Here is a 57,671-nt window from a genome sequence, read left to right as displayed (position 1 = left end):
GGAAATGCGGCGGCCGGCGGGACGGAAGCGATGATGACCTTGATGCCGTGGACGCGGGCCAGTTCGGCCATGGACTGGACATGCCCGAGCACCGTTTCCATCGTCGCGGCGCCGGTATTGCCGGCAATGTCGTTGGTCATCGCCATGATATGCACCGCCTGCGGCTTTAGCGCGATTACGTCGTCGCGAAACCGGACCAGCATCTGCGCGGTCGTCTGGCCGCTGATTCCCCGATCGACAAGTCCATTGGTGAACATGGACGGATCTTCGTTGATCCAGTTGTCAGTGATGGAATCGCCCATGAAGACGACCCGGACGGGTTTCCCGGCAATCGACCGATTCTCAGCGGCGTAGCGGCAATGCTGGCCAAAATCGCGGGTCAGCATATGCAGGTTCCACATTGACCATCCGGCCTTGTCCGAGGGTTTGGGGTGAACAGGGCAGGGATCAACAACGATCCCGACGGGATCGCTGGCATGAGGATCACCGGGCACCTTCGTTTCAGCATCGGACGGCGCGCTCATCATTATGCAACAGCTGAGCAAGACCAATGCTAGGGCATGTCGAAGATCGGGCAGACGGGTCATCGTTGGAGCGTCCCCTGGCTAGTCATGAATGTGGCGAACAGCGCCGGCCAGGCCGCTGCCTGCTTCTCCTTGGGCAGGCGTACGCCAAAACCATGCCCGCCATCCTGGAAGATGTGAAGCGCTACCGGACGCTTGGCGGCCTCCATGGCTTGAAACAGGGCAATGCTGTTTGCCGGGGGCACCAGTCCATCGTCGCAGGCATGAACCAGAAACAGCGGCGGTGTGCTCGCGCCGACCCGTCGCTCGACGGATCGTCTCCTTCTGGCCATTTCCGATGCGTCTGGACCAAGCAGATTGTCCCGCGATCCGCCATGGGTGAAGGCAGCGTCCAGGCTGACGACGGGATAGATAAGGCCCGCGATATCGGGCCGGGCAGGTTGGCGATCGGCAGCATCCACGGGGGCATAGACGGGTTCGGAGTGACGGGTGGCGAGGGAGCCTGCCAAGTGGCCGCCAGCGGAGAAACCCAAAATTCCGATCCGATCTTTGTCTACGCCGAACGCGACAGCGCGCGCCCGTATCACGCGCATTGCCCTTTGCGCGTCCTGCAAGGGAACATCCTCGCGTCCGGACCAGCCTTCACCCGGCAAACGATAGAGCAGGATGAAGGCGGTGATGCCAATCGCGTTCAGCCAGTCGGCTTGGCTTGCGCCTTCATTGTCATAGGACAAAAAGCCATATCCGCCGCCTGGCATGACCAGCATGGCAGCGCCATTGGGCCTGGCGGGGCGGCGCACGATCATAACCGGCCGTGCGATGCCGGTTATGAAACGGTCGGGATGCGTAGGGTCCTTGGACTGATCCTCCGCCTTGCGAATTATACGCGTGCCAGTGTCTCCGGGGGGAGGCCCCGGCCACAGTTCGAGCATTTCGTCCTGCGGCTTGATCTCAGCACGCGCGGCCGCTGATAGCGTAGCCAGACCTGCCGCCCCCATGATGGCGGACCGGCGGTTGAGTTGCTTCATATGTCTTTCTCCTGTCGGGGCGATGGGGTCGCCACGATCGGTGACAGGGCAGCACCGATGACCTGCGCCGCTTCGCGTACCAGCGCGCTGCATTCCTCTAGCGTTGCGTCATTGGCCGGGCCGTCGGCATAGGGGATGGTGAGGGCGGCGCGGGCGACATTGCCAACCAGAATGGGCGCGGAGAGGTCAATGATGCCGGTGAGCAATGGACTTGGTGCATTGGCGCCCCCTGCGGCGACGGTGGCGTCGAGCTGCTCGATCAGGGCTTGCGTATCAAAAGTCCCATCGGCCGCTTCTACCGCCTTCAGCATCGCTGCGCGGGACTGGGGCGACTGAAAGGCCAGCAGAATACGTCCTGAGTTGGACCGGTTGAGCGGCCGGCGATAGCCAACCCGCACGGCAAACCCCGATAGGCCAGGCGCCTCGATCGCGATGATGACGACCATCTCAGCGCCGGATGCAACCGCAAGGTGACAGCTTTGCCCCGATGTCCGCGCCAGCTCCTGCATGACGGGCAGCGCCGTTGAGGCCAGATCCCGAATAGGAGGCTGGCTCATGCCCAAGGCGAACAGACGATTAGTAAGGCGATAGCCATCTTCGGCGCGCGCAATATAGCCATGCTCTTCCAGCACCTGGAGCATTCGAAAAATCTCGCTGACGGATCGTCCCAGCGCTGTTGAAATGTCGGACATGATCAGCGGCTTAGGGGCAGCGGCGAGAAGCTCGATGATCTCCAGCCCTTTTTTCAACGCCGGGGCCTGATAGCGCGCTTTTCCTGTCATATTTCTCCCCTCCAGCTCGACAGGCTGCCGGCCGCCGCAGCAACGCGCTATGCCAAACGCAGATATAAAATCAATTTTTATATTTCATAATTCATATTGTCGCGGTATGAGAGTGTCAAGTTGTTAGCGCTCTCATGCGCTGCGGTGACGAAAGCAATGATTGGTTTCGCCCTTATATGCGGCGCGACTCAATGAAGGCCTGATGGATCAGGCACGGGAGAGGAAGGGGTTCCATGTCCTACATGAAATATGCGCCGCGTCGCGCGGCATTATTGGCTGGCATTTCGATTGCCACCCTGACGATCGCCGGTCAGGCGTCGGCGCAAGATGCGGCGTCCATGCCGCAGGAAGCCACTGCCGAAGAAGGCAACGCGATCGTCGTCACCGGGGTGCGCGCCAGTTTGTCGAGCGCCCAGTCCATCAAACGCAATTCCGACGTGATCGTCGATTCCATCGTGGCCGAAGACATCGGCAAGCTGCCCGATCGCAACGTCGCAGAGGCACTGCAGCGTATTCCCGGCATCCAGGTCCAGCGGCAATATGGCGAGGGCAGTTCGGTTGCGATCCGCGGCTTGACGCAGGTGCGTACTGAACTCAATGGCCGCGACATCTTCACCGCCAGCGGTGCCAACCAGCTCAGCCTGGAGGATATTCCCTCCGAACTGCTGGCTGGAATAGACGTCTATAAAAATCCCTCGGCCGATCAGATCGAAGATCAGTTGTCCGGCACGATCAATTTTCGCACCCGCAAGCCGTTCGACTTCGATGGGTTCAAGGCCGCGGCAACGCTGACCCAGAGTCATTTCGATCTTGTCGACAAGTTCAAGCCCTCCGCCTCGCTGCTGTTGAGCGACCGCTGGGACACGGGCATTGGTGAAATCGGCGTCCTTGCCAGCATGTCCTATCAGAAGACTGCATTCCGCCAGGATACAATTTCCACCGAACCATTTTATACGCTTGATCCAAGCAATGAATCGGACGCCGCCGTGCTGGCGACGCTTGGGCGTACGGGTCAGGCGACAACCCTGCCTCATGGCACGGGTATCGGCCAGGTATTCGGCGATCGGCGGAGACTTGGTATGGACTTCGCGGTGCAATGGCGACCCAGCGATACGCTGGAATTGACGGCCGAGGTTTTCCGTTCGGATTACAAGTTCCGTTTGGACGACTACAGCTTCTTCGCCTACACATCGACCAGCGCCATCATTCCGCAACCGGGCGCACCCTTCAGCTACGCCGATAATGGCGATTTCCAGAGTGGCACCTTCATAGACCTGCCGATCGGCGACAATACCAGCGCGCAAACCCGTCGGTCGAAAACCACCGATTATTCGCTGAATCTGAAATGGGAGCCGACTGCCAATCTGACGGTCCGGGCGGATGGCCAATATGTGGACGCGACGACGCGCAATCTCCGCTCCATATTTGGTTTGAATGGCACCGCCGATACGCTCTACCAGGATATTTCCGGTTCGGTGCCAGTCGTGAATATCACCGCATCCAACGGGCTGGCGAACGTCGCTACCTATAATAGCGCCTTTTATCTCGACAATCTCAATGAGTCCAAGGCGTCGGACAAGGTGGGCAGGCTCGATGCGGAATATCGCTTCGACGGGGGCATTTTGTCTTCGATCAAGGCGGGCGTGCGTTATGGCGACCGACGCAACAAGACGATCGACACCGGCTATCGCTACACCGGCCTGTCGAGCATCCCCACGCAACTCGAAACAGTCAATCTGGATGACTTTTTTCGCGGCGACGCTGACTTGTTTGGGGACATCATCGCCTTCCAGCGCGGAATCATCCAAAATTATCAGCAGACGCTAGATGTGCTCGGGATAGACGGCCCGCCGGCCTATGTGCAGAGTGGCACCAACCAACAGCGGCAGAAAAGCTATGCCGGCTATGCGACCGCCTTCTTCAAGACCGATCCGGTCGACGGCAATGTCGGCGTTCGCGTGGTGCGCACCAATCTGGACGTGTCGGGCTATTATCAGCAGACGCCGATCATCATAGGTGACGACGGCACGGAAACCACTGGTCCTACGGTCTTCAACCCGATTGCGGTGTCGCAAAGCTATACCTCGGTTTTGCCAAGCCTCAATCTTCGCGTTCATCTGGCCGACGATCTTCAACTGCGCTTCGCGGCGGCCAAGAATATCGCGCGGCCCAGCTTCACCCAGCTTAACCCCAGCCTGACACTGACCGAGCCGGGAAGCGCTCAGCAGGATCAGGTGCACACAGCTTCGGGCGGCAATCCCAATCTCAAGCCGATGAAATCCGACAATCTCGATGTGTCGCTGGAATGGTATTTCTCACGCACCGGCTCCCTGACGGCAGCGGCTTTCTACAAGCGCATCAAAAATTACATCCAGACCGCGGTGTCGACGCGCACAGTCACCTTCGACAACGGCAACAGCTATGATTATGAAGTAACGTCCTACAACAATGTCGCGACAGGCAAGGTGAAGGGCGTTGAATTGGCCTATCAGCAATTTTTCGACTTCCTGCCTGGGCCTTTAAGCGGCTTGGGCATGCAGGCCAATTTCACCTATGTCGATTCGAAAGCGCCGTCTCCGGCGACGGCCGGTCCCGTCACCAATGTCCCGCTCGAACTGCTGTCGAAATATAATTATAACCTCGTCGGGATATACGAACTGGGCGGAGTATCCGCGCGCGTAGCCTATAATTGGCGCAGCAAATATGTCGTGACTACGGCGGGGAACGGGACTGGCAATCTGCCGATCTTCAACAAACCCTTCGGTCAGCTTGATGCGTCTATAACCTATAATGTCACGCCGGAGTTCGCTCTCACGGTGGATGGCGTCAACTTGGCCAATGCGCGCCGGTCGACCTATTTCGGCATCGATACCCGTCCTCGCGATGTGGTGGTCAACGACCGCCGTATCAGCTTGACTGCCAGGATCACCTATTGACTCGGTTCAGCCATCGATCTGCTTGGGGAATGGGCGCGTGCAATAGCATCGCCGCGCTCATTCCGCCGCCGTCCGTCGCGAGCCAACTTCGCACGGCGTGGCTTGAGGAGCTTTGGGTGCCGTGATCTTAGGCTTCAGTCTTAGGCTCCTGCGGTGATCGGAGCGCCTGCTCTGCCCCGGCTTGGCATGGGCACAGCGCCCATCGGCAATTTGTATCGGCGCGTTTCCGATGCAGAAGCCCGCGCGACCCTCGACGCGGCGTGGGACGCGGGGTTCCGCTATTATGACTGCGCGCCCCATTATGGTTTTGGACTAGCGGAGCGTCGGCTGGGCGCCATGCTGGCGGATCGGGACCCGGCGGCGGGTGCGCTGATATCCACCAAGGTCGGGCGGATCCTGGTGCCGACGCAAGCGCGGGGGGAGCGGCATGGGTTTGTCGATGCCGACCCGTTTCAGCCCGTTTTCGACTATGGCGCCGATGCCATCCATGCGTCTTTCGCGGATAGCTGCCGGCGGCTGCGGCGCGACCATATCGACCTGTTACTGGCCCATGATCTGGGGCAGCTGACGCATGGCGACGCCCATGCCATGCATCTACGCCGTTTCCTTGATAGCGGCTACCGCGCCATGCGCGACCTGCGCGACAGCGGCGCGGTACGGGCCATCGGCATCGGCGTCAACGAAGTCGCCATCTGCGATACGGTGCTCGACCATGTCGAACTGGACGTAATCTTGCTGGCCGGGCGCTATAGTTTGCTGGACCGCAGCGCGGTTCGCCTGCTGGATCGTTGCGCCGAGAAGGGCGTTCGGCTGATCGTCGGTGGGCCCTATAACAGCGGCATCCTGGCGCAGGACCTGACCATGTCGGCAAGGTTCGATTATGCCAAGGCGGATGAAGCGGTGCTGCGACGCGCTCGCAAGCTTGCTGATGTCTGCGCGCGATTTGGCGTATCGTTGCCGGCTGCTGCCCTGCAATTTCCGCTTCGCCATCCACAAGTCGCCTGCGTCATACCGGGGCTGGTGGGGATCAGCCAGGTCGCCGACACGATAGACCGTTTTGGCGCGTCTATCCCGGATGCGCTGTGGCATGCGCTGGATGCGATGATGGATACGGTCCCTGCGGTTTCGCTCCAGGCCGATGCGCGATTGCTGCTGCTGCATCCCGACGACAATGTGCTCATTTGCGTTCGCGCGATCCAGGCCGGCGATATAGTGGCGGCGTCAGGCGGGAGCATTCCGGCGCGCGAGGGCATTGCAATTGGTCACAAGATCGCCCGACATGCATTGGCCGCTGGCGACAAGGTCATCAAATATGGCGCGCCGATCGGCTCGATGACCATCGAGGCCGCGGCGGGGGATTGGGTCCACATGCACAATATGAAAAGCGATTATATAAGCACCCACAGCCGCGCAGGTCGGGACATGCAGCCATGATCCACGGCTGGCTGCGGCAGGACGGGCGCAAGGGCATTCGGAATATCGTCGCGGTCGCCTATCTGGTTGAATGCGCCCACCATGTCGCGCGGCGGATCGTCGACAGGATTGATGATCCCGACGTCCACCTGATCGGCTTTCCGGGCTGTTATCCCAACGCCTATGCCGCCAAGGTGATGGAAGCGATCGCCACCCATCCCAATGTCGGCGGGATGGTGATCGTGTCGCTGGGATGCGAAAGCTTCAATCGGGAAAGGTTGGTGGCCGCCGCCCTTGCCAGCGGCCGGCCCGCCGAATTGCTAGTGATACAGGAAACCGGTGGCACGGCGGCAACAATCACCGCGGGGATTCAGGCCGTGGAACGCGCACGCGCGCAAATCGCAGATGACGTCCGCGTGCCCATGATGGTCGATGAGCTGGTTGTCGGCACTATTTGCGGCGGGTCTGACGGCACGAGCGGCATCACCGCCAATCCGGCAGTCGGCCGTGCCTTCGATCGGCTGGTGGCACAAGGCGCTGCCTGTATCTTTGAGGAAACGGGCGAGTTGGTTGGATGCGAAACGATCATGGCCAGCCGGGCGGTGACACCTGCGCTCGCGACGGCGATTAAAGCCTGTGTGCGAAAGGCGGAGCGTTACTACAGCATCATGGGCTTTGGCAGCTTTGCGCCGGGCAATGCGGAAGGCGGCCTGACGACACAGGAAGAAAAATCGATGGGCGCCTATTCCAAATCGGGATCTTCGCCGATCGATGGGATTTTGACGCCGGGCGACGTTCCGCCTGCTGGTGGGCTCTATCTGCTCGATGTCGTGCCCGACGGAGAGCCGCGCTTTGGCTTTCCCAACATCTCCGACAATGCCGAAATCGTCGAGTTGATCGCCTGTGGCTGCCATCTCACCTTATTCACCACCGGTCGTGGCTCAGTGGTCGGTTCCGCAATCTCCCCAGTCATCAAAATATGCGCCAACCCCGACACAGCCCGGCGTCTTGCCGCGGACATGGACATCGACGCCGGCCGGATATTGGAAGGCGACGCCAGCCTCGATCAGGTCGGGGCGGAAATCTACGACCGTGTGATGGCGGTCGCCGGCGGGGCGCGCAGCGTATCGGAATCGCTTGGTCACCGGGAGTTTATTCTGACCTATAAGGCGTTCGATCCGATCGGCCCGGACTGCCTTCCAGGCCGCGCCTCTTCGGGCATATCGGCGTGACGGGGCGGCTGTCGGGAAAGGTCGCACTGGTAACGGCAGCGGCGCGCGGCATCGGCCGGGCGACCGCCGAACGCTTCGTGCGCGAAGGCGCGACCGTCATCGCGACCGACCGGGATCTGGCGGCGCTTGCAGGACTGGACGGCTGCGATAGGCGGCTGCTCGACGTAACCGATCGCCCGGCGGTCGAAGCATTGGCGAAGGATTTGGGCGCCATCGATGTCCTCGCCAATATCGCTGGCGTCGTGCATTCGGGCACCATCCTGGATTGTTCCGATCAGGACTGGGACGCTGCCCTTCTACTTAACATGACGGGTATGTTTCATACCATCCGGGCCTTTCTACCCGGCATGCTGGACAAAGGCGCTGGGGCCATCGTCAACATGGCATCGATCGCCAGTTCGGTGAAGGGCATCCCCGATCGCTTTGCCTATGGCGCGACCAAGGCCGGCGTCATCGGCCTGACCAAGTCCGTTGCCGCCGACTTTGTGGGGCAGGGGATACGCTGCAATTGCATCTGTCCCGGTACAGTGGACACGCCATCCCTGCAGCAACGATTGCGCGACACGGGCGACTATGACACGGCCCATGCTGCATTTGTGTCGCGTCAGTCAATGGGTCGGCTCGGAAGCGCGGAAGAAATCGCCGCGCTCGCTCTTTATCTGGCCAGCGATGAGGCAGCTTTTACTACCGGCGCGGTCCATGTGATAGACGGCGGCTGGGTGACGTAGCTCTGGAACGGGCTGTTGCTTGTCCATGTTGAAGGCGCAATGTCGCCGCTTAATGCGCGAACAGATCACCCTGTTTCGACCGGGCAGGCGTGTTGGGATGAGGCGGTATCGCCCGCCCGCTGATCAATGCCCTTGCGCATCCGGCCAATGTATAGACGGCCTGACGCTGCGCACCCCGATTGAGATGATCCACGCGATAGCCCTGATAGTGGCGTTTGAGCAGCCCAGCCTTTACCAGTTCGGATGCAGCGCGGCTCAGATTTGTTTTTCCTGATGCGCGGACGCGCCTGCGCACTTCGTCAGACAATATCTGCGCATCCTTTGGTGCTTCGCCCGTCAGATCGCCGTTTTTCTCCATCTCCTCACGCACGCGCTCGACCAATGCGAGGCGACGCGGGTCGCGCTGTCCCATGGGCGTCAACGCATCGCAGAGCCAGTCCCGCAGCGGGACCAGCGCTTCGTTCACCTTGACCAACGGGCCAGCGCTGCCATCGGGTCGGGCCACATCCGCGATGAGCGTCAGCAGCATGAAGGCGTAACGCGGACGGGAACAGCAATGCGACAGCTGGTCAAGCAGTCTCGAAATATCGCTGCCGCCGGTGAGCGGGGAGGGGCGGGGAGGATGAAACATAAGGTGAATCAAGCACAGAGAGGGCCGAATGTGAATCCGCTTTTTGCCAGATCCTCTATTTTGTCGACTGTGACACTTTGCCCTCGGTAAAGTGTCACAGGATCAACTTTGCCCGAGGCGAAATATCATAATGCAGGCGAGCAAAGCCATGAGCCAAACCCTCGGGCAAAGGCTTTGCGGGACATTGGACGAAGGCGGATTTTCGGCTCGCAACGATCAGAGCCCAAGCCCGTCGGCTCGATTGGGCGAACGGGCGATCCTGTTCTACCGCTTGTCTACCGCCACGGGAGCGATCTTCTGCCTATCCTGTGCCGCGCGGGTTCGATAACACGGAACCGCTCACCATGCTGCGCTTGCCCAACAGCGAACTTGGAATTCGCGCGCACAATCTTACGGGCCGAGCAGGGGTCCTTTACCGGATGCGTCATCCAAGCCCTCCCGCTTGGTTTTCAGAATGGTTTGTTCAGTCTCGACAGGGCGCCTTCAAGCAGTTGGGCCTGTTCTTGGGGAGCTCGATGGGTCAACCGTGACTCACCTATTGCCAAGCTGGATTCGATAACATCGCGACATCGGTCGAAGCGGCGTGCCTCATAAGCGGCGAGTCCTGCGCGCAGGCTGTCATGTTCACACAATTCCTCGGCCAGAACGATCGCACTTTCCACGGCCATGCCAGCGCCCGAAGCAAGGTGCGGGGTGGTCGCATGGACTGCGTCACCCAGAAGGACAAGCCGCCGGACGACCACGGCCGGGGTTGGAGCGCGGCAATCAAGGGGCGATAATTGATCCAGTCATTGATCGTCATTATGTCCCTGATCCATCCTGCGCTTCCCCCGAAATCGGCGAGCAGATTTTTCAGCGTTTCAAACAGTTCCAAGTCGGTCATGAAGTGCTCCCGCTCCTCATGCGCGGTGAGCATCCACATATAGGCGTCGTCTGCGCAGCACGGGTTGTCGCGCCCAAGGAAAAATTCGCCGTCTTCAAGGGCAGGCGGCTTGCGAATGGAAATGCGCCAGCAGCCTTGGCTTGTGGGCTGGGGCAGTCGCATGTGCGGGAAAGCGAGCTGCCGAATTGTCGAAAACACGCCGTCTGCGCCGATTACAAGATCGTGACGCACGCACTGGCCATTGTTCAACGTTACGTCAACGCCATCATTGCGCTCCTGGATCGCCGAAACTGTGACGCCGAGTTGGACAGGCAAGGCAAGCTCCGCGACCCGGCGCTGCATGATCCGGTGAAGGGTCGGCCGCATGATGCCGCCATTGGCTGGCAGCCCTTCCAACCGTGACGGCGGTGCCTCTCGCATCGGGGCAATCGCGATCGCCGAGGCCGCCCCAAGGGCGCCTTATGTCGATTGATATGCGCGCAGCATCAAGCCTTGGAACCCAGCGACAGCGAAGGTGTGAAATTGGGCATAATTGGCATCGACATTGGTCAGGTTTGGGTCACCGCCATATACGCCATGCGTCACAGTTTCGAAGTGGGCCGTGTCGTTCGCAACTGCGACCAGAAGCGAGATGACATAATAAAAGGCCCGCGAAACGATCTCTTTCGAAACGTCGGGATAGGCTTTTGCCAAGGCGTCGTGGAATTTGTCCACTGTCGGGCCGAACAATCTTGGCAGAAGGTGCAGCCAGCGATCATTGAAGACAATTTCTCGGATCATCCCCATATAGTTTCGCCATTCCGGTTGTTCCAGGCGCTTGAACATCGGACGGCAGAACGCGTCAAGGATTTCTGCCGGCGAAGGGTCATCCAGCTTTGCCAATAAATGCAGACGCTCTCGTTCGATATCTACGGCGCGCCGTGCCGCCGTCTCCTCGAAAAGCGCTTCCTTGGACTTGAAATGGTATGAGACGGCCCCGAGCGACATCTCCGCCGCAAGCGCGACGTCACGAATCGACACGCCATCAAAATTGCGCTGACCGAATAGGGACTCCGCGACGTCCAGCACCGCCTGGCGCGTTTTCTGGCCTTTGGACAAGTTCGTTTTCGCGTTCATCGCGTTCCCTTAGCAGCAACTGAAGAACAGGCAATCAGCCACCAATTTTCAAAAAACCGGACCCTGCGGCAATGGCGTTTCAAAGGTCGTTCCGACCTCGACAACGACCCTTGACAAAAAAAGAACACTCGTCCAGTTATCAAAAAAGAACGACTGTTTTGTAATCGGACCGGCCACTGCTGATCGGGTTCGGCAATGTCACGAAGCGCATTAAAATGCGCGAACAACGCCTTGGGGGAGGACAAATGAAAGCGCAGATGATTGGAGTTTCGACCCTTGCCGTGCTGACGGCAATGCCGCTGGCGGCAATCGCACAGGACAGTGCACCCGCTGATGACGGCCTCGCAGAAATTGTCGTTACAGCGCAGCGCAAGGCGGAAACCGCGCAGAAGGCAGCTCTGGCAATCGCCGTCATCCAGCCTGAGGCGATGGCAAATGTGCTGCGCCCTGCGGACCTCACCACGCTGGCGCCGGCCCTGCAGATTTCAACGGCGTCCGGCGCCAGCCCCATCATTTTTCTTCGCGGTGTCGGCACACAGACATCCAATCCCTACACCGATTCCGCTATCGCGGTGAACTATGACGGTGTTTATATTGGGCGGCCTACATCAACCTCCGGTTTTTTTTACGATCTTGAGCGAGTGGAAGTGCTTAAGGGTCCGCAGGGCACCTTGTACGGCCGCAACGCCACCGGCGGCGCGATCAATATCCTGCCTGAAAAGCCCCATCTTGGCGAGTTTGGGATCAAGGGCGCGGTCAGCTACGGCAATTACGATGCCTATAATGCTCAGCTTGCGGTCAATATTCCGGTTTCCGATAAGGTCGCGCTGCGCATTTCAGGTTCCGCGTTCGGCCATGATGGATATGCGACAGACGGAACTTATGACGACAAAGGGCGCGCCATACGTGCTCAATTGCTCATCGCACCTACCGACGACGTCAAAATTCGCTTGTCGGCCGACTATTTCGACCAAGGCGGAAGCGGGCCCAACAGCGTCATAGTCGCCCGCAATGTGCCCGGGACAGGTTTGGTCCCGACCGGATTTGACGCAGATGTCGGGCTCTTTGACCCGCGCAGTGTCGCCATACAGAAACAGTCCTTCTTCCCGCCAGCGGGCACCGTGATAGGGCCGTTCCCACAGCGCCCTTTCAACGACAACCAATATTGGGGGTTTTCAGGGGAACTCGTTAAACGCTTTGGCGACACCGAACTCACCATGCTGGCTTCTCTGCGCAAGGCTGACCTCAACTTGCTGTCCGTGTCGCCTGGTTTCGCGATCACAACCGATGAACGGGATCAGCAGCTCAGCTTCGAAACCCGCCTCGCTGGCCGCATCGGCGCGATCGACTGGTTGCTAGGGGCGTTTTATTTCGGCGAACAGGTGGATGCGACATTCGGCGTCAATCAGAAGGTCTTTGGCGGCTTTCAATCCCTGTCGCAGGACACCCAATCCTATGCTGGATTCAGCAAGGTGACGGTCAATCTTTCCGATATCTTTCGCCTTACGGGTGCGGCGCGATACACGAAGGACGAAAAAACTTTCAGAGGTGCGCTGAATTCTGTCCAAGGTATTTGTCTTTCACCGAGCGGCTGCCCGAACTTTGACTATTTTCCGTCCGGCTATTTTCCCGACGTCGATACGGCGATGAGGGCGATCGGCTTCATTCGGCCTCCCGGTTCGCCAGTCTATATCGATCCGACCAACACCAAACCGGTCATCTGGTCGCCCGGAAGTGTCGTGATCAACGATCGCACTGCGCCCAGCAAGCTGACCTACCGCATTGCGGCCGAGTTTGAGCCGCGGGATCAATCGCTGCTCTATGCGAGCTTTGAAACCGGATACCGCGCCGGCGGATTTTCCTTCTCGTCTGTCAATCCGGTCTATCAGCCCGAATCGATCGATGCCTGGACAATCGGCAGCAAGAACCGCTTTTTAAATAACCACCTACAGGTGAACCTTGAGCTGTTTCTGTGGAAATATAAGGATCAACAGGTAGCGCATGCTTCAATCGGTGCCACCGGCGGTCAGGAGTTTATCACCGAAAACATCGGCAGCTCGATAAACAAAGGCTTCGAGGTCGAGGTAACGGCGAGACCTTTACACAACACAACGCTCAATGTTAATATCCAGTATCTCGACGCAAAATATAAGAATTTCGTTTATTCGGAATTCGATACGAGTTCTCTGGCTCGTCTGCCCGCTGGCTCAATTCCGCCCAATGTCCAGTGTCCCTATGTGGTTGCTCCAGGTACGGGCACCTACACGGTCGATTGTTCGGGGAAAACTGCGCTGCGTTCGCCCAAAGTGGACCATCAACCTTGGTGCGCAGCAAACCGTTCCTCTCTCCGATAAACTCGATCTGAAGTTTGAGGCCAACGGCCATTTCCAGACGCGAAGCCTGGTCATGTTCGAGCGCTTGCCTTTCTCCCAACAGCCGTCGCACTGGCTCGTCGATGGAGCCATTACGATTGCTGCGTCCAATCATAAGTGGAGCCTGACCGGCTATGTGAACAACGTTTTCGACAGGCGTGTTTTCAATCTCAGTCAATATAACGGGATCAGCGGCCAAACCACGGCGTCCTTCAACCCGCCGCGCACATATGGCGTACGGCTGGACTTCGACTTCTGACCAGTCAAGCGCGGGGCGAGGGGGCGCGGCCCCGCCCGCCCCAAGCAGCAAAAAATCGAAATGCCAGCCAGTGCTCGGTTTTGCCACGAGCTGGTGGCTCCAAGCGGGACTGATACATGCTCATCGACTTTCCGAAAGGAATCGCAACATCGACTGATGCGAAGGCGCTTTCCGCTTTTGCTCGGGACGAGGACGTCACCGGTGTGCATATTCCGCGAGCCATCGCCCGTCCCGCCGATGAGGATCAAGTCGTGGAAATGGTCCTTTGGGCCAACAGCAAACAGGTTCCGCTGGTCCCGGTATCGTCTACCGGCGCGCGCCGTCGAGGCGACACCGTCCCTGCCGTTGCCGGGGCGGTCATCATGGACCTTTCTTCGATGAATGCCTTGATCCATGCTGACGGTCGGGACAAGATCGCGATCATCGAACCAGGCGTGACGTTCGGCGCAGTCGATGATCTGCTACGGCCTTATGGATTGCGCGCTCTGCGGCCGCTGCTTCCCCGAGCAGGCAAGTCGGTGCTCGCCTCTCATCTGGAACGCGAGCCTCTCCTCAATCCGGGCGTGCACTGGGACGTCGCCGACCCCTTTGGCGGCACCTGCGCCATTTTGGGGACGGGCGATCGCGTGCTGACAGGCTCCGCTGCTGTAGAAGGGTCACTTTCGAAGCAGTTGCAGCGCGGTCATCGTCATATGGTGGCCCCCGGTCCCGCCGCCATCGACCTGCTGCGCGTCCTGCAGGGAGCGCAGGGTACGCTGGGCATCATGACTTGGGGGGCGGTCTATTGCGAACCTGTCCCTCAAGCGGAACAGAGCTGGTTCATTTCATCCGACAGGCTGAGGCCGCTGGTCGATCTGGCGCGGGAACTGACCCATCGGCGAGTGGGAACAGCGCTTTTCATCGCCAATGGACAGCAGATACGATTGATGGCCGGTCGGGGGATGACCCTGCCGCATCCCGCAAATTGGACACTCTTTGTCACCGTTGCCGGCGACCAACATCGGCCGAGCGAGAAGGTCGCTTGGCAAAACAGCGATCTCGCTCGATGCGCATCAAATCTCGGTGCGTTGATGAGTGACGCGCTTGGCGCTATTGGCGCAGACGCATTTGCCGAGCAGCTGCGGCGTTCGAACGAAGCGAACTACAAGAGCCGGGCCGGTAGCACTTACACTGAGCTGTTTTTTCTCCAATCCTCCAGCCGGACCGCTGCCACCGTCGAACGCGCACTGGATCACCTGACGGCGCTAGATGCGGGGCCTGATCCTGCGATCTATATCCAACCGGTTATTCAAGGTGTGTCGACCCACGTCGATTTCACCTGGACCGATGTGGACGTCAAGGCCGCGGAGAAGGCTCGCCAGCTTGTCATCGAAACCAGCCGCAATTCGGGGGCGTTCTTCAGCAGGCCCTATGGGGCGTGGAAGGATATGGCTTTTGAGCAAGGCCGATCGGTGAAGGGCATGCTGGCTACGACCAAGGCGCTGCTCGACCCCAACGGCATACTCAACCCTGGTCAAATTCCTTATGCGAGTGCTATAGCATGACCAATTATCCAAAGCTTGAAGCCCGCCGGGACTTCATTGAGCGTTGCACCCGCTGTTCGCAATGCAAATTCGTCCCCACGCCAAAAAGTCAAACCCACGCGTCCATCTGTCCGAGCATGGATTTTGGCGAGTTCCACGCCTTCAGCGGAGGCGGGCAATTGATCATGGGGGCAGCGTTGCTGGCCGGACAAACGCCCGTGACACAGGGTTTCATCGACGCCATGTCAGCCTGTTCCATGTGCGGTGGGTGCGACGTCTCCTGCAAAGTCAATTTCGGCGAAAGTATCGAACCGCTCGACAGTCTTTACGCGCTTCGTGAACAGGTGGTGGCCGCTGGCCATTCACCCTCGGCTCACAAGACGCTGATCCAGAATATCCGGACCTTCGGGAACAGCATCGGCGCGCATCGGCGCGAGCGGAGCGCATGGACCGAGGGCCTCGCGCAAATGCCGTCATCGGCGCCGGGAGCAGATGTAGTGCTGCATATTGGCAGCACCCTGAGTTACGCGACTGCCAAACACGAAAGCCTGCGCGCTATCGTCCGTGCGATACAAGCTGCAGGCGTCACCTGCGCTTATCTCGGCGAGGACGAAGAGTCGTGCGGCTCGCTCGCTTTTGACCTTGGGTATCCTGACGACGCTCGCCGGCTCGCCTTGCAATTTGTCGAACAGGTTGAGCGGCTTGAGGTGCCGACGGTGGTGACATTCTCGTCGGCGGCCATTGCCGCGTACCGGGCCGTCTATCCCCGCCTCGGCGTGTCCTTTTCCCAGGCCCGCGTGCTTCACTTCACAGAATATCTGCTGGACCTGCTGAATTGTGGACGCATCCACCTGGCTAAGTCGGCCGCGCTAGTCGGTTCGGTCATCGCCTATCATGATTCCTGCAAGCTGGGCCGATTGAGTGAAGCATGGGTTCCGCATGATACCCGGGTGGACACATCACCCGGAGGTTTCAAGGTGTCGCGGGCGCCCGATCTCGTCCGGTTCGGTAATAACGGCGTTTACGATGCTCCTCGCAGATTGCTTCGGGCGATGGGCGCTCAACTGGCCGAACTTGAACGCAATAGAGCGGCCAGCTATTGCTGCGGCGCCAGCGGTGGCGTGCGCGAAGCGGCGCCTGAGGCTTCGGTGCAGGCCGCCCGCAATCGTCTCGCGGAGGTTTCTCCAAGCGATGCCGAATTGATGGTCAGCGCATGCAGCAATTGCACTGACCATCTAGCACGACATGGTGAAGGCATCGCGCAGACGCTCGATCTGCTCGACCTTGTCGCGGCCAGCATCCGTCCAGGAGCAAACTGACATGGCCCAAGGGGCGAAATTGAGCGATGCAGCGCGTCGCGAGTTCGAAGAAATCGTCGGCTCTCGTCACATCAGCGACGACCCGGCGATATTGAGCGGTTACGCATGGTCCTGCGGCGTCGGCAAGGTGCCGGGCGACTCCAAATTCGCCAAATTCTGGCCCGTTGTCGTCGTCATGCCATCGACCACCGAAGAAGTTGCCGCCATCGTCAAATGCTGCATACGGCACGATCTGCATTTCAAGGCGCACTCCACCGGCTACGGATCCATGGCCAATGTCTCGAGTGACCGGTCCATTTCGATAGACCTGCGCCGGATGAACCAGCTTGAAATCGTGCCGGAAGACCGCATGGCCATAATCGGCCCATATGCGACCGCCGGAATGTTGCAGGCCGAAGCGCTGAAGCACGGCATGACCTGTCATATCGTCGGGGCTGGCCCGGCGCATTCTCCCCTGGCGTCCGCGACGTCGCTGATCGGCGTAGGCATTACGTCGCAGGGGACGAGCGCGAATATGCGCAATTTGCTGTCCTGGGAATGGGTTTCGCCCAAAGGCGATATTGTTCGAGGCGGCACCTCGGGCAGTGATTGCGGATGGTTCGCAGGTGAAGGCCCCGGTCCGGGCGTGCGAGGCATGATCCGCGGCTTCTTTGGAGCAGGAGGGGGGCTCGGAGTCTTCACCCGGATCGGGTACAAACTCTATCCGGTTCCGCTTAAAGGGGTATTGCGGGACACGGGATCGCTGCCACAGATCGGATCAGAGATCCCTGAGCATTTTGGCTTTCATCAAGTGGTGTGGCCGGACGTTGAATGCCAGCGCGAGGGCACATTCCAGCTGCTTCAGGACGATCTGGTCTTCGCCATGTTGCGCATGCCGGCTGATCACATCGGTTGGACGGTGACTGCGACAAATGCCGAATATATAGAAAAGTCGGAAGCTGGGACGCTTCCCGAAGTCGCTTGGACGGAAAATGATAGCAGCTGGACGCTGTTGACGGTTGCGCGCTCTGCTGAGGAGCATGCGTGGCGCACGGCCTGCCTGCGCGATATCGTCGCGGCTTCGGGGGGGCGCTTCCTGAAACTCGATCGACAGGATGAGCAGGTGCTGTTTCGCAATCTGTTCACCTCTCACTATGTGCCACGCGTTTTGCGGCCTGCGAGCGGTATCACCACGTCTTTTGGCGTGCTGGATTCCTTTCATTTCCTGCCCCGAGCTATCGAAGCAGGCGAAACCATCCTCAAGGGGCAGAACCAGCCTGGCGGTCATCTCACCCAGGGCGGCAAGGAAGAGCAATGGATCTGGCCACAGGAAGGGCGATATATGTGGGCGGAGAATATCCTCCAGTTTGACCCTGCGAAAGAAGCGTCGCGCCGGGCCGCGCTCCATTCTCTGCTCGACCATTTCCGCGAAAGCTGGGCGAACCCGGTAGGCCACACGGCTCTCTCAGTCGGCCCGATCGCCGATGTCACCGGAGCGCGATTTGGCAAAGCGGCCAGCTACATGCGCAAGGTCAAAAACGCGTTCGACCCGGAAGACAGGTCGAAAAGCAACGAATATGTGATCGCCGCCATGCCGGCGGCCGTCGAAAAAATACTGCCTCTTGCCCGGCCCATCTTCGCTTCCAGACCCATGCTTTGGCTGGTGTCGCGGATGCTCGCGAAAAGCGGAATCTGAGCAATTCCGGCAAATCGAACCATTGGAGAGCGAACCCATGACCATATCGTTTGATGACGCCTATACCATGACCATCAACGGCGAGCCTGCGACGTCAAACGCGATGTTCGAAGCGTTCAATCCGGCCAGCGAAGACGTTATCGCCATGGTTCCCGCCGCTAGCCGTGCACAGCTTGACGAGGCCGTGGCGGCAGCGAAGTCCGCCTTTCCGGCGTGGAGCAACCGTCCGATCGCCGAGCGCCAGGCATTGGTCGCGCGCATCGGGGAAGTGATCGAAGAGCATGCGGAAGAGTTCATGCGGCTTCTTACCCGCGAACAGGGCAAGGCTCGCGCTGGCGCGGAGTGGGAGATTTTCGGCTCTGTCATCTGGTGCAAGGAAATCGCAACGCAGGTGCTGCCGGTGCATGTGGTAGAGAAAACCGCTGGCCGGACCGTCGAAACGCGCCGCGTGCCGCTGGGCGTAGTAGGTGGCATAACGCCGTGGAACTTCCCGGTCCTGCTCGCGATCTGGAAAATCGCGCCGGCTCTGGTGGCGGGAAATACCATGGTGCTAAAGCCTTCGCCCTATACCCCGTTAACCACCCTCAAGCTTGGCGAAGTCCTGCGCGACATTCTGCCCGCAGGCGTTCTCAACATCGTATCGGGGGGCAATGAGGTGGGCGCATGGATTACATCGCATCCGGACATCAGCAAGATCAGCTTCACCGGCTCGACCGCGACCGGTCGCAAGATCATGGAAAGCTGTTCAGGCAATCTAAAGCGCCTTACGCTTGAACTGGGCGGCAACGATCCCGCGATCGTCCTTCCCGATGTCGATATTGAGGAAACGGCAAAGCAGCTATTCTGGGCGGCATTCCAGAACTCTGCGCAATTCTGCGTCGCGGCCAAGCGAGTCTATATCCACGCGGACATCTATGATGATCTCGCTGCCGCGCTTGTACGATATGCCAGCACGATCAAGGTCGGAGACGGGTCGCATGAGGGCACGGACCTTGGCCCGATCCAGAACCGGATGCAGTTCGAGAAACTGAAGGATCTGTTCGCCGACATTCACGCCAACAACCAGAAGTTTCTTCTTGGCGGCGATATTCCCGAAGGGCCGGGATATTTTGTGCCCATCACGATCGTGGACAATCCTCCCGAAAACAGCCGTGTTGTTTCGGAAGAGCCATTCGGCCCGGTTCTCCCTCTGCTCAAGTTCACCGACATTGATGACGTGGTGAGCCGCGCGAACAACACTGAATATGGGTTGGCGGCATCGGTCTGGGGCAAGGATATCGCTACGGCCCGCAGCGTCGCCGAACGGATCGAAGCCGGCACCGTCTGGATCAACGAGATCCATAGCTTTTCGCCGCACGTCGCATTTGGAGGCCACAAGCAGTCGGGCGTGGGCATTGAAAATTCGCTGGAAGGGCTTGCCGAATACACCAACGCGCAAACCATCGTGACCCGGAACGACATGCAGGCGATCGCCTGAAAGGCAGGAGAATGACGATGTTGCCGCATCATCTGGGCGAAGTCGCCGCCGAAGCGGCCAATCGTTTCGGCGACCGCGAAGCCTTGGTGTTCGAGGACAGAAGCTTCTCATTTCGCGACATCGGCGCGCTTGTCGAGGGCGCCGCGTCCGGCCTAGCGCGCATTGGCGTGCGGCAGGGCGACATTGTCACTCTATATGCGTGCAATTGCTGGGAATGGATCGTCAGCTACTACGCCATCGCGAGGGTGGGGGCGGTCATCAATCCCGTAAACACCATGCTGACTTCGAGCGAATTGCAATATGTGATGCGGGATTGCGGAGCGCGGGTCATCATCACCTCGCCGGACAAACTGGGGCAAGTGGCGCCCCTCATTGGCAAGGTCGAGGCGGTCATAGCTTTTCATGGGGACTTGCCGGACGGGGTGCTCGATTTTGGCGCCATGCTCGACCATGCTGACAGCTCGCTGCCGATGCCAACCGTGTCCGCCGACAGCCTTTCGACGATCTGCTACACATCGGGGACAACAGGACACCCCAAGGGGGCCATGCAATCCCATCGTGCCGTTCTGCTGAATGGAGCGATGACGGCGCAGATGCAGATGCGGAGCGCCACCGATGTGATGCTCAGCGCGCTGCCTTGCCCTCATGTCTACGCAAACGTCGTGATGCAGGCCATGATGCTTCAGGGCGCCAAGCTGGTCCTGCATCGCAGATTCGACGCCCGCGCCGTTCTGCATGACGTTCAATGTCACCGCGCTACCGTGCTGGACGGTGTGCCCACCATGTACATGTATATGCTCGATGAACCGTCCATCGACGAATGTGATCTTTCGAGCCTGACCAGGCTCTATGTCGGTGGCCAGACGATGCCCGCCGCCACGATGGCGCAGGTCGAAAAGCGCTTCGACGCGCCCATCATCGAACTGTGGGGCATGACCGAGATAGCCGGGCTCGGGACAACGCATCCGCTGTGGGGCCAGAACCTCCATGGTTCGGTCGGTTGCGCGCTGCCTTATTGCCAATTGCGCGTTGCAGACCCTGCTGCGCCCGAGGTCGCTTTAAGCGAAGGGGAAGTGGGCGAACTCCAGATCAAGGGGCCTATGACCATGATGGGCTATTATGGCGATGACGCCAGAACGGCTGAGACGCTGTTGGCCGGAGGGTGGCTCAGGACAGGGGATTTGGCCAGGATTGACGCCTTCGGCAGAGCCTTTGTCGTAGACCGTCTGAAGGACATGATCCTGACGGGCGGGTTCAATATCTACCCCGCCGAGATTGAACGCGTGCTGGCTGAACATCCGGCAATTTCGATGGCCGCTGTCGGCAGGCAAGCAGACCCAGTCAAGGGTGAGATTGCAAAGGCATATATCGTGCTGAGGCAGGGATATCAGATTGAAGCCCACGAAATCGAGACATTCTGCAGGGAGCGCCTCGCCGCTTATAAATGCCCACGTTTAATTCAGTTTGTTGATGAATTGCCTAGAACCAGCAATGGGAAGGTCATGCGACGGGAATTGCATAAGCTTGATAAAGTCCAGTAGTCGCCAGTGAGGAGCCGCTTGGCCCCAAGGTATATCCGGGAGATCATGTAATTCTTCCAATTGGGCACGACATGGAAATTGGTCGAAGCCAGAAGCCGAGGACCTGCTGCTACCGGTTTATTAGCTGGCGAAAGGCCGTGGTCTGAAAGCTTATTGGTTACCAAGCATCAATGCTAGGGGAAATGCTTAACATAAGAAATATTATCGTACTTATCTGCTGTATCAGCAACGTTCAAATCTCACAGTGGCGCAAGTCAGAGATGTCTCACCTGCGCTACCGTGCCTTCCGACTGGTTGAGGCGTTATGCATGGCAGTGTTGTGGATGAGTAGCGAAGAGATTTCGCGGGTTAAGACGCTGGTTTAGGTGGATTATGAGCGTTACACGACGCAACGCGCATCGTCTGCTAACCCCCTTCATGGATGATGGTTCCTCCGAGCTTGCTTTGCGCCGCCATGGTCGCCCCAGTAATCGGCGCATGGACGACGCGATCCGCACCCCGGATTGCTGCGCTTGTCCTGGAGCATTATCACGACTTCCGTCCGACGTTGACTGCCGAGTATCTCGCCGTGCGGCGCGATATCCGCGTTTCGCGCGAGACACTGCGCAAGCTGATGATCGAGCCTGGCATCTGGGCTGATCGCGTGGCCTGGCGCCCACGTCCCTATCAACCGCGCTATCGCCCGGACTGCCGAGGCGAGCTGATCCAGATCGACGCATCGAAGCACTGGTGGTTCGAGGATTGCGCGCCGTAATGCACCCTGCTCGTATATATCGACGACGCGACCAGCGAGCAGATGCACCTCAAGATGGTCGAGAGCGAGAGCAACTGAGGCGATGCGCGAACATATCGAGCGACACGACAAGCCGGTCGCCTGCTATTCCGAGAGCGGGCATTTCGCTTATGACCGGGCACAAGAATCCATCGCCGTTTCTGCGTGGCCTTGGTGAGTGACGAAATTTGTTGCGGTGGTCACCAAGCAGTTGCGCCGGCATCCACCGGGAAATCCCCCCCTGTGACATAGCGCGCCTCGTCACTGGCGAGCCAGGTCGCGCACCAAGCTATGTCATCGGGCGCACCGAGCATCTGGAGCATGTTCTTTTCCAGCACCTTGGCCTCCATCGACGGATCGGAGCGCAGATGCCGTTCGGTCGCGGCGGTCAGGATGAAGCCCGGCGCGATCGTGTTGGCCCGGATGCCGTGCGGCGCGCCTTCCATCGCCAGTTGCCGCGTCATCGCCAACACGCCGCCCTTCCCCGCGCAATGGGCGAGCGCTGGCGATCCGGCCAGCGCATGGCGGGCGTTGGCGGACGCGAAGTTGATGATGCTCGCTGCGCCGCTCGCCTTCATCCACGGCCAGGCAGCGCGGGTCGCCAAGAACACGATGTCCAGCTCGCCCGTCAGCGTCTTGCGCCAGTCGGCGTAGGACAGGGTTTCGATCCAGTCGAATAGGGCAAAAGCGGCAGCGTTGACCAATATGTCGATCCTGCCATGCTCGGCGCCGATGCGGTCGAAGAGGGCTTGGGTCGCGCCCTCGTCGATCAGGTCGCAGTCCTGATCAGCGCCCTCCAAGTCGACGCCGATCACGCTTGCGCCTTCCTGCCGGAAGATGTCGGCGCATCCCTTGCCGATGCCGTTGGCCGCGCCGGTGACGACAGCCACCTTTCCGTTCAGACGATCACTCATAGACGACAGGCTCCTTGGCCATGGGGGGCGCGCGGGAGGCAAGGAGGGCGATCAGCACGCCCCCCAGCGCCGCCGCCGACAACAACGTAAAGGCCGCGAGCAGCCCGCCGCCGCGCTGCGAAAGGAATGTGACGACTACTGGCGAGAGGAACTGGCCGAACGCGAAGGCGGACTGCCAGAAGCCTACGCCCCGCCCGCGAAAGTCGAAGGACAGAATCGACATCGACCAGACCAGCAACGTCGGGAGCAGCAGGCCCGCGCCCAGCTGGTTGACGAAGCAGCCAATCAGGAACCCCGTCACGCTTCCTGCCGAACCCATGAGGAAGAAGCCGAGGGACAACAGGCCAAACTCGATGAGAAGGAGCCGGCTGACCGGCCATTTGGGCCCCAGTCGCGAATAGAGAAAGGTGCCGAGCGGCACGCCGATGCTGGCGATCGACGTCAGGAAGCCACGCTCCGCCGGGCTGGACAAACCCAGTTCGGCAAGACCCGAGGGCGCCTGTATCTGGACCGTGTAAAAGAAGATCGAGCCGTAGATCGTGATGAGCACGATCATCGCCATCCATCCCCACGGAAAACCCGCCCAGGACATCGAGCGAACGGGCGCAACCTCCAGGCTCGCCCTCTCGTCCGCGCGTGGCTCCCAGGTAAAGCGCGCCACGAGAAGAAACATGATCGCGGCGGACGCGTAGGCCCAGAAGGGCATGCGCCACCCCCCCTCGCCCAGCAGTCCTCCCAGGTTGAAGAATAGAAGCGCGGACATTGATGCGAATGCCGTCTGCGCCCCCAGCCATTTGTCACGGGCCGCACCCTTGTAATAATCGCCGATCATCGTCGTCGACAGCACGTAGATCAGCGCCTCCGCAATGCCGACGCCAATTCGCGAGACGAGGATGTGGGTGAGATCGGACAGGAACACCGGCGCCACGCCGACCATGGCATACAGAATGAACGAGGCGAGCAGTAGCCGTCGCCGCCCGAAATAATCGCCCAGCATCCCTGCGACCGGACAAAGCAGCGCGACACAGAGCGACGGCAGCGTCAGGATCATCGGCACCCAATATTCGTAATTGGGTACGTCCGAAAACTGCTTCATCAGGTCCGGGATGATCGGTGTCAGCAAAACCACCGCCATCGTCGTCAGGGTAATCGGCAGCAGCAGGGATATGCCGGTCATGAAACCCGGCTGGTCATGCTTGGTCATCGCGCGTCCCGTCATTGTCGATCTCATTTCCAGAAAAATGCCGCCTTGCGGCGCTTGGCGCGCATGTCCCGCCACAGCTGTATGCCGGTGATGCTGAGCGCCAGCAGGCTAAGCCCGCTCAGGATGCTGACGATACGCCCGGCCCAGCCAAAGACGTAGCCGGCATGGATGTTTTGCAACACGTAGTGAAAGCTGGCAGGCGGCGGGCGCGCGACGATCCGCTGGCCGGTGCGCGCGTCGATTAACAACTGCGGCGTGCCCGGAGGACCGCCCGGCCCTGCACTCACGGTAACACGGGGACCGTCAAGATTGACCTGGATCGTCCGCACATCCAGCCCGCGCTCCGCCCGTGCCGCCGTCGCCGCGCGAACCACCATGGCGGCGAGGTCCGCGTCGGCGGGAATGGGCTGACGCGGACGGCGCGCTTCCTGATCCGCGCCGGGCGGGCGTTCGCCCAGCCGGATCATGTCAAGATGCAGCAGCACGCCGGTCAGGGCGATGAGGCCAAGGAAGATCGCAGCCGGAACCGCGACCCATCTATGCCATCGCCGCAGCGCCATCATCAGAATTTGGCCGAAAAGACCACGCCATAAGTGCGCGGGTCATTGATGACGCCATAGACCTGAGGCCCGGCTGTATTTGCCTGCTGGATGACGGGATGGTTCGTCGCGTTGTTGATGTATGCGCCGATCGTCCAGGCGTCGTCCGGCGCGGCATAGGTCAGCCGGCCATTGAGCAGAGCATAGGCGCTTTGCCGCGAATTGGCGAAGGTCAGCAGATCGACATTATAGGCCGACTTATACTGGCCATCGACCCGCGCCGTCACAGAGCCGTTGTCGGCGAGGTCGAACCGATGTTCGTAACCCAATGTGGCTGTCCATTTCGGTGTCCGGGGCAGCGACCGGCCGCTCAGGTCGGTGACGGTGCAGACCCCTGCCGGCGTGCAGCTCGTGGTGATTTGCGCATCGCCGAACTTGCTCTTTTGGTAATTCGCGGAAAAGTCGATCCGGTCGTTGCGGGTCAGGGAAAATTGACCCTCGATTTCCGCTCCCCAGATTTTCGTCGTTCCGGGCACATTGCTTGTGATGAAGCTTGGAACCGAACCTCCGTTCGCATAGACATAATAAGAGAGCTGATAGCCCTTGTAGAGATAATAATAGGCCGCTGCGTTAACCTGAAGCCGGTTGCCAAGGAAGCGGTTCTTCGAACCCAGTTCGAACGCGTCGATTGTCTCAGGGCGATAGAGGCCCCCGGCAGGATCGACGCCGCCAGACCGGATCCCCGTGGAATGCTGGGCATAGAGCATCGATCGCGGCGAAACATCATATTCGGCACCGATCTTGTAGGTCAGCTTGCCGTAACTTCCAGATTGCAGCGTGCCAGCGGTGGGTTGTTGCGTAATCTCACCGGTGGTTCCATCAACTACACCGATATCGTCGCGCCGGCGGAACTTGTCGCGGGTATAGCGCAACCCGCCAGTGACACGCAGAACGTCCGATACGGGAACCGTAGCCTGCCCAAAGACGGCGCGCGAATGCGATTCATAGACTGCATAGTCGGTATATTGGCCGAAACTGTAATTATATTTCTTCTCGCCAGCGCGATCCTGGTCGAAGACATAGACGCCGACTACCCACTGGATCGGTGCGTCCGACGCAGAATTTAGGCGAGCTTCGTATGTTTCCTGATCGACCGGCAAGTCGTCAATTTCCCATAAGCCCGAAAAGGGTTGGCCGTAGCTACGCTGAAATCGTTGGATGCCCGTCAGGAAAGTGGCGGTGGCAAAGCCGAAATCATAGCTCAATTCGCCGCGATAGGCCGTGTTTTTGAGCGTGAAGAACGCCTGGCATTGAGGGCTGCAATAGACCGGCGTAAACGCAGGAATAGTCAGCAACGTCGAATAATCGGGCGCCGTCCAGGGGTTGTCACGGTCAGTGGGCAAAATGACGTTACCCGGCCCATCCTGGTCGATCTCGGTCCGCTCGACGCTCAGCAGTACCCGCAATTCGGGCAATGGCTGCCAGAGCAGCTTCGCCCGGCCAAGATCCTGGTTCTGGTCGTTGAGGCCATTGGTGAGGTAGCCGTCATGCTTGTTGCGCGCGCCCACGATCCGCAATGCGAGCGTTTCGCTCAGCGGTATGTTGACCATCCCCTGAAGGCCCAGCGCATCGTAATTTCCATATTGCGCCATCACCGCCCCGCCAAGCCTGCCCAGCTCTGGATCATTGGTGATGAGATTGATCGTGCCGCCATTTGCATTGCGGCCGTAGATGGTGCCTTGCGGCCCGCGCAACACCTCGATCCGGTTAAGGTCGGCGAAGCCAACACCGATCATTTCCGCCTGTTGCTGATAGATGCCATCCTGGAAGACGGAAATGGGTGTTTCGCCGCTCAATCCGCGCGACCCGACACCTCGGATGTAGAAGGCCGACCCAATATTGCTTTTCTGAATCTGCACCGCGGGCGCACGCTCGACCGCGTTGACCAGATCGGTAATGCCGGACCTGCTAAGCTGGCTGCCATCGATTGCCGTGATGGCAATTGGCGTTTTTTGAATTGTCTGAGGGCGCCGCTCGGCGGTCACGACAATATCCGCGATGCCGGCCGGATCTTGTCCCTGCGGCTCGGCGGCAGCGACGGTAGGCGTGAGTGCCGTCGTCATATAAAGCACGCAGGTCGCCGCCGCGCCATAGGTTGTGGTGCGCATTACAAATCCCCTCAACTTTTTATCAGGTATCGACCTAATGCCCGGCAATGACCGACATCAAACCACTTCGATCAAAGCGATCTATCCAGGAAACCGAATACTGGCCGGCAGAGACTTTCAGCCGCCTGCCGTCACGGCTTTTGTCACGGCGTCGGGCGCCTCCGTGCGGCTGGGCAGACGCACGGCCGCGCTGCCTTCCTCCAATATGTCGCCCTCGATCGTCTCGATCCACCAGACCAGTTCGGCCATGAACCGGCCGTCGCGGACATATCTATCCGTCACATAGGATTTGACGATCATCATGTCCTGCGTCAGCCCATGGGTATCGACGAAGCGATCCTTCATGAACGGCACGCGGTCGAGGAAACGAGGCGCGTCAGGATTGCGCGGCACCGACTTGCCGTTCACCCAATGCGAACGCGGGTCCATGATGCTCCAGCTTAGAGTCTGAATCCAGCCGCGATCGCCGATCCAGTTGGTGATATGCCGGATGGCAAAATCGCGACCCATATAATTGACGAGCGGGCTGCGCTTCTCGCCGTCCTTGTGGATGTCCGACGTTACGATCGCGCCGCCGCTTTCACCTTCGTTATTGGTCTGTTCAAGCGGCGGGGTGGGCACGTTCACCTGCGGGTCGGTGGAGCGGTAGACGCCATCCTTCTGTCCGCGCACCAGCTTGGCGCGGGCCGCCGGGTCCATGATTTCGCGCCGCAATGTGCGGCTGCCGCCCGCGCCCATGCCCCATGGCGCGACGGGGATGACCGAGGCCAGGATCGGACCGTCCGCCGTGGGCGCGGGCTGATCGCCGACCTTCACATCCTCCCAATATAGCGGCTCCGCACCGCGCATCTTTTCCTGCGACCAGAGCGTTTCGATCTTGCGCCAATCCTCGTCGGTGTAGAAATGCGCCGGCCGCCGCCACCAGTCCGGGGCTTCCCAGATATCCATGAAGCCGGGATTTTCAGGTGCGCGCGTCGGGTCCTTGAAGATGCGCACGCTTTCCACGACGCGGAAGGTGACGTCCGTGACCTTCTCGCCCTTCTGATTATATATGGACCCGCCGCTGGTGATGGCGACGCTTCGCATCGGCGCGCCCTCAGGCGGCGTCAGATCCTTCATGCGGCGGTCGTTCATCACCAGATACAGCGTGTCGCCGGGATAGATTGGGCGATAGTTGGTGATGCTATGGTTGAGGTGGCTGACCAGCAAACGGTCGCGCGCGGCCGGGGGAAAAGGCACCATGAATGTATCGTCATGCGCCGCGAAGCTCACAAAACCGACGATGTCCTTGTAACCCAGCTGACGAGCATAGGCAGCGTCGTTGCGCAGCTTGCTTTCGGGATCATATTTGGCGTTATTATAGCGCACCCAGGCTTCGGTCGCCCGCACCACCGGACCAAGGCCTGGCGTCCCCTTGGGCAGGCGGCCGGTGACAAGCGCCTTGACATCGATCGGTCCACGGTCGCGCAGCGCCTGGTTATCAGCCAGATATTTCGCCACGAGCGGCCGTTCCCGGTCGGTCCAGACGCCTGGATAGAGCGTCAGGAAATCGCTGTCCTGAAACGTCGGCGCTGGGGGATTCGCCACCGGATCGGCATGCAGCGGCCCGGCGACGGCAAGCGCGAGCGCCGCCACGGCCGGCGTCAGCGCAAGCCATTTCAGATATTTCGATTGTTGCATCCTCATTCCCCTTGGAGAGTGCAGCGCGCTTTGCTCCGCGCCATTTTCCAGAGGCCGTCGTTGCGGCCCGCTTCGTCAGTCGGCCTGCGCGGCCGGGCTTTCCATCATGCCGTACGCGGCATCGACCTGTTCCGGCTTCGCTTCGGTAAGCGGCACGCCGTTGTGGAGGTAGGCCGGCGCCTCGATCAGGATGAAGGCGATGCGACACACCGTATCGGTTGTGTTGCGCCAGCGATGATTGGTCCCCCGCTGGACGATGACGCCACCTTCCTCGATCGTCCGCTTGTGGCCGTCCTCCAGCTCCAGCTCGATTGCGCCTTTCATGACGATCCCGTAGTCGATCGAGTTGGTCCGGTGCATCGGACTTTCGCTGTGCGGCAGCATATCGACGATGCGGATCACCGATCCGCCGTTCAGCGTGACGCCAGTCTCCCGATCGCGCCCCTCGGTCTCGTCATTATTGTCGGCAGGGACAGTGGCCGTGGACCATATGGTCAGCATCGCGGCGTCTCCCGTTGGCACCATGCGCAGCGGCGCGTGATCCTCGCCACGAAAACGCGCGCGACCGTCCGCGTCATGGCCGGTGACGACCCGCTGCACCGGCGGCAGGCCGGAATCGGAAAGTTGCTGTTCACTCATGGCTTCACCACCTTTTGTTCGAGCACGCCAAAGGGCGCGCGGCCGTCGGACAGGCGCGCTTCCATGCGCACCATGTCGCCATATTTCATGAAGTCCGTGCGCGGCTGACCATGATCGACGATCTCGATGCCGCGCCGCTCGGCAATGCAGGAAGAGCCGACTTCGCGGTAATTTTCGTTCGACACCGTGCCCGACCCGATCACGGTGCCTGCGACCAGGTTGCGGGTCCGTGCGGCATGCGCCACCAATTCATGAAAGCCAAAAGCCATCGGCTCGCCAAACGCATTGCCAAACGGCTCGCCATTCCAGTCGACCCGAAGGTGAAGCGCCGGACGGAAATTGCCCCACGCTTCGCCCAATTCGTCGGGCGTGACCGCGAAGGGCGCCATTCCGCACGGCGGCTTGGCCTGTATCCAGCCAAAGCCCGACTTCATTTCCGGGCCGGCCAGCTTGCGCAGCGACCAGTCGTTGATCTGGACGACCAGACGGATGTAGCGCCCGGCCTCGGCGGCCGGTGTGCCCATCGGCACATGGTCGGTGATGACGCCGAACTCGCCCTCAAAGTCGATGCCCAGAGCCTCGTCCGCCATCGGCACGTCGGCGTGAGGCGCGTAAAAAGTGTCGGACACGCCCTGATACATGGGTGGCCCTTCCGGCCGGAAGGGCTCTATGCCCAGCGCCTTGTCCATCAGCGCGCCATGGCTGGGGTAAACCGACCCGTCGAGCCACTGCCAGGCGCGCGGCAGCGGCGCCATCAACCGCCGGACATCGAGCGTATCGGGGAAATCCTGCACCGCTTCCAGCAGAGGCGCGACGTCGCGCCATGCCCCCAGCGCCTCCTGCAAGCTGTCCACCGGGGCGGGTGCATAACAAAGCCCATCGTTGGAAACGACGATCAGCCGGCCGTCCGGCCTCCCATCGTCCAGCGTCGCCAAGCGCATCCCGTCACCATCCTCTCATGGAAAAGGCCGCGCCAGAGCGTTCGGCCTGACGATCGGCTAACCGAGGGTCCGGTACGCCACAACGGGATAAGATCGATAGTCAGGCATTGATAAGATGCGATGGTCCGCCCTCTGGCCATGCGGCTAGGAACCACGCGAAATATGGTTCCAGACAAGAGTGGGAGATCGATATGGCCATCTGGCTCAAGCGCGGCGCAACAGCGGAGGCCAAGGCGGACGCGGATCGCAAGGTTCGCGACATCGTGGAGTCCGCGCTCGCCGACATCGAAAAGCGCGGCGATCAGGCGGTGCGGGACATGTCGATCCAATTTGATGGCTGGGCGCGGGACGATTATCGTCTCAGCCAGTCGGAAATCGACGCCTGCGTCGACAGCCTGACGCCACAGGAGCGCAAGGACATCGAGTTCGCGCAAACGCAGGTGCGCAACTTCGCGCAGATCCAGCGCGACAGCATGAAGGACGTCGAAGTCGAAACCTTGCCCGGCGTCGTGCTCGGTCACAAGAATATTCCGCTTAATTCGGCCGGTTGCTACGTGCCGGGGGGCAAATATCCGCTGCTTGCGTCGGCCCATATGTCGGTCATCACGGCCAAGGTCGCGGGTGTGAAGCGTGTCATTACCTGTGCGCCGCCCTTCCAGGGCAAACCCGCGCGCGCCATCGTGGCGGCGCAGGCCATGGCGGGCGCAGACGCGATTTACGCCCTTGGCGGCATCCAGGCGGTCGGCGCTATGGCGATCGGCACGGAGTCGATCGATCCTGTGGATATTCTCGTGGGGCCAGGCAATGCCTTTGTGGCGGAGGCCAAGCGCCAACTGTTCGGCCGGGTCGGGATCGACCTGTTTGCTGGCCCAACAGAAACCCTCATCATTGCCGATGACATCGGCTGCGACCCGGAAATCGCCGCGACCGATATATTGGGCCAGGTCGAACATGGTCCCGACAGCCCCGGCGTGCTGCTAACCAACAGCGAGGCGTTTGCGCGGGAGACCATGGCGCAGATCGAGCGGCTGCTAGACATCCTCCCGACGGCCGATCATGCCCGCAAGGCTTGGGAGACGTACGGAGAAGTGATCGTCGCGGACAGCTATGATGAAATGGTGAGCATCGCCGACGACATTGCCTCGGAGCATGTTCAAGTGATGACTGCCGACCCCGACTATTTCCTGAAGAACATGACCAACTACGGCGCGCTGTTCCTGGGAAGCCGCACGAACGTATCCTTCGGCGACAAGGTGATCGGCACCAACCACACCCTGCCCACCAAGAAATCGGCCCGCTATACCGGTGGCCTGTGGGTCGGCAAGTTCCTCAAAACCTGTACCTATCAACGCGTCACCACGGACGCGGCGTCCAGCCTGATCGGCGAATATTGCAGCCGCCTGTGCGCGCTCGAAGGCTTCGCGGGCCATGGCGAGCAGGCGAATATCCGCGTTCGGCGCTTTGGCGGGCGGAACGTCCCTTATGCCGGGCAGGCCGAACCCACGCCAGCGACGGCGGCCTGACGGTGGAGACGCTGCCGCAGGCGCCGAGCTTCCGACTCGATGGGCGGCGCGCGGTCGTCACGGGTGCTGGGCGCGGCATCGGCCTTGGCGCTGCGGCCGCGCTGGCTGAGGCCGGTGCGTCGGTCGCGCTTGTCGCCCGGACCGCTACAGAGATCGACGCCGCCGTTGCCAGCATCGGGGCGGCAGGCGGCGTCGCCGACGCTGTCGTGCTCGACGTGTCCGACCTTGCCGCAGTCGATCGCTTCTTTGCCGCAAGAGATGCCTTTCACATCCTTGTGAATAATGCCGGCACCAACCGGCCGAAACCGATGTGGGACGTCAGCGAAGCGGATTATGACGCGGTTCTCAACCTTAACGTCAAATCTGCCTTCTTCGTCGCGCAGGCATGCGCCCGGCGGATGATGCAGGCCGGGACGAACGGCAGCCTTATCCATATGGGCAGCCAGATGGGGCATGTCGGCGGGCCGAACCGGTCGCTTTATTGCGCGTCCAAATGGGCGCTTGAGGGCATGAACAAGGCGTTCGCGCTCGATCTTGCGACGCACGGCATCCGGTCCAACGTCATTGCGCCGACCTTCATCGAAACGCCGATGACGAAGCCCTTTTTCGAAGATGACGCCTTCAAGGCGGGCGTATTGGCCAAGATCAAACTGGGCCGGCTCGGCCGGATCGAAGATTTGATGGGCGCGGTCCTTTTCCTCGCGTCGGACGCATCGGCGCTGATGACCGGTACCAGCCTGATCGTCGACGGCGGCTGGACCGCGGACTGATTACCCGAAGGACATAGCGATGTTTGAACCTTTTCCCGGCAATTATGTGTGGAACCTCGCCGTCAATCTGGCGCTCGTGTGCGGCGGCAATCATGGCGAGCTGGACGAGGCGTGCCGCCCGGTGCGGGAGGCTGCGTTGAACGGCGCGGACGCAGGATCGGCGGCGCTTTTCGACAGCTGGATCGCGGTCGCCGATCAGGTGGCGGCCAACGCCGCTGGCGACGAAGCACAGGGCTTTCTTCTGTCGGCCGGCACCAAATATCTGCGCGCCTCAGGCTATTATCTGGCGGCCGAGCGGATGCAGAGCCGCGACTACGCGCCGCGCTGGGTCGCTTATGACAAGGGGATGGACCTGTTCCACAAGGGCGCGCGGCTGCGTGGCCTGCATGTCGAGAAGGTCGAGATTCCCTATGCGGGTGGCAGCTATACCGGCATCTTCTACCATGATGGCAGCGGCACGCCGCGGCCGACGCTGGTGTCCGTGAACGGGCTCGATTCGATGAAGGAGCAGGTCTGCATGGCCGGCCACGGTCAATCGAACCTGGAGCGCGGCATGAACACCCTGTTCCTAGACCAGCCGGGCACCGGTGAGGCGATCCGCAAACGGGGCCTGCCCGCCGTCTATGACGCCGAGCGCTGGGGCAGCCCGGCCTTCGACTATCTCTTGACCCGCAGCGACGTAATACCATCCAAGATCGGCATCTTCGGCCTGTCCTTCGGCGGCTATCATGCCCCCCGCATCGCCGCCAACGATCCGCGCTACGCGCTGTGCGCCGTCATGGGCGCAAACCATGTGTGGGGCCAGCGCCAGCGCGAGCGCGTGTCAAATGAGGGTGAAAACCCCGTGCCCCATTATTGGGATCATGTGCTCTGGGTCTTCGGCTTCGACGACCGGGATAAGCTTCTCGCCTATACTGACCAGGTTACGCTTGATGGACAGGTCGAGAAGATCCGCGTCCCCTTCCTCATCACCCATGGCGAGAACGACCGGCAAATTCCCGCCTTCAATGCCCAGCTGTCTTACGATCAGGCGGTCAACAGTCCCAAGCGCCACCTGCGCATGTTCACCAGGGCCGATTTCGAGGTCGAACATTGCGGCGCCGATAACGGTACTGGCATGCGCGACTATATCGCAGACTGGTGCGCCCAAAGCTTCGCGGAGATGCAATAATGGCCGAGTTTCGCTTTCACCATGGCGGCGTGTCGGTGCCCAGTCTCGACGAGGCGCTCGATTGGTACGGGCGCGTGCTGGGCTTCGAGCTGGAGCAGCGTTTTTATATCAAGGGCGCACGGTCCGACACGGCCATGATCCGCAAAGCGTCTTTGCGGTTCGAGCTGTTCGAGGTCGAGGGGGCAGCGCCTCTGCCAGAAGAGCGTCGCGTGCCCAACACCGACATCCGCACCCATGGCAACAAGCACGTCGCCTTCTGCGTTCCTGATCTCGAATGCTTTCTGGAAGAGATGGAGGCAAAAGGCGTCGACATCGCGTTCGTCGTGCGCGAAAGCTTCGGCAAGGGCTGCTTCATCCGCGATTGCGCGGGCAACCTGATTGAATTTATCGAGGACGCGACGCCATGATCCACGAAATCGCCACCTTCACCATAGATCCCGATCGAGCGACCGAGTTCGAGGCAGCGGTTGCACAGGCGCGACCGCATTTCGAAGCGGCGAGGGGATTCGTCTCTTTCGGCCTCCAGCGTTCTATCGAAAACCCCGACCGCTATCGGCTCATTGTCGGCTGGGACAGCGTGGACGCGCATATGGTCGACTTTCGCGCGTCGGAGGGCTTTCAGTCCTGGCGGGCGCTGGCCTCCCCCTTCTTCGTCTCCCCACCGGCGGTCGAGCATGTCGAAACGGTGATCTGAGCGACAGAGGCTGACACAAAAAAGGGGCCAGACGGCCCCTTTTTCATGCCCGCGATCAATGCTCAGATCGCGTGTTCATCATCTTCGGTCAGTTCAGCCAGCTTGCCGTCGATCGGCTGCTTGCCCGGCCGATTGCGTCGATAGGCCTCGAAGCTTTTGCGGTCGGCATCAAATCGCATGTCCCAGGGGATGTCGTCTCCGCGGAAGATGGCCGGCGCGTTATTGGACCAGAGCAGCGATCCGAAACGAAAGTCCCAGGCCCGGGGCACCCAATTATCATCCAGATAATCGGTGTCGGCGTGATATTCCGCCTCCCCGGCCTTGCCCGGCATGTCACAATAATAATAGATCGCGCTCGATACCCGGTGGCGGGAAATGCCGCCCGAGCTATTCATGCTCTGGTTCTTCCAGCCCTTATGCTCCATGATGTTCGCGCCCAGCATCACCTCGTCAATGTCGTCCATGCCAAAGGCGATGTGCATGAACTTGAAATAGTCCGGCGCGAACGGAAGGTCACAATTGACCCAGAAGATCGAATGATGCTCGTACGTGCCGCCGGCGCGGGCAAAAATTCCCGTTCCCATGCTGTGGTCGATATAGCGGAAGCCCAGGTGCCGCTCGTAAAATTCGAAGCTACCGACATAGTCGGGCGAAAAGAAGACGACATGGTTGATCGTCTTGGGGATCGCCTTGTGTCGCCAGATGCGGTGCTGGTTAAAGCGGGGATGGTGGGACGGCGTGTTGACCGGACTTGCCTCGCTCACGAACCGGCGCTTGGTCCACAGGCGTAACGCGATGGGCTGGCCATCGGGACAGCGGGCATGGACCGTTCCGTCCTCTGCCCGGGTCACATCGACCTCACCCGCCAGGCTGGCCGCCATGGCCTCCAGGCTCTCGGCCGTGTCGACGCCCCACACCGTCAGCTTCAGGCCGTCGCCGGGAAACGGATCTGGCGACGGCAGGCGCGGGTCGCCATGGGGTAGCACCACGACGCGGCTGCCCGACGGCAGCAGAAACACTGCCTCCGTATCGCTCGTTCGCTCGGCCGTCAGGCCAAAGTCGATCCAGAAGCGAGTATGTTCCGCCACGTCCGCGACACCGAACAAAACAGATTCAATGCCGATTATGCTCATTGCCCAAAAACCCCAAATATTATCACACATTCTTATGGCCGCAGGGCGCACGAGCGAGAAACGCGGCTTTTGGGACGGCACCTATTTACAGGACCGAATTGGCCGGATGATCAGCCCTTGCGAAACGGCAGCGACAGCAGGAACAGGATTGTTCCCAGGTCGAGCAGCTTCAACGCCGCGCGAGCCTGATCCGGCGTCACCTTGGCCACCATCGGCATCGCGCCGAAAATCTTGCCCCGGATCACCAGAGCGTCACCATCGCGCTCCAGCTTACGCACAACCATCAGTTCTCGGTCGTTGCCGTCCAGGATCGTCATGACTGCCGCCTTGGTTTGTCGCTGGTTCATTGCACCGCCCTCCCGCACACCTTGTCATAATCAATGTCCATGTCGTCCATCATCTGAATCGCGGTGGCCCGGCCCGCGCCGAACACACCGCCACCCGGATGCATGAACGGCCCGACCAGATAGAGTCCTTCGACGCCCGGCACCCGCAGCGATCCCAAGTCTGGAGTCGGCCGGTGCCCGACACTCTGGTAGAAGAAGGGGGCGCAGCCATGAATGTCGCCCTTGATAAAGCTCGCCGGACTGTCGCGCTCATGGTCAAGCGGCGACCGGATCAGCCGGCCACTGATATTGTCCTCGGTCAGGTTCGCGTAAAATTTGCGATATTGCGCCAGCGCCCGGTCGGCGATGTCCTCCTTTTGCACGTCCCATGATGACGGTCCGCCGGGATGGAGGTCATAGGGCGCGAAGTTGACGCCATAAAAGACGCCGGCACCTTCGGGGGCACGGCTTGGATCGAAGATCGTGTTGTCGCCGCCTGCGATCAGCCGCTCGGACACCTCGCCGCGTCGCAACTTGTCATATTCGAGCAGCATGTCGCGCACGGTGTAGAAGTCCATCAACTCAGTCATCATCGCATTTGTCTCGTTGCCGACCTTGAGCCGGAGCCGCTCCTTGAGCGTCAGATGGGTGAGATTGATCGAGAAGGTGCTTTGGGTCACGCGCTCGGCCCGCTGCAATACCGGTTCCGGGGTTTCTGCCACGAATTTGCGCAGCACATGCGGATGGATCGCCCCGATCACCCCGTCGGCCGCCATGAAGGTCTCGCCATCGACCAGTTCAAGCCCGACGGCACGACCGGACGAAATGAGAACCCGCCGCACCTCGGCGTCGCAGCGGACCTCTCCGTTGAAATGCTCGATGGCGCGGACCAGCGCGTGGCTGAGCTGCCCCGACCCCCCCTTGGGCATGGAACAGCCATAGGCATGGATGATGCCTGGCATCAGGAACGCCCCCATCCCCGTGCCCAGCTCGTCGGGCATCTGCAAATTTTCAGTCACCATCCGGACAATATGGATGCGCAGCAGGTCGCTCTCGAAATAGTGGTTCACGACATCGAGCGCGGAGCGCTGCATCACGTCCAGCAGGAAGCGTCCCTCGTCCGACTGGTCCATCATCGCCACGAACGCACCCATCGGGAAGGGCGGCGCGTAAAGGCCCGACATGAACATCGGCAGTGCCGCCATGCTCGCCTGAGCGAAGCTGCGATAAGCGTCGGCGTCCTTGGGCGAGAAGGCGGCGATCTCCTGACAGGTGCGGTCAAGATCACGCCAGGAGCGAACCACCGTGCCGTCCGCGAAGACGGACGCGTGGGGCAGTTCGGGATAAATATATTCTAGGCCGAATTTGGACAGCAGCCCCAGTTCGTCCTCGCGCAGCATCGGGTTGCCCTGGATCATGATGTGCACATTGCTGTGCTCGTCATGCCAATAGCCGGGGCGTATCAACTCGCGGGTGGAGACACCGCCGCCATAATGGGGCTTGCGCTCCAGCACGAGCACCTTCTTCCCGGCCTTGGCCATATAGGCAGCCGCCACCAGCCCGTTATGGCCCGCGCCCATCACGACAATATCATAACGGCTCATGCCTGTTCTCCAGCGAAAAAGGAACGGAACCGGCCGATGCCGGGGACATGGCTGGCGCAGCCACCATCGGCGACCAGCACTTGGCCCGTGATGTTGCGCGCGGCGTCGGACGCCAGGAAGGCGACGGCCTCAGCAATATCCTCCGGCTCACCCATCCGGTCGCGCAGCGTTTCCTCCTCGACCGCGCGGCGCAGCGCGGGCGGAAAGGCGTCGCGCAGCGCCGGGGTCATGGTCATGCCGGGGGCGACCGCGTTGCAGCGGACGCCATGCACGCCATGGCTGGCGGCGATCGCCCGCGTCATCTGAATGAGCGCGGCCTTGGAGGAGGAATAAGCGGCCTGGATCATATGCCCCTGCAGGGCGAGGTTGCTGACGGTATTGACGATATTACCCCGCGCGGCGCGCAGGTGCGGGAGCGCCGCCCGGCACGCAATCATCGCGCCGCGCACATTGACGGCAAAGGTGCGGTCCCAGACATCGACGTCCATGGTTTCAATGTCGGCATCGGCGCGGGCGACTTCGGGACTGAGCAGCGCGGCATTGTTGTGCAATATGTCGATGCGGCCGAAATGCTCGACGGTGGCAGCGATCATCGCTTCGACCGACGCCCGATCCGCAAGGTCAACCCGAAAGGCGATCGCGTTTCCGAGCATATCGGCGACATTCTGCGCAGCGCCCTCGGCAATGTCGGCGACAACGACACGCGCGCCCCGCTCCGCCATGAGCCGCGCCGTGGCGGCCCCTATGCCCCCGGCCCCGCCGGTGATGATGACCACCTTGTCATGCAGCCTTGTCGCATCCATCGTTCCGCTCCTCTCCCTTTGCTTTTGACTGTTCATAACCATGGCGTCAGTGGACAGAAGACGGCACTTTTTTGTACCCTGCCGCACATGAAGAACAGGATCTCGGACCCTCTGGAGCAGCCCGCCTTCACGGCCCTGGCACTGGAGATGGCGCGCCATGGAACCGACCCCGCATCGCCGCCGCGATCGGTCATGGCGATGCTGGGCGATCGCTGGACCAGCCTCATTCTCCTTGTCCTGCGCCACGGCGATTTGCGGCACGCCGATCTAAGACGCGTGCTGGCGGCGCTATCCTATGAGCAAGACATATCGCAGCGCGTATTGACGCTGAAGCTGCGCGCGCTGGAGCGGGACGGATTTGTCATCCGTACGGTGACGGACGATATTCCGCCCAAGGTGAGCTATCGTTTGTCGGACCTGGGCATCGAACTTGCGGCGGAATCCGAACGGATGATCGCGTGGATCAACGACCGTTCGTCCGGGATCATTGCCGCCCGCGACCGCTACGACCATAGCCGGTCGGACTCCTATTAAGCTTTAAAAATTGTTGGATTTCAGGCGATAGGCGAAGTCGATCCGCTCACGTTCCCGCGCGACGCGCTCCGCATCATTCAGGGTCACGACGTTCCGCGCGCCCTGCTGCCGTTGCGCTGCTACGCCCAGCCGCTCCACAACCCAGCGCAGCGCGCTGTCGTTATTGTTGCTGATATGCCATTGGATCGTCTCGCGGATCGGTGGGATCGTGAAGGGCGTCTCGCAGGTAACCAGCGGAAGGCTTTGCACGAAGATGTCGGCCATCTTGCGATGAACGGTGGCGATCCGGTTCGTATTGACCACCAGCCCGGCCAGCGAAAGAAAGGTGGGTGCGACGACTTCTACCCGCCGCTGCTGCTTCTGCCGCCGCACGAACCATTCGTCGAACGCCGCCAGCCGCGCCTTGCCAAAACGTGCCGTGACATGCCCAAGGGAAAAATAGGTCTCTCGCGTCATCGTCTCATGCATCGCCGGGTTTTCGCTCCAGCCCAGCACGACATAGTCATCCTCGAACAAGAGCTGGCTTGGATGGTCGGTCGAAATCGCATAATCGATCGTGAGCAGCAGATCGACATAGCCGCGCTCCAGCGTATCGACCGGGTTATCGTTCATCGGCTGGATTTCGAAGCGGATGCCCGGCGCGTCCTTTTCCATCGCGGCGATCGCGTCCGCCAGCAGAACCTGCGTCGAATAGTCGGACGCCATGATGCCGATCTGTCGTTCCGCCGTTGCGGGGTCGAAGGGCGGTTGGACAGTGATCGTGGTGCGCACCTGTTCCAGCACGGCGCGCACCGGCTCGATCAGTTCCTCGGCCCGCGCAGTCAGGATCATGTGGCGGCCCTTCACCACCAGCAACTCGTCGCCAAAATATTCGCGAAGTCGCCCTAGCGCGCTGGAGGTGGCCGACTGGGACAGGCACAGCTTGTCGGCGGCCAGCGATACGCTACGCTCGGTTAACAGCGCGTCGAGCGCCACCAGCAGATTGAGGTCCAGCCTGCCGAACCGCATCACATCCTCCCGTTCCGCGCCTCTACGACAATGTCCGCAGGGCGCTTTCGACCAGCTTAGCAAGATTTCCGTCATGCGCAAAACCGGCGCGTTCCGCGGCGGGGGTTATCAGCGGCGGCTGCGCCGCGAAGCCAGCTTGTAGCACCGGATCGGGATCATAGCTGACCAGGTCGGGTTTGCGCCCGCATTGCCGTGCGACCTCCTGCGCGAGCGCCCCCATGGTGCAGCGGACCGCCGGCAGCGTCACCGCACGCGTCGGGGGCATCCTGCCAGTATTCATGCTCAGCGCGTGCACGAAATTGTCCACCACCCTGTCGAGTGATTGCGCCCAGATCGTGCCTGCGCCCGACACGGGGCATAGGAACCGTTCGCCGGCGCGCAAGGCGTGAAACAGATTGCTCATGAACGCCGATTTCATGCCAGACGGCCCCTTCGGACGCGCCAGGACGCCAGGCAGCCGAATGGTGACGCCATCGATCGCGCCGCGATTGGACAACATGGCAAGAGCCTGTTCCATCATCGCCTTGTGCCCGCCGTAGATCAGGCGCGGCGACAGCGGCGTGTTGTCGTCTACCTGCGCGGGCAGCGAATCGCCATAGACGGCGATCGAACTGGCATAGACGAAACGAAGCCCGGGCCGCTGTAGGCTGGCTTCCTGCAACAGATCGTGCATCGCCTCCACGTTGATGCGCCAGGATGCAGCGGGGTCCGCCTCCGCCGCCCCGCCCGGAACCGTTGCCAGATGCACGATCGCATCGCATCCTCCGGCCAGCGCCGCACCCCGGACCTGCGGATCGGCGATGTCGCCGGCGACTTCCAGCGCGCCGTCCGGCACGCTGCCTGAAACCGTGTCCGTCCCGGTGACAATATCTCCTCGCGTCACCAGCCTTTCCACCAGACGCCGGCCGACAAAGCCCCCCGCCCCCGTCACGACGATCTTCATGTCCTGCTCGCTTGCTGTGCCAATGCCCGATCCTAGAATGACGAGGAGACGCGAAGCCCGTATGTGCGTGGCGCGGTGTAGCGCGCAATCGCAAAGCCGATGGGCGACGATTGTGGTGTGGCGATGCGCCGCTTGTTTTCGATATTCTGGACGAACAGGCCGATCGACAGATCCGTGCCCGTCAGACGCAGCGCCAAGCTGGCGTCGGTCAGCCAGTAGCCGGGAATTTTCTCGAAATCGAGATATTCGAACGCGCCATATTGCGACGAACGCCAGGAACTGTTGACCGACGCGCTCAACTCTGCGCCAGCCGAAACAGGTATGACCTGCTCCACCCCCATATTCACTGTCCATTTGGGCGAGAATAGCAGCGGCCTACCCGCGCAATTGAAGGCAAGGATGGGCGTGACCCCATCGTTCAGCAGCCCGCCGGTGGGCGTGGATGGGCAGTTGATGTTGTCGCGGGGCGACGCGGTGGTCAGCGTCAGCGCCTTATACTCTGTGTTGAGATACTGCACCTTGCCGTTCAACGTCGTGCGAGCGAAGGGCTTGACGATCAGATCGACATCGAACCCCTTGATGTCCGCCCGACCCGCATTGTCGATCGTGTTGATGAGCACGCTGTCGGGGGAAATGGAGAAATAGTTGATCTGCTGGTCTTTATACTTCCAATAGAAGGCCTCGACATTGAGCTGCACGCGGTTGCCGAAAAAGCGGTTCTTCGATCCAATCGTATAGGCGGTGATGAATTCTGGATCATAGGCCGGATTGCCCTCCGACAGCTGGAAGCCGCCGGCGCGATAACCGGTCTCGACCGTAGCGTAGAGCAGCGATCGCGGCCCCGCGTCGAACTCTGCTCCGACCTTCCATGTCGCGCGGCTATATGTGCCGGACGCCACCACCGGATAGTTGGTCTTGAGGATCAGCCCCCGACCGTTGCTCAGCGGATAGACCTGATCGCGGGCTTCGTTTGTGCTGCCTTGCGCGATGAAGCCATTGGCGATCAGCCAGTTTACTGTGTCGGCGGTGGACGTAAAATTGGGGAAGCGCGGCAGCGCGCCAGGCGCAGCGCATCCCGCCGCGAAGGAAGCGGGCGGCGTCACCGGCGGAATGCCGCCGCAAAAGGCGATGAAATTGTTGATGATCCCGTCGATCGACTTGCGATCATGCGTATAACGCAGGCCGCCGACCAGGCGAAAGCGGTCGCTGAGATGCCCAGTTAGCTGGCCAAAGCTCGCCCAGCTTTTCGTTTTGTGCGTATAATGCTGGATCGGCAGGACAAACTCCTGATTATATTCGCCCACATTGTCGATCGTTTCGTTGAAATAGAAGCCACCGAGGACATATTCGACGCCCCCTTTCTGACCGGCGAGCCGCGCCTCGAGGCTGATCTGCTTGTCTTTTTCTTTGGTATAGGCGGTATTGAAAGCCGGCCCGTAAAAATAGCTCTCGGCGTCTGACCTGCGATAGGCGGGCAGCAGCGTGATCGTGCCGATGCCAGTCTTGATCGCGATCTCCGCGTTCACGCCCCAGTAGCGATTGTCGGTCGATTGCACGCGGTTCATCGCCGTCAGGAAACCGAAACCCGGCGCGCCGAGCGCCGTCTGGCGATAGGCGTTCGCGGCAGTGGTGTTGAAGCCTTCGGAACTGTCCAGCCCCGCAGGCACGAAACTATAGCCGCTCGCGCCCTGCACATAGGCGCCGATATAGGAGCCGCCCGTGCCGATTCCGCCGACATGGGTATAGTCCCCGCCTACCCGGATGCTGATCCGGTCGCTCGGCTCGAACAGCCATTGCGCGCGCACGCCGCTGCGGTCGAGATCGTCGGTCCCATCTCGATTATAGCCGTCATGCACCTGCCTCATCGCGGCAAGGCGCAGCGCGCTGGTATCGCCGACCGGCAGGTTGACGAAGCCTTCGGCGCTGACCGCGTCATAATTGCCGATCGAGGCGGCAAAACCACCCGAACGCTTGCCCAGTTCCGGCCGGTTGGGGATGATGTTGATCGCGCCACCGGTCGCGTTGCGGCCGTAAAGGATGCCTTGTGGACCTTTAAGGACCTCCACCCGCGCCAGATCGTAAAAGGCCGCGCCAAACGCGCCAGCCGCGCGACCTAGCACCACGCCGTCATAGCTGGGCGTCACCGCAGGGTCGTTATAGCTGCTGTTGGTGATGTTTCCCACGCCACGCAGGAAGATCGACGTGTTGGACCCGCCGCCATTGGTGACAGTCAGCGCCGGAACCGCCTTGGTCAGCGCTTCGGCCTGGCCGATCCCCCGCGCGATCAGCGCATCGCCCCCCACGGCGTCAATCGCGATCGCGGCCGTCTGGGCCGACTCCTGCTTGCGCTGCGCGGTGACCACGATATCGGCCAGGCCGCTCTCGGCGGCGCCGCTATCCTGTGCATTGGCCATGCCGGCTGGAACCGCAAGGGCCATGACCAGAGCCGACGAACACATCGCATCGCGAAACTGAAACGGCACGACGAGCCTCCCCTATCCTTGTCTTTCCGTCTGCAGCTATCGAACCCGGGCCAGGAGGTCACACCGATTATATGGATGGAAAGGCATCCACAGTTCGGATTTGTCTGTTTCATCCATCACGCTAGTCGATGGGCATGGCACAAGATCATATTTGCAGCGTGACGAGCGCGCTCGTCGTTGGGGGGGGCATCGGGGGGATGGCCGCGGCCATCAGCTTGGCGGAGCGCGGCGTCGCCGTGTCTCTGATCGATCTTGATCCGCAGTGGCGCGTCTATGGTGCGGGAATAACCATCACCGGCCCGACATTACGCGCCTATCGCCGGCTGGGTTTGCTCGACGAAATCAAGCGCGAGGGCGCGATCACGAGCCGCACACGCCTGTTCCGCTTTGACGGCACGCTGCTCCACATTCTCGAAGAGCCGGTGATCGAGGAAGGGCTTCCCGCCACCGGCGGCATCATGCGGCCGACCCTTCATCGCATCATGCAACGCCGGGTCGAACAGCTTGCCCTGCCCGTGCGTCTGGGCGTTACAGTGTCGGCAATGGAGGAGCGCGATGATGCGGTCAATGTCACGCTCAGCAATGGCGAAGAGGCGCGATATGACCTGGTGATCGGCGCCGACGGCGTGTCATCCACCATCCGGCAACTCGCGTTCCCTCACATGCAACCGCCCCGGCCCACCGGCCAAGGATGCTGGCGTATCTCCATTCGCAAGCCACCCGGGCTGGAAGACGGCGAATTTTTCCTGGGCCATGACAATCCCTGCGGCATCACGCTTTGTGGTGCCGACACCGTGTATCTGTGGATGCTCACGCCGCACGAGGATCGTGAGAATTTCATGGACGACGCGGAGTTGTTCCGGACGTTGAAGGCGCTGCTTGCTGACTTTGGCGGCAACGCAGGCTGGATCCGCGATACGATGACGATGAACGACTGGGTCAACTACCGGCCTCTGGTCGCCGCGCTACAACCTCGGCCATGGTCAATGGGTCGCGTCGTCTTGCTGGGTGACGCCGCTCACGCCACGACTCCGCATCTTGCTTCGGGGGCCGGCATGGCGGTGGAAAGCGCCATCGCTTTGGCCGAGGAACTTGCCTCACATGACGATGTGCGCGCCGGGCTCGACGCCTATGAAGCACGCCGGTTTGACCGTTGCCGCGATGTCATTGAAACCAGTGTCGCGATGGGTGAACTCCAGCTTGCGCATCGCCCTCCGGATCAACATGCTAATCTTCTGGAGGGAGCGCTGTGCCGGTTAAACCAACCTTTTTAAGGCGAACAGCATCGTGCTTGGTGCGAGCCGGCAGCCGAAATAGCTGACGGTGCCCATGATCTCGAAAGGGAATATCCAAGAGCTGCTTGTTGCTGATCCCAAGCCTAGTAGGATAGCATGCTTCATTATTCATGCTAGGCCGATTTTTTGGAGCCTACGCACGATCTCCTAAGGAAAGTGGCAACGAATGTCGTCATAGTCGTAGTGCTTCACCACCGGCTTGACGCCGGCTGTGGCCGCCGTCTTGCCACCCACCTCGATGCAGTAGGTCAAGGCCCTGGGCATGTGCGGCAGCGGGATCGAGGGTGACGATTGATAGTGGTTCGCCTCGATGGCGGTGACGCGGATATGGTCGCCGGCATAGACCGGCACGCTGTTTCGCTCGGCCGCGATGTCGGTCGCGGCGACCATCTGCGCCCACGGCGGCAGCCCCTTGCCCCCGACCGGATAGCCGGCCAGCGTCGTCGGCGCTGCCGCTGTTCGTCCGGCGACCAGCGCTGGGGCCGCGTGATCCCTATCTTACGTCGCGCTTTGCCGAGGCCTATGTGCGCGACTTTCAAGGCGACGATCTTGCCTCGCCGCTTAGCGTCGCGTCCTGCCCCGAACATTTTGCCGGCTATGCCGACATGCTGACCGGCAGGGTCGGCCCTCCGGCCGCCTGCCCGTCAGCTTTCCGCACGAATCGGGGCAGCAGCCCTTCTGTCACAATCACAAGTCGACCGGCCGTCTCCAGGCGCCGGGCGAGCCCGCCTTCTTCAAGGCGCGCTACATCGAGGTCGCGAACGAAGCGCTCTATCCCTTTGGCTTCGAGCTCGGCTATTCGCGCGTGACCTATGGCGATCTCGTCCTGAGTTCCACAACTCTGGCATGGGACGGCTTGATCGAGCTTAGCGCTTTTCCCTTTCCGCATCTACCATAAGCGGACAGACATAGGATGCTGCTTGATTGCCGACGATTTCAAAAGACCTGCGTCATGATCAATGGCAGTCAGCGCATGACAAACCCTACACGCCTTAGCAGGCTGCGAGAAAAAGCGTTTGCGCGAAGGTGGCCCTGCTGATTCCAGGATCGCGCAGAGTGATGTTGAAAGGAATCGGGAGGTGGTTCTCCACCCACTCGTCCAGTGTCGATGGTGAGTCGGCAATCGACACAACCGTCGCCCAGCGTGATGGAGGATCCCGCTCGTGATCCAGCACCATCCGGATCGCTCGATCGCCCACCTTCGGCGCAAACTTGTTCGTCGTCTTGCTCGTATTGGCTCCATCTACTCAAGAGTTGGAGACTCCGGCAAACCCGGCGCGGTTCAATCCTCGATTTGAGCCTTGTCAAATTCAGATTCAGTAAGGGGCCACTTCTTTGCGTCAATCAACACCCCATGGCCGAGATGCCAAGGGCGACCAAGGCGGGCTGAATGGGGTTATATCAGCGCTTCGGTTGCCCCAGCCGCTCGGCGTGCCAGCGCAGATGGTCCCCCATGAATGTGGAAATGAAGAAGTAGCTATGGTCGTAACCCGGTTGCAATCGCAGTAGAAGGGTGATGCCAGCCTTATCGCAAGCTTGGGCTAGCAGATGTGGCTTCAACTGTTCCGCCAGAAACGGATCGGCATCCCCCTGATCGACCAGCAATTCAGGATAACGCGCGCCATCTTCGATCAAGGCGACAGCGTCATGCTTACGCCAAGCCGCGCGATCATTGCCCAGATAGCCCCCCAGCGCCTTTTCGCCCCACGGAACCTGAGACGGTGCTACGATAGGAGAAAAGGCGGATACAGCACGAAAGCGGTCGGGATGGGTAAGGCCGATGGTCAAAGCGCCATGCCCCCCCATGCTGTGCCCCATGATGGATTGCCGCGTCGGATCGGCCGGAAAATTGTCCGCGATCAGTTTCGGCAATTCTTCTGTCACATAGGACCACATGCGATAGTGCGCTGCAAAAGGAGCCTCCACTGCATCGACGTAAAATCCGGCGCCCAGGCCAAAATCATAGGCCTCGGCAGCATCATCGGCCACGCCTTCGCCGCGCGGACTCGTATCGGGCGCGACGAAGATCAGGCCAAGGTCGGCGCAAAGCCGACGAAACTCCCCCTTTTCGGTGACATTGGCGTGCGTGCAGGTCAGGCCGGAAAGATACCAGACCACGGGCAGCTTCGTTCCCTCCGCATGCGGGGGAACAAATACGGAAAATACCATATCCGTGCCGGTCGCGCGGGAAGTATGACGATATACCCCCTGAACGCCATCGAAGCTGCGATTGGTGGACACGGTTTGAACAGTCATAGCACCTCGCTTCCGTCAGCCTGGCTGGCGGTCTGTCATGCTTCCGATTTCAACTGGCGGCGTTAGAACACCACCACAGACCGAATGCTCTCGCCAGCATGCATAAGATCAAAACCCTTGTTAATCTCCTCAAGCGAGAGGACGTGCGTGATCATCGGGTCGATTTCAATTTTGCCGTTCATATACCAGTCGACGATCTTGGGCACGTCAGTCCTGCCCTTGGCACCGCCAAAGGCGCTGCCCTGCCACACGCGGCCGGTGACGAGCTGGAACGGACGGGTCGAAATCTCGCGGCCTGCTTCGGCTACGCCAATGACCGTGGACACGCCCCATCCCCGGTGGCAGGCTTCCAAGGCCTGGCGCATTACCTCGGTATTTCCTGTGCAATCGAACGTATAGTCTGCGCCGCCGTCCGTCAGCGCCACCAAATCGGCAACCACGTCGGCCGTGCTCTTGCCGGCCGGATTGTAGAAATGAGTCATGCCAAAGCGCGAGCCCCATTCCGCCTTGCTGTCGTTGATATCAACGCCGATGATCCGGTCTGCGCCGACCAGACGCGCAGCCTGCAATACGTTGAGACCGATCCCGCCCAGGCCAAAAACGATCACATTGGAACCGGGTGTGACCTTGGCGCTGTTAATCACCGCCCCGACCCCGGTCGTGACACCGCAACCAATGTAGCAACTTTTGTCGAATGGCGCGTCCTCGCGAATTTTCGCGACGGCGATTTCGGGAAGCACCGTGAAATTGGAAAAGGTGGAGCAGCCCATATAGTGATAGATTGGCTGTCCCTTATAGGAAAATCGCGTGGTGCCATCAGGCATCAGACCTTTGCCCTGCGTCGCGCGGATGGCCGTGCACAAATTAGTTTTGCCGGATAGGCAGCTTTTGCACTGGCGACATTCGGGCGTGTAGAGCGGGATGACATGATCTCCGGGCTTGACGCTCGTCACGCCAGCCCCGACCTCCCGCACAATGCCGGCGCCCTCGTGACCCAGAATTGACGGGAAAATTCCTTCGCTGTCCAGCCCGTCAAGCGTGTAAGCGTCGGTGTGGCAGATCCCGGTTGCCATGATTTCGACCAGAACCTCGCCCGCCTTGGGGCCTTCCAGATCCAGTTCGACAATCTCCAGAGGCTTTTTTGCCTCAAAGGCTACGGCTGCTCTCGTCTTCATGCGTCGCTCCCAATCACATTCATCTGCCGGGCTCAATTTCAGGGAGCTATAGCGATATCCCCAGAGTGCGATAAGTAGCACGGAGGAGAATCATAATCTCAAATATGGGATAATCAGCGTGACTTCCTGGAATGGGATCGACGAATTTGTAGCCGTGGCGGGTGCTGGCTCCTTCATCGGCGGCGCGCGTGCACTGGGGGCTTCGACGTCCCATGTCAGTCGGGCCGTGATGGACCTGGAGCAGCGACTGCAGGCACAGCTTTTCTATCGGACGACGCGTGTCGTCCGGCTGACGGAAACGGGGATTATGTTGCTTGAGCATTGCCGGCGCCTCATCCAGGATCGGGATGAGATGCTGGCCTTGGTCAACGCAACCGGCGACCCGCAAGGTGAATTGCGCCTGACCTGCTCGACCGCCATGGGTGAACGCTTTGTGGCGCCGATCATGCGTCGTTTCGCTGCGCGCTACCCTAAACTCAGCGTAAGTCTGGACCTTACCAATCGGGTCGTGGACCTGATCGCCGAAGGATATGACCTCGCCATCCGTACCGGTGAGTTGGCGGACTCCCGGCTTATCGCCACACGCATTGGCGAACGAACCTTCCTCACCTGCGCGGCGCCCGCTTATCTTGATCGTGCCCCCGAACCCGCGCAGGTGGCGGATCTGGATCGTCACGAATGCCTGGCTGGCACCAACATGACCTGGCATTTCAAGGTAGATGGCAGCTCCGTCATCTACCGACCCAAAGCGCGGTTTCGCTGCAACAGCGGCCATGCGGTTGTAGATGCCTGCTTGTCGGGCATGGGCATCTGCCAATTACCCACATTCTATGTGCTGCCCTATGTGCGCAGCGGCCAATTGAGATTGATTTTGCCTGGCATCCAGCCAGATGACGAGCCGATTTGGGCGGTCTACCCGCAAAGGCGTCATCTCATGCCGAAAATTCGCAGTGCGATTGACTATATCCGAGACGAAATCTCGATCGAAATGAAAGGGATCTGACGTTCAAGTCGTGCCGAGAGACGTTATGCCGGCTGACCCTAAGGTCGGGTAACAATGAAAAAGGGCGGAGCTTTGTGGCTCCGCCCTTCTTTTGCGTCAGAAGCTGCCGCGGACGCCGATGAAATATTGGACGCCCGGCTTATATTGGGTGAAGGTAGCGCCCTCAAATTGGAAATAGCTGCGAAGAGTGGAGTTTGTGAAGTTCTGAATATCCAGCGTCACCTGCGGTGCGCCCTTCCAGCCAAACAACTCTTCCAGGTCGAAGCTGGATGAGAAATCCCACTGCTGATAATCGTCATTGAACAAACCGGCGGCGGGTATGCCATTTTGATTGAGCCCGCTGCTCTGCGATCCTTCACGGAATGTCGTGGAGACACGCAGGTTGACACCGCCATTTTCGTAATAGCCAATCACGTTATAGGTGAACGGCGACACGCCAAAGGCCGTGGCCGGACCATCGCTGCGTTGATCCACGATCGTCGCATTGGCGTTAAAGCCAAAGCCGCGCACATTGAGATACCGTTCAGTCAGGAAATCGAGCGGCTGAACCCACTGGAATTCCAGGCCATTGACCGTCAGCTTGTTGGGCACATTGACTTGCGTCTGGATCTGCACCGTGGCGACGGTGGGACCGCCGCGCAGATTGATCGCCTCACGCTGGGTCGGATTGAGTGAGTCATAAGTGATGCCATATTGCGCAAGGAAGGAAAATGGCTGCGTCGTGATCTGATTGGTCGTGAAGCCCGTCAGTGACTTGCGGAAGGCATTGAGCGAAATCAGCCCTTCCCGTCCGGTATAGAGGTCTACGCCGAAATCCAGGTTGCGGGAATAATAGGGCTCCAGCGCCGGGTTGCCGATGGTAGCGGTAGCGGCCGAGGGATCGCCAAAGCCGACACCAGGCAATTGCGCGGCCGGATCCGGACGCGTCATCGTTTCGGAAAATGCTGCCCGAACCACTGCATTGTCGCCCAGATTATAGGCCAGCGTGGCCGCCGGCAGCCACTTGTCATAGCTATTCGATGTCCGCACGAAATTGATGATGTTGGGATAGCGTGAGCCGTCCGGCAACTGACCGCCGCTGTCCGGCGTGTTGCGCGGATCCGTCAAAGACACGCGTCCTTCGATCGTCTGATCGGTATGGACATAGCGCGCACCGATGTTGAAGCGCAGGTCATTGTCCCCGATCTGCTGCTTGCCGGTGGCCATCAGATAGGCCGCCCAGCTTTTTTCCCGGATCAAGCCACCGCTGGCACCCGTGTTCGAGCCGCCCGATTCAGGGGCATTGTCATGATAAAAATCGTAATTGGAGGCTTGTTTGAACTTGTCCCAGTCAACGGTGACGAAGCCGGCCCGTCCTGGCATAAGGAAATTGGGCAGCTGTCCGGTCGGGATAAGCGACCCGCCATAATTCACCGTTCCCGTCTGGCCAGCCGTGTAGCCCGTTCCATAGCCGGGATAAGTGGGGTAGCCTGCATCGGCCGGGACGGTTGCCAGGCCCTGACATGGCGGCTGGCTATTGGGGCTCGGCAGCGTGACGCTGGGATTGCCGCCACAAACAGCATTTTGCCACGCCGACGTATTGTCGAACCCCCGGATACGGCGGCTGATGTCATCATAATTGGCGCCGCCCTGGATAGCGAAGTTTTCGTCACCCCAATTGAGCGATCCGCGGATACCCTTCGTCTTGTTGAGACGGCGTTCGTCCTGCATGTTCAGACGACCGCCGGTCCAGACAAAATTATTGGGGTCGTTGAGATCGACATTGGCGTCGATCGTCGGGGCGCCGTTGGAGTTGGTGGAATAGGTGACATTCACGCCCTGTCCCAGCGCCGTCACCGGACCGACGGTCGGGACTTCGCGGTGGAAAGTACTGCGCGTGTAATTCGCCTGGATGGACAATTTCAGCCGATCGGCCAGCTCCCAATCCAGCCCGGGATTGATGCTGTAGAGCTTGGTGGTTTCGATAAGAGGCCGATATTCCAGGAAGAATTGCGAATTTGCGTAGGTTCCGCCCGTGGCGAGACAGCCAGCAGAACAATCTTCACGGTCATACGTCGTGTTGGTGGGAATGATCTGGCTATTACGCACGATCCACGCGATATTTTCACGCTTCAGGTCATTCTTTTTATAGCCGTAGAGTCCGTCGATGTAAAAATGCATCGCATCCGTCGGCCGGAATTCCGCGCTGGCGATGGCGTTGATGCGGTCACGACGGCCATATTGGGCGGAAAAACGTCCCAGGCGCGGAAGCAATCCATTGTCGATTTGCTGAATGGTCGCGCCAGGATTGTTCGCGAGCAGCCAGGCCTGGTCAATTGTCTGGCCAGCCACTGTCCCTGCGCCTGCACCTGCCGGTACGGTCGCCGGAATTGTCCAGTTGCCGCCCCCGGTAGCGTTGCAGTTTGTAGCCGTTCCACATTGGGCTGCGGTCAAATTGGGATTGGTATATCCGATCGTTTCGAACCCGCGATTGTCGGTATGCAGACGCTGGCCTGACACACCCACCAATATGCCCATTGTGTCGTTCGTCGTGCTGAAAATAGCCGAACCGCGCGCACCGATCTTATCGACGCCGCTTTGTTTCGCGCCCTGAAGATTATAGGTGAAGCGTGTGCCCGGGCGATCGAAGGGCCGTGCCGACCGCATGTCGATGTTACCTGCGGCGCCGCCCTCCAGCAAATTGGCGGTGTAGCTTTTGTTGACGGTCAGCTTCGTGAACAGATCCGTGGGAAAGAAGCTGAGGTCGACGGAACGGTCCGTGCCCTGCGCGTCGGTCGCGCCAGACGACGAAACAGCGATCGGCGCGCCGTTCAGGGTCACATTGGTGAAGTTGGATCCAAGTCCGCGAATGGCGACGTTGACGCCCTCGCCGTTGACATCGCGGCTGATGGTGATGCCAGGAATGCGGTTGAAGGATTCAGCGATGTTCGTATCAGGGAATTTGCCAATGTCCTGTGCGAAAATCGAATCGGTAAAGCCGATCGCTTCGCGCTTTGCATTGGTCGAGTTCTGCAGAGACGCCCGATATCCCGTTACAACGATGTCGGTGACGCCTGCATCGTCCTGCGGCGCGATCGCTTGGGCTTCCTGAGCCTGAGCGCCCCCAGCGCCAGCGCCAGCCATGATGGCAATCGTCGAAGCGGCCATCAAAAAGCCGCGGAGTTCACTTTTTGCGTAGCGCATGGGCATCCCTCTCCTGTGTCCAATGTGTAGCGTCATTCTGTGGTATCGCTACCATAGCGCTATTAGAGGAAACAACTATTTTGTCAATTGGAATGACAATCGGTTCTCAAGTCCGCGATGGGCGCCGCCGTCATCGCCCTGATGGAAATGCTATATGGAGAGCTACTGAACAGCGCATAATCGCAGCTGAGGGGAAGTTAAAACAGTGACCGGCTAGTCCGCGGCCAAGGGTCAGCACACGTCAAAACGGCGAAAATCCGTGGCTCTCGCGCTGTTGCATAGGAAGCAGCGGCGGTATGGCGCTTGCATTAGCACATGGCTAAGTGAGCTGGAGGCGATCCTGGATTTGTCTGACCATTTTGATCCGCGTCCATCTGTGAAGGGCAGGCGCAGGTCTCGTTATGCCATCCGCCTGCATTATGTCGGCAGGTATGCGTCCAAATCGAGTCGATCGCACCGGCAGGCATGAGATCCGATGTAACGTTACCAATCTACACTGCAGGCGCTATTCGCCGGCTGACGTTCAGCAACGCTTGCCTCAGGCCGGGGCCATGCTGCCGGCGCGCATCCATATCGTTGACGATGATCTCGGCCGATCACCACGCTCGATCCCATCAGGGTATAGGATGACGTGTCAGCATCGTGCGTTGCGCATAGATCGCGATGATGACGAAGCACAGACCGGGCAGCATCATAGCCGGTGCGATCGAGCCCCAAGTGACACCGACGAAGCCCATGATCGGGGGCAGAATGGCACCACCAATGACCGCCATGATGATCATCGACGATCCAAGGGGGCGAGCGGCACCCAGGTTCGCCACCCCCATCGCGAAGATGGTCGGGAACATGATCGACATGAAAAAGCTGGTCAGGACTAAGGCGGAAACCGCCAACCAGTTGGAACAAAGCGCCGCTAAGCCGCAAAGCAGGATGTTGGCGACCGCACAACAACCCAGCAGAGCGCAAGGCCTTATCCGAGTCATGAGAATGGTGCCGGAAAAACGCCCGACCATGAAGAGGATGAGGCTGCCCGAAAGCAGAAATGCGGCTTGCCGCTCAGTGAGCCAAGGCAGGCTGTCCTTGACGAAGTCTATGAAAAAGCTCCAGATACCCACTTGAGCGCCGACATAGAAAAATTGTGCTGCGACGGCGCCTTTGAGTGCGCGGCTTTCCCAGAGGGTTTTCATCTGTTGACGCAAGGGGGCGACTTGAGCGTCTTTCACTGACGGCATTTTGGCCAAATACACCGCAATACCGATGATAAGGGATGCAAGCGCCAACAGCATATAGGGCATCTGCACCGTAGCTGCTTCAGTCATCCGATATGATGCCAACTGGGCGGGGGACATGGCTGCCAGCGTATCGGCGCCATATTCCACGCCTGAGAAAATCACCATCCCGCCAATTGCGGGAGCTACGCAGCCCCCAAGGCCGTTAAAGGCCTGGGCCAGATTCAACCGTTGGACAGCAGTCGCGCGCGAACCGAAAAAGCCGATATAGGCGTTGGCTGCGGTTTCGAGGCAGGCTGCGCCAGCGGCGATAACGAATAATGCGAACAGGAACATGTCGAAACGCAGCGCGAGCGATGCCGGGTAGAAGAGCAGCGCGCCGATGGCATACAGTCCCAAGCCCAGGATGATACCTGCTTTGTACCCCAGTTTGCGCATGAGCAAACCCGCCGGCAAGGCCACGACAAAATAGCCGATGTAGAAAACAAACTGGATGAATCCCGCCTGCGCCCGGTTCAATCCCAACGACTTCTGAAATTGGCGGACCAGAACGTCATTGAGGTTGTTGGCGAGCGCCCAAAGGAGGAAAAGGCTGACGATCAGGCAAAAGCTCCACCGGAAGCCAACATGGACGAACTCCCCATCCTCCCTGTCGGCCGCGGTGGACTGGGGCGCTTCGATCATCGATATTCCTCTTCCCTATCATGGACGGCCGGCAAATGCGCCTTATCGACCCCGATATCCTGGGCGGAATGTGGCGCGACGCCGACCTGCCTTTTCTTGTCTATTCAAATCTGGCGATCGCTTTGAGAACATGGTCGGCACCGTCAATCAATTCCGGCAAGCGGTGCGGCATGTCCTGTACGTCGAAGCTGTGCGTGTGTAACGCCCTCACGGGCAATAACCCATCCAGAATCGCGTGTTTTACCCGCTCAAAATCCGCGCCAAGAGCATTGCGGCTGGCGATCAGAGTCGTTTCCCTTTTGTGAAATTCGGGATCTGACAGAATGACGTCGCCCGACGCCACGCCGACAAAAACGAGCTTTCCTCCATGCGCTACATAGTCCAGGCTTCGGGCCATGGCCTCGAGCGACCCGGTCGCGTCAAACACGACATCGAACATTTCGCCATTGGTCCGGCCCGCCATCGCATCGCTCATATTGCCGTCCACCGGTGCGATTTCGTCAAAGCCAAGATGCGTTTGCGCGTAGTTCAGGCGCGAGGCGCTGGTATCCATCAGCGTGATATGCGCGCCGTTCAGCCGCGCGAAAAGCGCTGCAGCAATACCGATGGGGCCAGCGCCCACAACCAGTATACGGTCTTCTGGCGCGTGGGCGGAACGCGCCACGGCATGTGCGCCGATCGCCAGAAATTCCAGCATGGCGGCCTCGTCGACCGACAGCCCTTCAGCATCGATCAGCGCTGCTTCTGGCACCAGCAAAAATTCCGCCATTCCGCCGTCCGCATGCACGCCCAGCACGCGAATGTGGACGCAGGCATTGGGCTTGCCTTTGCGACAGGCGATACACTGACCGCATGCCAGATAGGGGTTGATCGCCACCAACTGACCGCGCCGGAAGGAAGACCCTTCCCGAACCTCGACGATTTCGCCTGAAAGTTCATGACCCATGACGCGCGGATAGGAGAGATAGGGGTGGCGCCCAGAGTATATGTGATAATCCGTGCCGCAAAGCCCTATGCGCCGGATGCGGACCAGAGCCTCCCCAGCCTTGGCCTGTGGCAACGCGCGTTCCTCCACCATAATCTGGTGCGGTTCAATACACACGACAGCCTTCATGAGGGAGTTCCGATCCTTACTATGGTCAAGACTAGACGCGCAATATCATATATGCAAGTGTGTGCGCAGATATGCGAATAGACGCCCATCATCATCTTTGGCAATATGATCCATGTGCCTATGGCTGGATCGAACCAGGATCGGCCATAGCGCGCAATTTCGGCATGGCTGATTTCGGAAAAGCGATGGAGGATGCTCGCGTTGACGCGTGCATCGCTGTTCAGGCGCGACAATCATGTGCCGAAACGGAGTGGTTGTTGGGGTTGGCCGCCACCCACCCTGCCATTCTAGGCGTCGTGGGATGGGTAGACCTGCGCGCGGATGACATAGACATCCAGCTTCATCGGCAAAGCAATCCTAGCCTGGTCGGGTATCGCTATGTCGTTCAGGACGAATCCGATCCCGATTTTTTGCTTGGCCATCGTTTCATTCGCGGCGTTCGTGCCGTGGTGGAGCGGGGTCTTGCCTATGACGTTCTGGTGAACCATGAGCAACTGGCGAGCATCCCGCAGTTTTTGGACCAAGCAGGATCGGGCCGCTGGATACTGGATCACGCGGCCAAACCCGCCATTAAGATTGGCGGGTGGCAGCCATGGGCGGCTCATATTGCAGACATCGCCCGGTATCCGAACATATGGTGCAAAATTTCCGGTCTGGTGACGGAAGCAGACCACCAGCGGTGGGATTCATCGGATTTCGAAAGATATCTCGATCATGTCATGGCCCATTTTGGTCCGGACAGACTGATATGGGGATCAGACTGGCCCGTATGCCTGCTCGCTGCGTCTTATCGGTTAGTCCATGATCTAATTGCCGATTATGTGGCGCGTCATTGCCCCGGTAGCGAAGAAGCGATTTTCGGGAAAAATGCCGTAACCGCTTACGCCTTGGACATTGGCCCCCGATAATCGGCGGCGGCGCAGCCAACCAACCGGCCGGTGAGCGAGGGCCGTCTGATCCTCTGCGAGGCGCACCCTCTCCCTGACAGCTCAGGCGTATCGTCTCGTTTCGCTGCTGATGCGGCCGTAGCCGCCATCATTCGGCAGCCGAAAATGCACCTCTAGATCGTCGATTTCTCGGCCAATTTGATACCAGCCTAACACTCGAAAAATGGCGGGTCGAAGGACGCCTTCTGGAGCAAACGGGCACGTCACACGTTCGATTGACTTTTACAAATGAATATATATTTTCATTTCTGCTAACGCAGATTGGCGGCAAGATCGGTGCCAAGGGGTTTTCGCACCGGACAGATGGGGAGGAAGACAGGTGAGGATCAGCAGGATTCTGGGCGGCGCATCCATTATGGCGCTGGCTTGTTCAAGTCTTTGCACCGTTGCAATCGCGCAGGATGAAGGCGCCGACTCCGTAGCAGCAGCGACCGAAGGCGACATCATCGTCACCGGGTTGCGCCAGAGTCTCGCTTCCGCCCAAGCAATCAAGAAAAATGCCGAACAGCTGGTCGACTCTATCACGTCCCAAGACATTGGCCGCCTGCCAGACACCAACGTCGCCGAAGCCTTGCAGCGCATCTCGGGTATCCAGATTCAGCGCAATCGTGGCGAAGGCAGCGCTATTGCGATCCGCGGCCTGACGCAGATACGCACGGAACTCAATGGCCGTGACATTTTTTCCGCCAATGGCGGACGGGGCCTCTCGTTCGAGGAAATTGGTCCTGACTTGCTTGCCGGCATCGATGTCTACAAAAATCCGTCAGCCGAATTGATCGAGGGATCGTTGGGCGGCACCGTCAATCTGCGCACGCGCATGCCATTTGACGCGCCGGGGCAGGTCATTTCTGCCACAGGCAGCACGACCTATTATGACTTCGCCGAAAAACAGCGTTTTGGCGCTTCCGGGCTGTACAGCAACAGATGGGATACGGGACTGGGAGAAATCGGCTTCCTGGTCAACGCCTCTTGGCAGCAGACGGCCTTCCGGCAGGACGCCGTGCAGATGGAGCCCTATTATTTTCACGGCCCCGATCCGATCGAAGGCGCTGACGTTCAGGCGACGCCCGTGCCCGGATATGAGGATCAGAATGTGCAGGTCTCGCATGGTGGCGGCTTCAATGATGCCGTCGGGGACCGCAAACGTTTCAGTGCGGCGGCTGCCCTGCAATGGAAACCGACCGACAATGTCGAGGTTTACGCTCAATTCCTGACGGCGCATTACCGCTATCATGATTACGGACTATCATTCTTCGCAACCGGCAACCCGCTGACACCGACGCCAGGATCGACCTATACGGTCGAGGATGGCGTGGCGACGTCAGGATCGCTCCAAAATCCTTCGGGCAGCGGCGTGGTCTATCAGGGCAATCGCAAGACGATGACCAATGACTATTCGGCCGGCGTCAAATGGGACCTGACCGACAATCTTCATGCCCGCGTCGATTATCAGCACATTCATTCGACCGCCAGTGTGCAGCAGGTGAATTTGACGCT

Annotated in this window: 49 protein-coding genes and 2 pseudogenes (2 of these 51 running past the window's edge); 25 read left to right on the top strand and 26 right to left on the bottom strand. The window is 60.1% G+C overall.

The window, feature by feature from the left end:
• The 3 genes in view from RLDS_RS46885 to RLDS_RS46875 are tightly spaced (at most 56 nt apart) and all read right to left on the bottom strand, a layout consistent with a single transcriptional unit that may run on beyond the window.
• On the bottom strand, positions 1 to 527 hold the 5' portion of the coding sequence (locus RLDS_RS46885; RefSeq protein ID WP_021227374.1) for an SGNH/GDSL hydrolase family protein. It extends 235 nt beyond the left edge of the window; 527 of the gene's 762 nt are visible here — the first part of the coding sequence; it begins with the start codon at positions 525 to 527; the stop codon falls past the left edge of the window.
• Between the two features lie 56 nt (positions 528 to 583).
• Positions 584 to 1,552, bottom strand: coding sequence for an alpha/beta hydrolase (locus tag RLDS_RS46880; RefSeq protein ID WP_021227373.1), 969 nt, complete (start codon positions 1,550 to 1,552; stop codon positions 584 to 586).
• Complete coding sequence (locus RLDS_RS46875) at positions 1,549 to 2,334, bottom strand: IclR family transcriptional regulator (protein WP_021227372.1); 786 nt, start codon at positions 2,332 to 2,334, stop codon at positions 1,549 to 1,551. The genes RLDS_RS46880 and RLDS_RS46875 overlap by 4 nt, the downstream gene beginning before the upstream one ends.
• A 242-nt stretch (positions 2,335 to 2,576) precedes the next feature.
• On the opposite strand from RLDS_RS46875, the gene RLDS_RS46870 reads away from it, so the two are divergent.
• From RLDS_RS46870 to RLDS_RS46860, 5 genes and pseudogenes are all read left to right on the top strand, one after another.
• Positions 2,577 to 5,270 (top strand): TonB-dependent receptor, encoded by a 2,694-nt coding sequence (locus RLDS_RS46870; RefSeq protein ID WP_031298681.1) that lies wholly within the window; start codon positions 2,577 to 2,579, stop codon positions 5,268 to 5,270.
• A gap of 186 nt (positions 5,271 to 5,456) precedes the next feature.
• Positions 5,457 to 6,362, top strand: a pseudogene (locus RLDS_RS0128610) (aldo/keto reductase); the annotation flags it as partial.
• A 12-nt stretch (positions 6,363 to 6,374) separates the two neighbouring features.
• Positions 6,375 to 6,704: a UxaA family hydrolase gene (locus RLDS_RS57305; protein WP_169534112.1), complete on the top strand. Its 330-nt coding sequence runs from the start codon at positions 6,375 to 6,377 to the stop codon at positions 6,702 to 6,704.
• Positions 6,701 to 7,915: a UxaA family hydrolase gene (locus RLDS_RS46865; protein ID WP_021227369.1), complete on the top strand. Its 1,215-nt coding sequence runs from the start codon at positions 6,701 to 6,703 to the stop codon at positions 7,913 to 7,915. The genes RLDS_RS57305 and RLDS_RS46865 overlap by 4 nt, the downstream gene beginning before the upstream one ends.
• Positions 7,912 to 8,643 carry an SDR family oxidoreductase gene (locus RLDS_RS46860; protein WP_021227368.1) on the top strand — a complete coding sequence of 244 codons (732 nt, stop codon included), beginning with the start codon at positions 7,912 to 7,914 and terminating at the stop codon, positions 8,641 to 8,643. Before RLDS_RS46865 ends, RLDS_RS46860 begins: the two co-directional genes overlap by 4 nt.
• 49 nt (positions 8,644 to 8,692) lie before the next feature.
• On the opposite strand, the gene RLDS_RS46855 is transcribed toward RLDS_RS46860, so the two are convergent.
• Positions 8,693 to 9,274: a hypothetical protein gene (locus RLDS_RS46855; protein WP_021227367.1), complete on the bottom strand. Its 582-nt coding sequence runs from the start codon at positions 9,272 to 9,274 to the stop codon at positions 8,693 to 8,695.
• 449 nt (positions 9,275 to 9,723) lie between these two features.
• A complete protein-coding gene (locus RLDS_RS56075; RefSeq protein ID WP_161626746.1) occupies positions 9,724 to 10,017 on the bottom strand; it encodes an FAD-dependent monooxygenase in 294 nt (97 codons plus the stop codon).
• Between the two features lie 8 nt (positions 10,018 to 10,025).
• On the opposite strand from RLDS_RS56075, the gene RLDS_RS56070 reads away from it, so the two are divergent.
• The gene (locus RLDS_RS56070) at positions 10,026 to 10,559 is read left to right on the top strand and encodes a hypothetical protein (protein WP_152528087.1); all 534 of its coding nucleotides are present in this window, start codon (positions 10,026 to 10,028) and stop codon (positions 10,557 to 10,559) included.
• Between the two features lie 57 nt (positions 10,560 to 10,616).
• Here the strand turns inward: RLDS_RS56070 and RLDS_RS54665 are convergent, their stop codons facing one another.
• Positions 10,617 to 11,273: a TetR/AcrR family transcriptional regulator gene (locus RLDS_RS54665; protein WP_021227366.1), complete on the bottom strand. Its 657-nt coding sequence runs from the start codon at positions 11,271 to 11,273 to the stop codon at positions 10,617 to 10,619.
• Positions 11,274 to 11,518: 245 nt separating this feature from the next.
• Here RLDS_RS54665 and RLDS_RS46840 point away from each other — a divergent pair, with 245 nt between their 5' ends.
• From RLDS_RS46840 to RLDS_RS54650, 9 genes and pseudogenes are all read left to right on the top strand, one after another.
• A complete protein-coding gene (locus RLDS_RS46840) occupies positions 11,519 to 13,627 on the top strand; it encodes a TonB-dependent receptor (RefSeq protein WP_052034169.1) in 2,109 nt (702 codons plus the stop codon).
• A gap of 52 nt (positions 13,628 to 13,679) precedes the next feature.
• Positions 13,680 to 13,904 (top strand): TonB-dependent receptor, encoded by a 225-nt coding sequence (locus RLDS_RS57300; protein WP_021227365.1) that lies wholly within the window; start codon positions 13,680 to 13,682, stop codon positions 13,902 to 13,904.
• A 116-nt stretch (positions 13,905 to 14,020) separates the two neighbouring features.
• Positions 14,021 to 14,374: pseudogene (locus RLDS_RS57425) on the top strand (FAD-binding oxidoreductase); the annotation flags it as partial.
• A gap of 6 nt (positions 14,375 to 14,380) precedes the next feature.
• The gene (locus tag RLDS_RS46835; protein WP_236616887.1) at positions 14,381 to 15,448 is read left to right on the top strand and encodes an FAD-linked oxidase C-terminal domain-containing protein; all 1,068 of its coding nucleotides are present in this window, start codon (positions 14,381 to 14,383) and stop codon (positions 15,446 to 15,448) included.
• Positions 15,445 to 16,746: a (Fe-S)-binding protein gene (locus RLDS_RS46830; protein WP_021227363.1), complete on the top strand. Its 1,302-nt coding sequence runs from the start codon at positions 15,445 to 15,447 to the stop codon at positions 16,744 to 16,746. The genes RLDS_RS46835 and RLDS_RS46830 overlap by 4 nt, the downstream gene beginning before the upstream one ends.
• Position 16,747: 1 nt before the next feature.
• Positions 16,748 to 18,421: an FAD-binding oxidoreductase gene (locus tag RLDS_RS46825; protein ID WP_021227362.1), complete on the top strand. Its 1,674-nt coding sequence runs from the start codon at positions 16,748 to 16,750 to the stop codon at positions 18,419 to 18,421.
• A 37-nt stretch (positions 18,422 to 18,458) separates the two neighbouring features.
• Positions 18,459 to 19,898, top strand: a complete 1,440-nt coding sequence (locus tag RLDS_RS46820; RefSeq protein WP_021227361.1) for an aldehyde dehydrogenase family protein — start codon at positions 18,459 to 18,461, stop codon at positions 19,896 to 19,898.
• A gap of 11 nt (positions 19,899 to 19,909) precedes the next feature.
• On the top strand, positions 19,910 to 21,439 hold the full coding sequence (locus tag RLDS_RS46815; protein ID WP_201767499.1) for a class I adenylate-forming enzyme family protein: 1,530 nt from the start codon (positions 19,910 to 19,912) through the stop codon (positions 21,437 to 21,439).
• Positions 21,440 to 21,893: 454 nt separating this feature from the next.
• Positions 21,894 to 22,193 (top strand): hypothetical protein, encoded by a 300-nt coding sequence (locus RLDS_RS54650; RefSeq protein ID WP_052034167.1) that lies wholly within the window; start codon positions 21,894 to 21,896, stop codon positions 22,191 to 22,193.
• Positions 22,194 to 22,411: 218 nt separating this feature from the next.
• Here RLDS_RS54650 and RLDS_RS46805 read toward each other — a convergent pair whose 3' ends face one another.
• The 7 genes from RLDS_RS46805 to RLDS_RS46780 all read right to left on the bottom strand — a co-directional run bounded on the left by RLDS_RS46805 (position 22,412) and on the right by RLDS_RS46780 (position 30,296).
• Entirely contained in the window at positions 22,412 to 23,125 is a 714-nt protein-coding gene (locus RLDS_RS46805) for an SDR family NAD(P)-dependent oxidoreductase (protein WP_021227357.1), read from the bottom strand.
• A complete protein-coding gene (locus RLDS_RS46800; RefSeq protein ID WP_021227356.1) occupies positions 23,118 to 24,344 on the bottom strand; it encodes an MFS transporter in 1,227 nt (408 codons plus the stop codon). The genes RLDS_RS46805 and RLDS_RS46800 overlap by 8 nt, the downstream gene beginning before the upstream one ends.
• Positions 24,345 to 24,352: 8 nt before the next feature.
• Positions 24,353 to 24,892, bottom strand: coding sequence for a PepSY domain-containing protein (locus RLDS_RS46795; RefSeq protein WP_021227355.1), 540 nt, complete (start codon positions 24,890 to 24,892; stop codon positions 24,353 to 24,355).
• Positions 24,892 to 27,036 (bottom strand): TonB-dependent receptor, encoded by a 2,145-nt coding sequence (locus tag RLDS_RS46790; RefSeq protein ID WP_021227354.1) that lies wholly within the window; start codon positions 27,034 to 27,036, stop codon positions 24,892 to 24,894. Before RLDS_RS46790 ends, RLDS_RS46795 begins: the two co-directional genes overlap by 1 nt.
• A gap of 117 nt (positions 27,037 to 27,153) precedes the next feature.
• On the bottom strand, positions 27,154 to 28,716 hold the full coding sequence (locus tag RLDS_RS54645) for a hypothetical protein (protein WP_021227353.1): 1,563 nt from the start codon (positions 28,714 to 28,716) through the stop codon (positions 27,154 to 27,156).
• Positions 28,717 to 28,791: 75 nt separating this feature from the next.
• Positions 28,792 to 29,355, bottom strand: coding sequence for a cupin domain-containing protein (locus RLDS_RS46785; RefSeq protein WP_021227352.1), 564 nt, complete (start codon positions 29,353 to 29,355; stop codon positions 28,792 to 28,794).
• Entirely contained in the window at positions 29,352 to 30,296 is a 945-nt protein-coding gene (locus RLDS_RS46780; RefSeq protein ID WP_021227351.1) for a fumarylacetoacetate hydrolase family protein, read from the bottom strand. Before RLDS_RS46780 ends, RLDS_RS46785 begins: the two co-directional genes overlap by 4 nt.
• 191 nt (positions 30,297 to 30,487) lie before the next feature.
• On the opposite strand from RLDS_RS46780, the gene hisD reads away from it, so the two are divergent.
• From hisD to RLDS_RS46755, 5 genes are read left to right on the top strand one after another with little or no spacing between them, the layout of a single operon-like run.
• Positions 30,488 to 31,819, top strand: coding sequence for a histidinol dehydrogenase (gene hisD, locus RLDS_RS46775; protein ID WP_021227350.1), 1,332 nt, complete (start codon positions 30,488 to 30,490; stop codon positions 31,817 to 31,819).
• A gap of 2 nt (positions 31,820 to 31,821) precedes the next feature.
• Positions 31,822 to 32,589 carry an SDR family NAD(P)-dependent oxidoreductase gene (locus tag RLDS_RS46770; protein WP_021227349.1) on the top strand — a complete coding sequence of 256 codons (768 nt, stop codon included), beginning with the start codon at positions 31,822 to 31,824 and terminating at the stop codon, positions 32,587 to 32,589.
• A gap of 19 nt (positions 32,590 to 32,608) precedes the next feature.
• Positions 32,609 to 33,760, top strand: a complete 1,152-nt coding sequence (locus RLDS_RS46765) for an alpha/beta hydrolase (RefSeq protein WP_021227348.1) — start codon at positions 32,609 to 32,611, stop codon at positions 33,758 to 33,760.
• Entirely contained in the window at positions 33,760 to 34,167 is a 408-nt protein-coding gene (locus tag RLDS_RS46760; RefSeq protein ID WP_021227347.1) for a VOC family protein, read from the top strand. Before RLDS_RS46765 ends, RLDS_RS46760 begins: the two co-directional genes overlap by 1 nt.
• A complete protein-coding gene (locus tag RLDS_RS46755; RefSeq protein ID WP_021227346.1) occupies positions 34,164 to 34,454 on the top strand; it encodes an antibiotic biosynthesis monooxygenase family protein in 291 nt (96 codons plus the stop codon). The genes RLDS_RS46760 and RLDS_RS46755 overlap by 4 nt, the downstream gene beginning before the upstream one ends.
• 62 nt (positions 34,455 to 34,516) lie before the next feature.
• Here the strand turns inward: RLDS_RS46755 and RLDS_RS46750 are convergent, their stop codons facing one another.
• From RLDS_RS46750 to RLDS_RS46735, 4 genes are all read right to left on the bottom strand, one after another.
• Positions 34,517 to 35,587 carry a VOC family protein gene (locus RLDS_RS46750; protein WP_021227345.1) on the bottom strand — a complete coding sequence of 357 codons (1,071 nt, stop codon included), beginning with the start codon at positions 35,585 to 35,587 and terminating at the stop codon, positions 34,517 to 34,519.
• 110 nt (positions 35,588 to 35,697) lie between these two features.
• Positions 35,698 to 35,904 carry a hypothetical protein gene (locus tag RLDS_RS46745; RefSeq protein WP_031298669.1) on the bottom strand — a complete coding sequence of 69 codons (207 nt, stop codon included), beginning with the start codon at positions 35,902 to 35,904 and terminating at the stop codon, positions 35,698 to 35,700.
• 26 nt (positions 35,905 to 35,930) lie between these two features.
• The gene (locus RLDS_RS46740) at positions 35,931 to 37,517 is read right to left on the bottom strand and encodes a phytoene desaturase family protein (RefSeq protein ID WP_021227343.1); all 1,587 of its coding nucleotides are present in this window, start codon (positions 37,515 to 37,517) and stop codon (positions 35,931 to 35,933) included.
• Positions 37,514 to 38,320 (bottom strand): SDR family NAD(P)-dependent oxidoreductase, encoded by an 807-nt coding sequence (locus RLDS_RS46735; protein WP_021227342.1) that lies wholly within the window; start codon positions 38,318 to 38,320, stop codon positions 37,514 to 37,516. The genes RLDS_RS46740 and RLDS_RS46735 overlap by 4 nt, the downstream gene beginning before the upstream one ends.
• Positions 38,321 to 38,407: 87 nt before the next feature.
• Between RLDS_RS46735 and RLDS_RS46730 the strand changes: the two genes are divergently transcribed.
• Complete coding sequence (locus tag RLDS_RS46730) at positions 38,408 to 38,854, top strand: winged helix-turn-helix transcriptional regulator (protein ID WP_021227341.1); 447 nt, start codon at positions 38,408 to 38,410, stop codon at positions 38,852 to 38,854.
• Between the two features lie 3 nt (positions 38,855 to 38,857).
• Here RLDS_RS46730 and RLDS_RS46725 read toward each other — a convergent pair whose 3' ends face one another.
• Genes RLDS_RS46725 through RLDS_RS46715 form a run of 3 tightly spaced genes read right to left on the bottom strand, consistent with a single transcriptional unit; the run spans position 38,858 to position 43,288 of the window.
• Complete coding sequence (locus tag RLDS_RS46725) at positions 38,858 to 39,862, bottom strand: LysR family transcriptional regulator (RefSeq protein ID WP_021227340.1); 1,005 nt, start codon at positions 39,860 to 39,862, stop codon at positions 38,858 to 38,860.
• 22 nt (positions 39,863 to 39,884) lie between these two features.
• A complete protein-coding gene (locus RLDS_RS46720; RefSeq protein WP_021227339.1) occupies positions 39,885 to 40,805 on the bottom strand; it encodes an NAD-dependent epimerase/dehydratase family protein in 921 nt (306 codons plus the stop codon).
• Between the two features lie 32 nt (positions 40,806 to 40,837).
• The gene (locus RLDS_RS46715) at positions 40,838 to 43,288 is read right to left on the bottom strand and encodes a TonB-dependent receptor (protein WP_021227338.1); all 2,451 of its coding nucleotides are present in this window, start codon (positions 43,286 to 43,288) and stop codon (positions 40,838 to 40,840) included.
• Between the two features lie 197 nt (positions 43,289 to 43,485).
• Here RLDS_RS46715 and RLDS_RS46710 point away from each other — a divergent pair, with 197 nt between their 5' ends.
• The gene (locus tag RLDS_RS46710; protein ID WP_161626743.1) at positions 43,486 to 44,562 is read left to right on the top strand and encodes an FAD-dependent monooxygenase; all 1,077 of its coding nucleotides are present in this window, start codon (positions 43,486 to 43,488) and stop codon (positions 44,560 to 44,562) included.
• Between the two features lie 168 nt (positions 44,563 to 44,730).
• Here RLDS_RS46710 and RLDS_RS46705 read toward each other — a convergent pair whose 3' ends face one another.
• The 3 genes from RLDS_RS46705 to RLDS_RS46685 all read right to left on the bottom strand — a co-directional run bounded on the left by RLDS_RS46705 (position 44,731) and on the right by RLDS_RS46685 (position 48,014).
• Complete coding sequence (locus RLDS_RS46705) at positions 44,731 to 44,973, bottom strand: hypothetical protein (RefSeq protein WP_021227336.1); 243 nt, start codon at positions 44,971 to 44,973, stop codon at positions 44,731 to 44,733.
• 1,011 nt (positions 44,974 to 45,984) lie between these two features.
• Entirely contained in the window at positions 45,985 to 46,839 is an 855-nt protein-coding gene (fghA, locus tag RLDS_RS46690; protein ID WP_021227334.1) for an S-formylglutathione hydrolase, read from the bottom strand.
• A 62-nt stretch (positions 46,840 to 46,901) separates the two neighbouring features.
• Complete coding sequence (locus RLDS_RS46685; protein ID WP_021227333.1) at positions 46,902 to 48,014, bottom strand: S-(hydroxymethyl)glutathione dehydrogenase/class III alcohol dehydrogenase; 1,113 nt, start codon at positions 48,012 to 48,014, stop codon at positions 46,902 to 46,904.
• Positions 48,015 to 48,132: 118 nt separating this feature from the next.
• Between RLDS_RS46685 and RLDS_RS46680 the strand changes: the two genes are divergently transcribed.
• Complete coding sequence (locus tag RLDS_RS46680; RefSeq protein ID WP_021227332.1) at positions 48,133 to 49,017, top strand: LysR substrate-binding domain-containing protein; 885 nt, start codon at positions 48,133 to 48,135, stop codon at positions 49,015 to 49,017.
• A 96-nt stretch (positions 49,018 to 49,113) separates the two neighbouring features.
• On the opposite strand, the gene RLDS_RS46675 is transcribed toward RLDS_RS46680, so the two are convergent.
• The 3 genes from RLDS_RS46675 to RLDS_RS46665 form a co-directional block, all read right to left on the bottom strand.
• On the bottom strand, positions 49,114 to 52,200 hold the full coding sequence (locus RLDS_RS46675; RefSeq protein WP_152528083.1) for a TonB-dependent receptor: 3,087 nt from the start codon (positions 52,198 to 52,200) through the stop codon (positions 49,114 to 49,116).
• Positions 52,201 to 52,814: 614 nt separating this feature from the next.
• On the bottom strand, positions 52,815 to 54,113 hold the full coding sequence (fucP, locus tag RLDS_RS46670; RefSeq protein WP_021227330.1) for an L-fucose:H+ symporter permease: 1,299 nt from the start codon (positions 54,111 to 54,113) through the stop codon (positions 52,815 to 52,817).
• Between the two features lie 100 nt (positions 54,114 to 54,213).
• Positions 54,214 to 55,191: a zinc-binding alcohol dehydrogenase family protein gene (locus RLDS_RS46665; protein ID WP_236616896.1), complete on the bottom strand. Its 978-nt coding sequence runs from the start codon at positions 55,189 to 55,191 to the stop codon at positions 54,214 to 54,216.
• A gap of 107 nt (positions 55,192 to 55,298) precedes the next feature.
• Between RLDS_RS46665 and RLDS_RS46660 the strand changes: the two genes are divergently transcribed.
• Both RLDS_RS46660 and RLDS_RS46655 read left to right on the top strand, forming a co-directional pair.
• A complete protein-coding gene (locus RLDS_RS46660) occupies positions 55,299 to 56,135 on the top strand; it encodes an amidohydrolase family protein (RefSeq protein WP_021227328.1) in 837 nt (278 codons plus the stop codon).
• Between the two features lie 358 nt (positions 56,136 to 56,493).
• Positions 56,494 to 57,671, top strand: the 5' end (the start) of a protein-coding gene (locus RLDS_RS46655; RefSeq protein WP_152528082.1) for a TonB-dependent receptor. The gene runs 1,708 nt beyond the window's last position; 1,178 of the gene's 2,886 nt are visible here — the first part of the coding sequence; its start codon is at positions 56,494 to 56,496; its stop codon lies off the right edge, out of view.

The sequence above is a fragment of the Sphingobium lactosutens DS20 genome (genome assembly GCF_000445105.1).
In the GTDB taxonomy this organism is placed as follows: Bacteria; Pseudomonadota; Alphaproteobacteria; order Sphingomonadales; family Sphingomonadaceae; genus Sphingobium; species Sphingobium lactosutens.
This window is presented reverse-complemented; position numbering and strand designations above follow the sequence as displayed.

Excerpts from the sequence above, each read along its gene's own strand:
- RLDS_RS46800 (WP_021227356.1), bottom strand. The coding sequence starts at position 24,344 with ATGACGGGACGCGCGATGACCAAGCATGACCAGCCGGGTTTCATGACC.
- RLDS_RS46830 (WP_021227363.1), top strand. The coding sequence starts at position 15,445 with ATGACCAATTATCCAAAGCTTGAAGCCCGCCGGGACTTCATTGAGCGT.
- RLDS_RS46780 (WP_021227351.1), bottom strand. The coding sequence starts at position 30,296 with ATGCGCTTGGCGACGCTGGACGATGGGAGGCCGGACGGCCGGCTGATC.
- RLDS_RS46820 (WP_021227361.1), top strand. The coding sequence starts at position 18,459 with ATGACCATATCGTTTGATGACGCCTATACCATGACCATCAACGGCGAG.
- RLDS_RS46740 (WP_021227343.1), bottom strand. The coding sequence starts at position 37,517 with ATGAGCCGTTATGATATTGTCGTGATGGGCGCGGGCCATAACGGGCTG.
- RLDS_RS46750 (WP_021227345.1), bottom strand. The coding sequence starts at position 35,587 with ATGAGCATAATCGGCATTGAATCTGTTTTGTTCGGTGTCGCGGACGTG.
- RLDS_RS57300 (WP_021227365.1), top strand. The coding sequence starts at position 13,680 with ATGTTCGAGCGCTTGCCTTTCTCCCAACAGCCGTCGCACTGGCTCGTC.
- RLDS_RS46785 (WP_021227352.1), bottom strand. The coding sequence starts at position 29,355 with ATGAGTGAACAGCAACTTTCCGATTCCGGCCTGCCGCCGGTGCAGCGG.
- RLDS_RS46795 (WP_021227355.1), bottom strand. The coding sequence starts at position 24,892 with ATGATGGCGCTGCGGCGATGGCATAGATGGGTCGCGGTTCCGGCTGCG.
- RLDS_RS46870 (WP_031298681.1), top strand. The coding sequence starts at position 2,577 with ATGAAATATGCGCCGCGTCGCGCGGCATTATTGGCTGGCATTTCGATT.
- RLDS_RS46660 (WP_021227328.1), top strand. The coding sequence starts at position 55,299 with ATGCGAATAGACGCCCATCATCATCTTTGGCAATATGATCCATGTGCC.
- fucP (WP_021227330.1), bottom strand. The coding sequence starts at position 54,113 with ATGATCGAAGCGCCCCAGTCCACCGCGGCCGACAGGGAGGATGGGGAG.
- RLDS_RS46665 (WP_236616896.1), bottom strand. The coding sequence starts at position 55,191 with ATGGTGGAGGAACGCGCGTTGCCACAGGCCAAGGCTGGGGAGGCTCTG.
- RLDS_RS46815 (WP_201767499.1), top strand. The coding sequence starts at position 19,910 with ATGACGATGTTGCCGCATCATCTGGGCGAAGTCGCCGCCGAAGCGGCC.
- RLDS_RS46710 (WP_161626743.1), top strand. The coding sequence starts at position 43,486 with ATGGCCGCGGCCATCAGCTTGGCGGAGCGCGGCGTCGCCGTGTCTCTG.
- RLDS_RS46825 (WP_021227362.1), top strand. The coding sequence starts at position 16,748 with ATGGCCCAAGGGGCGAAATTGAGCGATGCAGCGCGTCGCGAGTTCGAA.
- RLDS_RS46725 (WP_021227340.1), bottom strand. The coding sequence starts at position 39,862 with ATGCGGTTCGGCAGGCTGGACCTCAATCTGCTGGTGGCGCTCGACGCG.
- RLDS_RS46865 (WP_021227369.1), top strand. The coding sequence starts at position 6,701 with ATGATCCACGGCTGGCTGCGGCAGGACGGGCGCAAGGGCATTCGGAAT.
- RLDS_RS46745 (WP_031298669.1), bottom strand. The coding sequence starts at position 35,904 with ATGACGATCCTGGACGGCAACGACCGAGAACTGATGGTTGTGCGTAAG.
- RLDS_RS46760 (WP_021227347.1), top strand. The coding sequence starts at position 33,760 with ATGGCCGAGTTTCGCTTTCACCATGGCGGCGTGTCGGTGCCCAGTCTC.
- RLDS_RS46840 (WP_052034169.1), top strand. The coding sequence starts at position 11,519 with ATGAAAGCGCAGATGATTGGAGTTTCGACCCTTGCCGTGCTGACGGCA.
- hisD (WP_021227350.1), top strand. The coding sequence starts at position 30,488 with ATGGCCATCTGGCTCAAGCGCGGCGCAACAGCGGAGGCCAAGGCGGAC.
- RLDS_RS46805 (WP_021227357.1), bottom strand. The coding sequence starts at position 23,125 with ATGAGTGATCGTCTGAACGGAAAGGTGGCTGTCGTCACCGGCGCGGCC.
- RLDS_RS46720 (WP_021227339.1), bottom strand. The coding sequence starts at position 40,805 with ATGAAGATCGTCGTGACGGGGGCGGGGGGCTTTGTCGGCCGGCGTCTG.
- RLDS_RS46730 (WP_021227341.1), top strand. The coding sequence starts at position 38,408 with ATGAAGAACAGGATCTCGGACCCTCTGGAGCAGCCCGCCTTCACGGCC.
- RLDS_RS46790 (WP_021227354.1), bottom strand. The coding sequence starts at position 27,036 with ATGCGCACCACAACCTATGGCGCGGCGGCGACCTGCGTGCTTTATATG.
- RLDS_RS46875 (WP_021227372.1), bottom strand. The coding sequence starts at position 2,334 with ATGACAGGAAAAGCGCGCTATCAGGCCCCGGCGTTGAAAAAAGGGCTG.
- RLDS_RS46855 (WP_021227367.1), bottom strand. The coding sequence starts at position 9,274 with ATGTTTCATCCTCCCCGCCCCTCCCCGCTCACCGGCGGCAGCGATATT.
- RLDS_RS54645 (WP_021227353.1), bottom strand. The coding sequence starts at position 28,716 with ATGCAACAATCGAAATATCTGAAATGGCTTGCGCTGACGCCGGCCGTG.
- RLDS_RS57305 (WP_169534112.1), top strand. The coding sequence starts at position 6,375 with ATGGATACGGTCCCTGCGGTTTCGCTCCAGGCCGATGCGCGATTGCTG.
- fghA (WP_021227334.1), bottom strand. The coding sequence starts at position 46,839 with ATGACTGTTCAAACCGTGTCCACCAATCGCAGCTTCGATGGCGTTCAG.
- RLDS_RS46705 (WP_021227336.1), bottom strand. The coding sequence starts at position 44,973 with ATGGTCGCCGCGACCGACATCGCGGCCGAGCGAAACAGCGTGCCGGTC.
- RLDS_RS46755 (WP_021227346.1), top strand. The coding sequence starts at position 34,164 with ATGATCCACGAAATCGCCACCTTCACCATAGATCCCGATCGAGCGACC.
- RLDS_RS46880 (WP_021227373.1), bottom strand. The coding sequence starts at position 1,552 with ATGAAGCAACTCAACCGCCGGTCCGCCATCATGGGGGCGGCAGGTCTG.
- RLDS_RS46685 (WP_021227333.1), bottom strand. The coding sequence starts at position 48,014 with ATGAAGACGAGAGCAGCCGTAGCCTTTGAGGCAAAAAAGCCTCTGGAG.
- RLDS_RS54650 (WP_052034167.1), top strand. The coding sequence starts at position 21,894 with ATGGTCGCCCCAGTAATCGGCGCATGGACGACGCGATCCGCACCCCGG.
- RLDS_RS54665 (WP_021227366.1), bottom strand. The coding sequence starts at position 11,273 with ATGAACGCGAAAACGAACTTGTCCAAAGGCCAGAAAACGCGCCAGGCG.
- RLDS_RS46735 (WP_021227342.1), bottom strand. The coding sequence starts at position 38,320 with ATGGATGCGACAAGGCTGCATGACAAGGTGGTCATCATCACCGGCGGG.
- RLDS_RS46675 (WP_152528083.1), bottom strand. The coding sequence starts at position 52,200 with ATGCGCTACGCAAAAAGTGAACTCCGCGGCTTTTTGATGGCCGCTTCG.
- RLDS_RS46765 (WP_021227348.1), top strand. The coding sequence starts at position 32,609 with ATGTTTGAACCTTTTCCCGGCAATTATGTGTGGAACCTCGCCGTCAAT.